General features: G+C 69.0%; 55 protein-coding genes, 1 tRNA gene and 4 pseudogenes. 40 read left to right on the top strand and 20 right to left on the bottom strand.

Going from position 1 to position 54,890, the window contains the following annotated elements; translation table 11 throughout:
- Positions 1–31 precede the first annotated feature (31 nt).
- From ACFJI0_RS12925 to ACFJI0_RS12915, 3 genes are all read left to right on the top strand, one after another.
- On the top strand, positions 32–649 hold the full coding sequence (locus tag ACFJI0_RS12925) for a hypothetical protein (RefSeq protein ID WP_382325374.1): 618 nt from the start codon (positions 32–34) through the stop codon (positions 647–649).
- 19 nt (positions 650–668) lie between these two features.
- Positions 669–1,442, top strand: a complete 774-nt coding sequence (locus tag ACFJI0_RS12920; RefSeq protein ID WP_382325372.1) for a hypothetical protein — start codon at positions 669–671, stop codon at positions 1,440–1,442.
- Between the two features lie 363 nt (positions 1,443–1,805).
- Entirely contained in the window at positions 1,806–2,249 is a 444-nt protein-coding gene (locus ACFJI0_RS12915) for a hypothetical protein (protein WP_382157157.1), read from the top strand.
- A gap of 15 nt (positions 2,250–2,264) precedes the next feature.
- Here the strand turns inward: ACFJI0_RS12915 and ACFJI0_RS12910 are convergent, their stop codons facing one another.
- The gene (locus ACFJI0_RS12910; RefSeq protein ID WP_382325370.1) at positions 2,265–3,884 is read right to left on the bottom strand and encodes an ATP-binding protein; all 1,620 of its coding nucleotides are present in this window, start codon (positions 3,882–3,884) and stop codon (positions 2,265–2,267) included.
- 388 nt (positions 3,885–4,272) lie between these two features.
- Between ACFJI0_RS12910 and fliF the strand changes: the two genes are divergently transcribed.
- The 16 genes from fliF to ACFJI0_RS12830 all read left to right on the top strand — a co-directional run bounded on the left by fliF (position 4,273) and on the right by ACFJI0_RS12830 (position 17,269).
- A complete protein-coding gene (gene fliF / locus ACFJI0_RS12905; protein WP_382325368.1) occupies positions 4,273–5,961 on the top strand; it encodes a flagellar basal-body MS-ring/collar protein FliF in 1,689 nt (562 codons plus the stop codon).
- Positions 5,945–6,970 (top strand): FliG C-terminal domain-containing protein, encoded by a 1,026-nt coding sequence (locus ACFJI0_RS12900; RefSeq protein WP_382325366.1) that lies wholly within the window; start codon positions 5,945–5,947, stop codon positions 6,968–6,970. Before fliF ends, ACFJI0_RS12900 begins: the two co-directional genes overlap by 17 nt.
- A complete protein-coding gene (gene fliH / locus ACFJI0_RS12895) occupies positions 6,967–7,677 on the top strand; it encodes a flagellar assembly protein FliH (protein ID WP_382325364.1) in 711 nt (236 codons plus the stop codon). Before ACFJI0_RS12900 ends, fliH begins: the two co-directional genes overlap by 4 nt.
- Entirely contained in the window at positions 7,674–8,981 is a 1,308-nt protein-coding gene (gene fliI, locus ACFJI0_RS12890) for a flagellar protein export ATPase FliI (RefSeq protein WP_382325362.1), read from the top strand. The genes fliH and fliI overlap by 4 nt, the downstream gene beginning before the upstream one ends.
- Entirely contained in the window at positions 8,978–9,412 is a 435-nt protein-coding gene (locus tag ACFJI0_RS12885) for a flagellar FliJ family protein (protein WP_382157169.1), read from the top strand. Before fliI ends, ACFJI0_RS12885 begins: the two co-directional genes overlap by 4 nt.
- An 89-nt stretch (positions 9,413–9,501) precedes the next feature.
- Positions 9,502–10,863, top strand: a complete 1,362-nt coding sequence (gene fliD, locus ACFJI0_RS12880; RefSeq protein ID WP_382325360.1) for a flagellar filament capping protein FliD — start codon at positions 9,502–9,504, stop codon at positions 10,861–10,863.
- A gap of 43 nt (positions 10,864–10,906) precedes the next feature.
- Complete coding sequence (gene fliS / locus ACFJI0_RS12875) at positions 10,907–11,293, top strand: flagellar export chaperone FliS (protein WP_382157173.1); 387 nt, start codon at positions 10,907–10,909, stop codon at positions 11,291–11,293.
- A complete protein-coding gene (locus ACFJI0_RS12870) occupies positions 11,286–11,597 on the top strand; it encodes a hypothetical protein (RefSeq protein WP_382325358.1) in 312 nt (103 codons plus the stop codon). Before fliS ends, ACFJI0_RS12870 begins: the two co-directional genes overlap by 8 nt.
- Positions 11,594–12,637 carry a flagellar hook-length control protein FliK gene (locus tag ACFJI0_RS12865; RefSeq protein ID WP_382325356.1) on the top strand — a complete coding sequence of 348 codons (1,044 nt, stop codon included), beginning with the start codon at positions 11,594–11,596 and terminating at the stop codon, positions 12,635–12,637. Before ACFJI0_RS12870 ends, ACFJI0_RS12865 begins: the two co-directional genes overlap by 4 nt.
- Positions 12,638–12,672: 35 nt before the next feature.
- Positions 12,673–13,125 carry a flagellar basal body protein gene (locus tag ACFJI0_RS12860; protein WP_382325354.1) on the top strand — a complete coding sequence of 151 codons (453 nt, stop codon included), beginning with the start codon at positions 12,673–12,675 and terminating at the stop codon, positions 13,123–13,125.
- 8 nt (positions 13,126–13,133) lie between these two features.
- Positions 13,134–13,847 carry an RNA polymerase sigma factor FliA gene (fliA, locus tag ACFJI0_RS12855; protein ID WP_382163946.1) on the top strand — a complete coding sequence of 238 codons (714 nt, stop codon included), beginning with the start codon at positions 13,134–13,136 and terminating at the stop codon, positions 13,845–13,847.
- 21 nt (positions 13,848–13,868) lie between these two features.
- Positions 13,869–14,789 carry a flagellar motor stator protein MotA gene (gene motA, locus ACFJI0_RS12850; protein ID WP_382325352.1) on the top strand — a complete coding sequence of 307 codons (921 nt, stop codon included), beginning with the start codon at positions 13,869–13,871 and terminating at the stop codon, positions 14,787–14,789.
- A complete protein-coding gene (locus tag ACFJI0_RS12845; protein WP_382325350.1) occupies positions 14,776–15,798 on the top strand; it encodes a flagellar motor protein MotB in 1,023 nt (340 codons plus the stop codon). The genes motA and ACFJI0_RS12845 overlap by 14 nt, the downstream gene beginning before the upstream one ends.
- Before the next feature lie 52 nt (positions 15,799–15,850).
- The gene (gene flgM, locus ACFJI0_RS12840; protein WP_382325348.1) at positions 15,851–16,135 is read left to right on the top strand and encodes a flagellar biosynthesis anti-sigma factor FlgM; all 285 of its coding nucleotides are present in this window, start codon (positions 15,851–15,853) and stop codon (positions 16,133–16,135) included.
- Entirely contained in the window at positions 16,132–16,557 is a 426-nt protein-coding gene (gene flgN, locus ACFJI0_RS12835; RefSeq protein ID WP_382157183.1) for a flagellar export chaperone FlgN, read from the top strand. Before flgM ends, flgN begins: the two co-directional genes overlap by 4 nt.
- Positions 16,544–17,269, top strand: coding sequence for a glycoside hydrolase family 73 protein (locus tag ACFJI0_RS12830; protein ID WP_382325346.1), 726 nt, complete (start codon positions 16,544–16,546; stop codon positions 17,267–17,269). The genes flgN and ACFJI0_RS12830 overlap by 14 nt, the downstream gene beginning before the upstream one ends.
- Positions 17,270–17,279: 10 nt before the next feature.
- Here the strand turns inward: ACFJI0_RS12830 and flgA are convergent, their stop codons facing one another.
- Positions 17,280–17,954, bottom strand: coding sequence for a flagellar basal body P-ring formation chaperone FlgA (gene flgA, locus ACFJI0_RS12825; RefSeq protein WP_382325344.1), 675 nt, complete (start codon positions 17,952–17,954; stop codon positions 17,280–17,282).
- Between the two features lie 16 nt (positions 17,955–17,970).
- On the opposite strand from flgA, the gene flgB reads away from it, so the two are divergent.
- From flgB to flgL, 11 genes and pseudogenes are all read left to right on the top strand, one after another.
- Complete coding sequence (flgB, locus tag ACFJI0_RS12820; RefSeq protein ID WP_382157188.1) at positions 17,971–18,333, top strand: flagellar basal body rod protein FlgB; 363 nt, start codon at positions 17,971–17,973, stop codon at positions 18,331–18,333.
- Positions 18,334–18,335: 2 nt separating this feature from the next.
- Positions 18,336–18,755 carry a flagellar basal body rod protein FlgC gene (gene flgC / locus ACFJI0_RS12815; protein WP_382325342.1) on the top strand — a complete coding sequence of 140 codons (420 nt, stop codon included), beginning with the start codon at positions 18,336–18,338 and terminating at the stop codon, positions 18,753–18,755.
- A 2-nt stretch (positions 18,756–18,757) separates the two neighbouring features.
- Positions 18,758–19,426: a flagellar hook capping FlgD N-terminal domain-containing protein gene (locus tag ACFJI0_RS12810; protein ID WP_382325340.1), complete on the top strand. Its 669-nt coding sequence runs from the start codon at positions 18,758–18,760 to the stop codon at positions 19,424–19,426.
- Between the two features lie 17 nt (positions 19,427–19,443).
- Positions 19,444–20,637, top strand: a complete 1,194-nt coding sequence (locus ACFJI0_RS12805) for a flagellar hook protein FlgE (protein ID WP_382157194.1) — start codon at positions 19,444–19,446, stop codon at positions 20,635–20,637.
- Between the two features lie 10 nt (positions 20,638–20,647).
- Positions 20,648–21,376 (top strand): flagellar basal body rod protein FlgF, encoded by a 729-nt coding sequence (locus ACFJI0_RS12800; RefSeq protein WP_382325338.1) that lies wholly within the window; start codon positions 20,648–20,650, stop codon positions 21,374–21,376.
- Positions 21,377–21,417: 41 nt separating this feature from the next.
- Positions 21,418–22,206, top strand: a complete 789-nt coding sequence (flgG, locus tag ACFJI0_RS12795; protein WP_382325336.1) for a flagellar basal-body rod protein FlgG — start codon at positions 21,418–21,420, stop codon at positions 22,204–22,206.
- Positions 22,206–22,868: a flagellar basal body L-ring protein FlgH gene (gene flgH, locus ACFJI0_RS12790; protein WP_382325334.1), complete on the top strand. Its 663-nt coding sequence runs from the start codon at positions 22,206–22,208 to the stop codon at positions 22,866–22,868. The genes flgG and flgH overlap by 1 nt, the downstream gene beginning before the upstream one ends.
- 10 nt (positions 22,869–22,878) lie before the next feature.
- Positions 22,879–24,020: pseudogene (locus tag ACFJI0_RS12785) on the top strand (flagellar basal body P-ring protein FlgI).
- A 12-nt stretch (positions 24,021–24,032) separates the two neighbouring features.
- Positions 24,033–24,431, top strand: coding sequence for a rod-binding protein (locus ACFJI0_RS12780; protein ID WP_382325332.1), 399 nt, complete (start codon positions 24,033–24,035; stop codon positions 24,429–24,431).
- 3 nt (positions 24,432–24,434) lie between these two features.
- The gene (flgK, locus tag ACFJI0_RS12775) at positions 24,435–25,811 is read left to right on the top strand and encodes a flagellar hook-associated protein FlgK (RefSeq protein WP_382325330.1); all 1,377 of its coding nucleotides are present in this window, start codon (positions 24,435–24,437) and stop codon (positions 25,809–25,811) included.
- 13 nt (positions 25,812–25,824) lie between these two features.
- Entirely contained in the window at positions 25,825–27,828 is a 2,004-nt protein-coding gene (flgL, locus tag ACFJI0_RS12770; RefSeq protein ID WP_382325328.1) for a flagellar hook-associated protein FlgL, read from the top strand.
- Between the two features lie 14 nt (positions 27,829–27,842).
- Here flgL and ACFJI0_RS12765 read toward each other — a convergent pair whose 3' ends face one another.
- A complete protein-coding gene (locus ACFJI0_RS12765) occupies positions 27,843–28,253 on the bottom strand; it encodes a hypothetical protein (RefSeq protein WP_382325326.1) in 411 nt (136 codons plus the stop codon).
- A gap of 201 nt (positions 28,254–28,454) precedes the next feature.
- Here ACFJI0_RS12765 and ACFJI0_RS12760 point away from each other — a divergent pair, with 201 nt between their 5' ends.
- On the top strand, positions 28,455–29,339 hold the full coding sequence (locus tag ACFJI0_RS12760) for a flagellin (RefSeq protein ID WP_382325324.1): 885 nt from the start codon (positions 28,455–28,457) through the stop codon (positions 29,337–29,339).
- A 122-nt stretch (positions 29,340–29,461) separates the two neighbouring features.
- Positions 29,462–30,424 (top strand): hypothetical protein, encoded by a 963-nt coding sequence (locus tag ACFJI0_RS12755; protein ID WP_382325322.1) that lies wholly within the window; start codon positions 29,462–29,464, stop codon positions 30,422–30,424.
- 7 nt (positions 30,425–30,431) lie between these two features.
- Here the strand turns inward: ACFJI0_RS12755 and ACFJI0_RS12750 are convergent.
- The 10 genes and pseudogenes from ACFJI0_RS12750 to ACFJI0_RS12705 all read right to left on the bottom strand — a co-directional run bounded on the left by ACFJI0_RS12750 (position 30,432) and on the right by ACFJI0_RS12705 (position 37,421).
- Positions 30,432–32,521 (bottom strand): annotated as a pseudogene (locus tag ACFJI0_RS12750) (flagellar biosynthesis protein FlhA).
- A 13-nt stretch (positions 32,522–32,534) separates the two neighbouring features.
- On the bottom strand, positions 32,535–33,551 hold the full coding sequence (locus tag ACFJI0_RS12745) for a flagellar biosynthesis protein FlhB (protein WP_382325320.1): 1,017 nt from the start codon (positions 33,549–33,551) through the stop codon (positions 32,535–32,537).
- 61 nt (positions 33,552–33,612) lie between these two features.
- Positions 33,613–33,660 (bottom strand): annotated as a pseudogene (locus tag ACFJI0_RS12740) (hypothetical protein); the annotation flags it as partial.
- Between the two features lie 3 nt (positions 33,661–33,663).
- The gene (gene fliR, locus ACFJI0_RS12735) at positions 33,664–34,437 is read right to left on the bottom strand and encodes a flagellar biosynthetic protein FliR (protein WP_382163950.1); all 774 of its coding nucleotides are present in this window, start codon (positions 34,435–34,437) and stop codon (positions 33,664–33,666) included.
- 10 nt (positions 34,438–34,447) lie between these two features.
- Positions 34,448–34,717, bottom strand: a complete 270-nt coding sequence (fliQ, locus tag ACFJI0_RS12730) for a flagellar biosynthesis protein FliQ (RefSeq protein WP_382325318.1) — start codon at positions 34,715–34,717, stop codon at positions 34,448–34,450.
- Between the two features lie 12 nt (positions 34,718–34,729).
- Complete coding sequence (gene fliP / locus ACFJI0_RS12725) at positions 34,730–35,512, bottom strand: flagellar type III secretion system pore protein FliP (RefSeq protein ID WP_382325316.1); 783 nt, start codon at positions 35,510–35,512, stop codon at positions 34,730–34,732.
- A complete protein-coding gene (locus ACFJI0_RS12720; RefSeq protein WP_382325314.1) occupies positions 35,509–35,895 on the bottom strand; it encodes a FliM/FliN family flagellar motor switch protein in 387 nt (128 codons plus the stop codon). Before ACFJI0_RS12720 ends, fliP begins: the two co-directional genes overlap by 4 nt.
- A 6-nt stretch (positions 35,896–35,901) precedes the next feature.
- Positions 35,902–36,786, bottom strand: a complete 885-nt coding sequence (locus ACFJI0_RS12715) for a FliM/FliN family flagellar motor C-terminal domain-containing protein (RefSeq protein ID WP_382325312.1) — start codon at positions 36,784–36,786, stop codon at positions 35,902–35,904.
- Positions 36,787–36,791: 5 nt separating this feature from the next.
- On the bottom strand, positions 36,792–37,115 hold the full coding sequence (locus ACFJI0_RS12710) for a flagellar hook-basal body complex protein FliE (RefSeq protein WP_291112553.1): 324 nt from the start codon (positions 37,113–37,115) through the stop codon (positions 36,792–36,794).
- A 66-nt stretch (positions 37,116–37,181) separates the two neighbouring features.
- Complete coding sequence (locus ACFJI0_RS12705; RefSeq protein WP_382157231.1) at positions 37,182–37,421, bottom strand: hypothetical protein; 240 nt, start codon at positions 37,419–37,421, stop codon at positions 37,182–37,184.
- Here ACFJI0_RS12705 and ACFJI0_RS12700 point away from each other — a divergent pair.
- The 4 genes from ACFJI0_RS12700 (at position 37,411) to ACFJI0_RS12685 (ending at position 41,198) form a co-directional block, all read left to right on the top strand.
- Entirely contained in the window at positions 37,411–38,967 is a 1,557-nt protein-coding gene (locus ACFJI0_RS12700) for a methyl-accepting chemotaxis protein (RefSeq protein ID WP_382325309.1), read from the top strand. The genes ACFJI0_RS12705 and ACFJI0_RS12700 overlap by 11 nt on opposite strands.
- A 117-nt stretch (positions 38,968–39,084) precedes the next feature.
- A tRNA-Leu gene (locus tag ACFJI0_RS12695) sits at positions 39,085–39,169 on the top strand.
- 42 nt (positions 39,170–39,211) lie between these two features.
- Entirely contained in the window at positions 39,212–39,832 is a 621-nt protein-coding gene (locus ACFJI0_RS12690) for a DUF6806 family protein (RefSeq protein WP_382157245.1), read from the top strand.
- A gap of 67 nt (positions 39,833–39,899) precedes the next feature.
- Complete coding sequence (locus ACFJI0_RS12685) at positions 39,900–41,198, top strand: MFS transporter (RefSeq protein ID WP_382325307.1); 1,299 nt, start codon at positions 39,900–39,902, stop codon at positions 41,196–41,198.
- Here the strand turns inward: ACFJI0_RS12685 and murI are convergent.
- Positions 41,195–41,995: a glutamate racemase gene (murI, locus tag ACFJI0_RS12680; RefSeq protein ID WP_382325305.1), complete on the bottom strand. Its 801-nt coding sequence runs from the start codon at positions 41,993–41,995 to the stop codon at positions 41,195–41,197. The two genes, ACFJI0_RS12685 and murI, sit on opposite strands and share 4 nt — an antisense overlap.
- Positions 41,992–43,546: pseudogene (locus ACFJI0_RS12675) on the bottom strand (fumarate hydratase). Before ACFJI0_RS12675 ends, murI begins: the two are co-directional and overlap by 4 nt.
- Positions 43,547–43,697: 151 nt before the next feature.
- On the opposite strand from ACFJI0_RS12675, the gene fumC reads away from it, so the two are divergent.
- Both fumC and gltS read left to right on the top strand, forming a co-directional pair.
- Entirely contained in the window at positions 43,698–45,095 is a 1,398-nt protein-coding gene (gene fumC, locus ACFJI0_RS12670; protein ID WP_382325303.1) for a class II fumarate hydratase, read from the top strand.
- Positions 45,096–45,111: 16 nt separating this feature from the next.
- Positions 45,112–46,341, top strand: a complete 1,230-nt coding sequence (gltS, locus tag ACFJI0_RS12665) for a sodium/glutamate symporter (RefSeq protein WP_382325301.1) — start codon at positions 45,112–45,114, stop codon at positions 46,339–46,341.
- A gap of 50 nt (positions 46,342–46,391) precedes the next feature.
- Here the strand turns inward: gltS and proX are convergent, their stop codons facing one another.
- The 4 genes from proX to ACFJI0_RS12645 all read right to left on the bottom strand — a co-directional run bounded on the left by proX (position 46,392) and on the right by ACFJI0_RS12645 (position 50,774).
- Complete coding sequence (gene proX, locus ACFJI0_RS12660) at positions 46,392–47,414, bottom strand: glycine betaine/L-proline ABC transporter substrate-binding protein ProX (RefSeq protein ID WP_382325299.1); 1,023 nt, start codon at positions 47,412–47,414, stop codon at positions 46,392–46,394.
- Between the two features lie 44 nt (positions 47,415–47,458).
- Positions 47,459–48,565, bottom strand: coding sequence for a glycine betaine/L-proline ABC transporter permease ProW (gene proW, locus ACFJI0_RS12655; RefSeq protein ID WP_382325297.1), 1,107 nt, complete (start codon positions 48,563–48,565; stop codon positions 47,459–47,461).
- A 23-nt stretch (positions 48,566–48,588) separates the two neighbouring features.
- Positions 48,589–49,788: a glycine betaine/L-proline ABC transporter ATP-binding protein ProV gene (gene proV / locus ACFJI0_RS12650; RefSeq protein WP_382325295.1), complete on the bottom strand. Its 1,200-nt coding sequence runs from the start codon at positions 49,786–49,788 to the stop codon at positions 48,589–48,591.
- A gap of 386 nt (positions 49,789–50,174) precedes the next feature.
- Positions 50,175–50,774 (bottom strand): YqhA family protein, encoded by a 600-nt coding sequence (locus ACFJI0_RS12645; RefSeq protein WP_382157262.1) that lies wholly within the window; start codon positions 50,772–50,774, stop codon positions 50,175–50,177.
- Between the two features lie 149 nt (positions 50,775–50,923).
- On the opposite strand from ACFJI0_RS12645, the gene acs reads away from it, so the two are divergent.
- Positions 50,924–52,918, top strand: coding sequence for an acetate--CoA ligase (gene acs / locus ACFJI0_RS12640; RefSeq protein ID WP_382325293.1), 1,995 nt, complete (start codon positions 50,924–50,926; stop codon positions 52,916–52,918).
- An 869-nt stretch (positions 52,919–53,787) separates the two neighbouring features.
- Positions 53,788–54,444, top strand: a complete 657-nt coding sequence (locus tag ACFJI0_RS12635) for a hypothetical protein (RefSeq protein ID WP_382325291.1) — start codon at positions 53,788–53,790, stop codon at positions 54,442–54,444.
- Between the two features lie 73 nt (positions 54,445–54,517).
- On the opposite strand, the gene ACFJI0_RS12630 is transcribed toward ACFJI0_RS12635, so the two are convergent.
- The gene (locus ACFJI0_RS12630; RefSeq protein WP_291118289.1) at positions 54,518–54,832 is read right to left on the bottom strand and encodes a c-type cytochrome; all 315 of its coding nucleotides are present in this window, start codon (positions 54,830–54,832) and stop codon (positions 54,518–54,520) included.
- Positions 54,833–54,890: the final 58 nt, after the last annotated feature.

Below are 54,890 nucleotides of genomic sequence, written 5' to 3'. Positions count from 1 at the left end.
CGTCCGCGCCTTCCCGCGCGCGCGGCTCGACATGACGCAGATCTTTTCGCTCAACGCGGCGCGCACCCGCCAGGGCAAGGCGGTCCAGGGCGGTGGAGGCACCGCCTACTGGCCCTTGCAGGTCCTGGAGTCGGGTGGGCCCGAGCAGTGGATCCACGATGCGCTGGCCGGCCAGCCTTACGAGGGGTTCGGCCTTTCCTGCTGGGCGCAGCAACCCAACCTCAAGGAGGCCACGCTCAGGCTGGCGTCCTTCATCACACCCTGTTGGCCGTCCGAGGACGGCTCCTCCCTTCTGGTGCGTGCCATCGGGGAAGCGGTCAAACGCTCCGAGGTGGCCGTCGGCAACGGCGAGACCTTCACCGGCCGCTTCGTGGGGGTCTACCTCTACGGCCTGACCATGCACGCGAAGGATGTGGCGCGCGTCTCCATCTCCGGTGTGGACCGGTTCGGCATGGTCCAGCGCTGGCGGCATTTTTCGGAGCCGCTGCAGGCCTGGGCGGTGCGCCATGGCATCGACACACTGGTCGCCGAGGTGTCCGATCCCTTGCCCGCCGAGGTCACCATCGTGGGCATCCGCACGCACATGGTCGTTCGGGTGTCGGACCCCATCGACACCGGCTACCTCATGAAACACGCGGCCCAGGGGTGATGGCGAGCACCGGTTGCCCATGCACAGCGATGACCACGCCCACCTGTACGGACTGAGCGCACGGCGCGCGCCGCGGCACAACCCGGCGTCCTGTTTCGCGTGCCACAAGTACCTGCTCTCCAGCATCATCCAGGTGCTGCAGGAGCGCGAGCATGCGCCACGGCAGGGGCCTGCCGTGATGCTTCGCGTGGTCCACGCGCATTCGCAGCTCGATGCCGACTCGGGCCCTGGCTCGCTCGATTTCACCGAAACCAGCGCCTGGGGCGAACTGCGCTCCGGAGACCCCCACGAGCCTCGGCCGTTCGCCCTGTCGGTGTTCGACACCCTGAGCACCGCGGGTCTGGGCGGCTCACTGGCCGACATGCTCTTTCGGCTGGCGCCCGTTCCATGGGCCCAGACCGCCAGCCTCACCGACGAGGAGGTCGCGCACAACAGCATCGTGCACCTCGCGTTCGCACCGCGCCTGCCGGACGATCCCCTGGTCGTTCACAGTTGCAACGCGGCGGGGCAGGGCGTGACCCACCTGCGCCGGTCGGACCGCTGGCAACGTGTCTCCGGCGAAGAGGTCGTGCGGGCCGCATTGCGGCATGCGCACATCACGGGCAAGGGCCCCTCCCAGTCTGGCAACCCGCGGCAAGCCCGCGATGTGCCCACCGCCATGCCCTCCAGCGAGGCCTTCACCAGCACCAGCGAGATTCTCAAGGCCTTCGATCACATCCTCGTGCGGGCCGCCGTGAGAGAGCTGCAGAACCAGGAGGCGATGGAGAGCGGGCGCAGGAGCGTGTGGTTGTGAGCCGAACACCCGGGAGCGAACCTTGTTGTACCCCCTGAACATCCCTTGCCCGCGCAGTGCCGCCGATCGGGCATCGGCGCCCGCGGCCACCGCCGTGCCCGCCAGGCTCAGCGCCGTCGGGGCCGGTCCCGGTGTCGATCTGGGGGTGGTCGTTCATCTGTGGTCCGAGCACTCCCCGCCCGATGGCAAGGCGCTGTGTGGTGCGCGGCCCAGCGGCATCTTCCATCGATGGCAAGCCCGCTCGGGCGAGCCGGTGTCCTGTGTGAAGTGCCTGGCGGTTCTGGCGGAGGAGAACGCCATGGGCCGCGAGCCTGCCGCCCCCGATGCCCGAACCGTGGAACCGTTTGCTGGAGTCTGTGCACCATGAACCCATCCCTCGTGTCTTCCGCCACACCCGGTTTTCGCCCGCGGGGCGACATTCATCCGGATGACCGCGCTGGCGACGTCATCCCCATGTACCAGCACACGGTCAAGACCCCGCACATGAAAGCCATGCAGGACGTGCTGGACATCACCGCGGTGATCGACTCGGTGCTGGCGCGCGACTTCGGTGGCAAGGGCCGGGGCATCCACTCCAAGCTCGACAGCGTGCGCCACCCGGTGCCGGCCCGGCTGGACCGGCGGCTGCGTTATCTCGCGGCCGTGCGCAACAAGGCCCTCAACGAGCCGGACTGGGAGATTCCGCAGCGCGAGCGCTACCTGGCCGAATGCCGGGCCGCCGCCATCCGCCTGCTCGACATCGGCCGCCGGCGCCAGCGCAGGGCGCACCTGCTGCGCCGCTGGCTGGCGCGCCTGTCGGGCGGCTGAGCGCCGCCCGCGCGATCAGCACCCGAGCGCGGCCAGGCCGGACGCCGCCATCGCCGTTTCCACGGGCAGCGTGAAGTAGACCGCGCAGCCGTGGCCCGGCGTGCTGTCGAGCCAGATGCGGCCGTTGTGGCGCTGCACGATGCGCTGGCACAGGGCCAGGCCCGCGCCGTAGCCCTCGAAGTCCAGCGAGTGGTGCTGGCGCTGGAACATGAGGAACAGGTTGCTGGCCTTGGCGACGTCGAAGCCGGCTCCGTTGTCCACGATGAAGAACAGGCAGGTGCCGTCGCTCTCCGTGCGGCAGCCGATCTGGATCTCGGCCGGCTCGACCTTGCGCGTGAACTTCATGGCGTTGTCCAGCAGCCGCGTGAACAGGTCGTTCACCATCGCCGCGTCGGCCACCACCATCGGCAGATCGGGCTGGATCTCCCACTGGATCTGGCGATCGGGGGCGGCCTGCCGCAGGCGCGAGACCACACCTTCGAGCACGTTCGTCATCGCCAGCCGCTCGGGGTGCAGGTCGATGCGGCCGATGCGCGAGTAGGTCAGCAGGTTCTCGATCATCGCGTTCAGGCGCTGCGAGGCCCGCTTCATGGCATCGCGGAAATGCCGGATCTCTTCGCTGGCGTTCTCGCCCAGTTCCTCGGCGATGAGGCCGGCGAAGGTGTTGATGTGCCGCACCGGCCCACGCAGATCGTGCGTGATGGAGTGGGTGAAGATGTCCAGGTCCTTGTTCGGCACGGTGTGCTGGCGCACCCGCTGGGTCACGCGCCGGTCCAGTTCGGCGTTGAGGTCGTTCATGACCCGGTCCAGGTCTTTCATCGCGGTCATGTCGCGCGTGATGCAGGACAACCCTTCCAGCTCGCCGTTGTCGCCGCGCAGGGCTGTGATCAGGGTCTGGCCCCAGAACGCCTCCGCACCGGCGCGCTTGAGCCAGCCACGGGTTTCCCATTGGCCGCGATCGATGGCCAGCCGGATGGTGTCGTCGATGCCGATCTCCGCCTCTTCACCGACGCGCGGCGCGGCCATGTCGGCCAGGTGCATGTTCCCCACCTGTTCCCGGGAAAAGCCGTGCAGGCGGTGCGCGCTCTCGCTCCATTCGGTGATGCGCCCCACCGGGTCGAGGAAGTAGATGCAGGAGTCCTGCAGCGCATCGGCCATGAGGTCGAAGCGGCGCTTGTTCTGCGCGAGGTCGTCCACGCGCGCTCGCCCGGCGACCTCCTTCGTTTCGACGAAGACCCCCCGGACCACGCCGTCGTGCACGTCGGGCGTGAACGAGGTCTCGGTGAAGGTGTGGGCACCTCCCGGTGTGGACTGCTCCGTGAGCCGCAGCTGTTTCTCGCCACCCAGGGCCTGCATGAAGCGCGGCAGCAGGGCGGGCAGGGCATCCTGGGGAAAACAGTCCTGGAACGGCCGGCCTTCCAGCGCCGAAGGGTCGATGCGCAGGCCGTCGCAGAAGGCCTGGTTGCCAAAGCGGCAGCGCAGATCGAGATCGAAGTGCGCGAGTTGCCATGGCAAGCGGTCGGCAATCGAACGCGCCAGCGCCGCCTGTTCCTGCAACCGCTCGATCGTCAGGGCGCGGGAGGCCTTTTCTGCGGCCTGGGTCGAGGGGGGCGCGGACGGTTCAAGGGTGGGCATGGGGAGAGGTGCTTTCTGTCGGTGGCGCTGCCGTGCGCAGCCTTGCACACCAGCCAACGCCCGGAGATGGGGCGGCGCGTGCGGCGTCAACCATACCAGCAGCCTGTGGCGGCTGTGCGACTCGGCGTTGCGTCCCGCGTCAAACGTCCTCAAATTTTTCCGCCCATTCCGAGCAAATTGACACGCTTGGGCGGCCCCCAATGGAGGGCGCCATCCACACAGGGCCGGGCATGTGTGGCATGGCGCCGCGCTTTAGTTCGAAAGCAGTCGTTTGCCGATGTCGCGCCGCGCGAGGCCGGACCTACGGGGGGATTTGGACTCAAAGAGCGAAGTGGTCGAGGGGGGGCGAGAGCCAAGAATCCACCGGTACCCCAACAGGACCCATCGAATGAATGCACTCAGGCTCATGCGCGACAAGCTGCCCTCGGGGAAAGCCTTGGGCGGCGCCTTGCGTCCTGAACTGGTGTCCCGCCTGCTGCCGGTCGTGCTGCTGGCGATCGGCATCACGGCCCTGGTGATGATGTTCCTGTGGAACGACCAGGCCAGCTACAAGCCGGTGTTCGGTGCGCGCGAGCAGGTGCCGGTGTCGGACATGATGGCCGCGCTGGATGCCGAGGGCATCGCCTACCGGCTGCACCCCGAGTCGGGCCAGGTGCTGGTCTCGTCCTCCGACCTCGGCCGCGCCCGCATGCTGCTGGCGGCCAAGGGCGTCACCGCGCGCCTGCCCGAAGGGCTGGAACTGATGGACAAGAACGACCCGCTGGGCGTCACGCAGTTCGTGCAGGACATCCGCTTTCGCCGCGGCCTGGAAGGCGAGCTGGTGCAGAGCATCACCTCGATGGACGCCGTGCGCTCGGCCCGCGTCCACCTGTCCGTGGCGCGCTCCTCGACCTTCGTGCTCAACGCCCAGGACAAGAGCACCGCCTCGGTGGTGTTGAGCCTGCACCCGGGGCGCACGCTGGGCAACGAACAGATCGCCTCCATCATCCAGCTGGTGGCCGGCAGCGTGTCCAACCTGGACCCGTCCCGCGTGAGCGTGGTCGATCAGGCCGGCCGCCTGCTCTCCGCGCGCGTCGATGTGAAGGACGGCATCGACCAGGGCAGCTTCGCCGACGAGGCGGTGCGCAAGGCACAGAACGACATCCTGCAGAACGCGCACCAGCTGCTGCAGCCGCTGCTGGGCGCGGGCAACTACAACGTGAGCGTGGCGGTCGAACTCGGTCAGGATCGCGTGCAGGAAACCCAGGAGCGCTACGGCGACGCGCCCAAGGTCACCAACGAGGCCTCGCGCGAGGAGAGCAACCGCGACCGCGTGGCCCTCGGTGTGCCGGGCTCGCTCAGCAACCGCCCGGCTACGCCGGCGCCCGACGCGAACGCGGCGCCCAACACCGCCGAGCGCAGCGCTGTCACCCGGCAGTTCGCCTACGACCGCAGCGTCACCACCATCCAGCGCGCGCGTGCGCAGCTCAAGAAACTCAGCGTGGCCGTCGTGCTCAACGACGGCGCCGCGCCCGGCGCGGCGGCCACCGGCTGGACCCCGCAGGACATCGCGCGCATGGAGGGCCTGCTGCGCGGCGGCCTGGGCATCAACGCCGAGCGGGGCGACCAGCTCGTGGTCTCCTCGCTCGCGTTCCCAGGCGCCGCGCCCGCCGTGCCCTGGTACGAGGAACGCGAGACCGTGTTCGAGTTCGTGACCTGGGGCCTGTACGTGCTGGGCGCGCTGCTGTGCTACTTCCTGCTGGCGCGCCCGCTGCTGCGCATCCTGCGCGAGCGCCACAAGCCGCCGGCCGAAGTCGGCATGACCGACCTGATCGCGCTGGAGGGCGGGGCCGGTGCCGCCGCCGCCGAGTCGCCCGCGCTCGCGAACCCGGCGCCGGCCGTCGCGGCGCTGTCCCACAAGGCCCAGGCGGCGAACTCGGGCGCGATGGTGCCGCTGCTCGCCGACTACGACCTGCCACCGCCCGGCTCGCCGGTGGAGGTGCTGGTCAATCACTTGAAGGTGCTGGCCCAGAAGGAGCCGGAGCGCGTCGCCGAAGTTGTCAAACAGTGGGTTCAGAAAAATGCCGCCATCACCTGATCTCGAAGGGGCCGATGCCGGCTCGCTCTCGTCCACCGAACAGGCCGCCATCGTGCTCCTGAGCATGGGCGAGCAACCGGCCGCGGCCGTGTTGCAGCACCTCTCGCGCGAGGAGCTGCTGGATGTCACCCAGGTCATGTCGCGCATGAGCGGGATCAAGGTGGACATGGCGCGCACCGCGCTGCAGCACTTCTTCGACGACTACCGCGAACAAAGCGGCGTGCACGGCGCCTCGCGCGCCTACCTCAAGAGTTCGCTCGACATGGCGCTGGGCGCGAACATCGCCAGCAGCGTGCTCACCCGCATCTATGGCGACGCCATCCGGCCGAAGATGGCGCGGCTGCAGTGGGCCTCGTCGCGCTGGATCGCCGACCGCATCGCGGCCGAGCACGAACACATGCAGGCGGTCTTCCTCGCCTTCCTGCCCTCGGCCCTGGCCAGCGAGGTCATCGAGCGCCTGCCCGAGGACAACCGCGACCTGGTGCTGATGCAGATCGCCCAGCTCGGCCACGTGGAGCACGACATCCTGCGCGAGCTCGAGGTGCTGGTCGACGCCTACCTGGCGAGCCTGGAAACCCAGAGCGCCACGGTGGAGGGCGTGCGCCAGGCCGCCGAGATCATCAACCGCATGCCCGGCAACCGCCAGAAGGTGGTCGAGCAGATGCGGGCGCGCGACCCGGCCGTGGTGGCGCAGATCGAGGTCAGCATGTACGACTTCTTCATCCTCTCGCGCCAGACCGAGGACGTCATCACCCGCATCATCGAAGCCTCGCCGCTGGACCTGTGGGCCGTGGCGCTCGAGGGCGCGGACCCCGAGGTGCGCCGCAAGGTGCTGCAGGCCATGCCGCGGCGCCAGGCGCAGGCCTTCGAAGACACGCTGCGCCGCACCGGGCCGGTGCCGCTCAGCCGCGTCGAGCAGGCGCGCGCCGAGATCATGCGCGAGGTCAAGGCGCTGGTGGACAGCGACGAGATCCAGATCCAGCTGTTCGCGGAGGCGGTGGTCGCATGAAGACCTACCGGCCGCACCGGTTCCCGCCGCTGAGCCGCTTCACACCGGCCCAGGCGGTGTCGCCCGGCGACGCCGAGAGCGCGCAGGCGGCATTGGCCGAAGGCTTCCAGCAGGGCATGGACCGGGGCTACCGCGAGGGCCATGACAGCGGGGTGGAGCGCGGCGTGGCCGAAGGCCGCCTGCAGGGCCTGCGCGAGGGCCGCGACGAAGGACAGGCCGAGGCCCGCGCGGCCGTGCTGGCCCGCTGGCAGGCCTATGCCGCGCCGGTGGACGCCGCGCTCGCGGCCCTGCACCAGGCCCAGGACGACTACCAGAAGGCCTTGCGCAGCGAGGTCGTCGATCTCGTGGGCAAGGTGGCCCGCCAGGTGATCCGCGCCGAGCTCACGCTGCAGCCCACGCAGTTGCTGGCGCTGGTGGAAGAGTCGCTCAAGACCATGCCGCCGGCCACCGGCGAGATCGAGGTGTTCCTCAACCCGGAAGACCTGGAGCGCATCCGCGATCTCGACCCCGTGCGCGCCCGCGCCTGGAAGCTCATGGCCGACAGCCGCCTCGACGCCGGCGAGTGCCGCGTGCACTGCGGCGGCCAGGAGGCCGACGCGGGCTGCCGCCACCGGCTGCAGGCCTGCATGGAGCAGATCGGCGCGCAGCTGCTCGACACCGAACCCCTCGCCGCCGAGCCGGCGCCCGCCACGGAGCTCGCCGCATGATCGCCGAGCGCCTGAAGTCCGTCGAACTCACCGAGGTGCCGGTCTCCGTGCCCACGGGGCGGCTGGTGGGCGCGGCGGGCATGCTGCTGCACGTCAAGGGCTGCCAGCTGCGCATCGGCCAGCGCTGCCGCATCGAGGTGGGGCCGGGCGACTGGGTCGAGGCGCAGGTGGTGGGCTTTCGCGACGAGATGACCTCGGTCATGCCCTTCAAGAAAACCGATGGCCTGAGCGCCGGCGCGCGCGTGCTGCCGATGGCGTCGGACAGCGAACTGCTGATCGGCCCGTCCTGGCTGGGCCGCATCGTCAACGGCCTGGGCGAACCCATGGACGGCCTGGGCCGCCTCGGTGGCGAGCACCGGCTGGGCAGCCAGCCGCCGCGCGTGGACCCGCTGCGCAAGCGGCCCGTGCACGAGCCGCTGGACGTGGGCGTGCGCGCCATCAACGGCCTGCTCACGCTCGGCCGGGGCCAGCGCGTGGGCTTGATGGCCGGCAGCGGCGTGGGCAAGAGCGTGCTGCTGGGCCTCATCACGCGCCAGACCGTGGCCGACGTGGTGGTGGTCGGCCTCATCGGTGAACGCGGCCGCGAGGTGCGCGAGTTCATCGACCTCTCCCTCGGCCCCGCCGGCCTGCGCCGCGCGGTGGTCGTGGTGGCGCCGGCCGACGAGTCGCCGCTGATGCGCCTGCGCGCCACCGAGCTGTGCCACTCCATCGCCGCGCACTACCGCGACCGGGGCCAGAATGTGCTGCTGCTGCTGGACTCGCTCACCCGCTACGCCATGGCGCAGCGCGAGGTGGCGCTCTCGCTCGGTGAGCCGCCGGCCACGCGCGGTTACCCGCCTTCCGTGTTCAGCGCGCTGCCGCAGCTGGTGGAGAGCGCGGGCAACGGCGAAGGCGAGGGCAGCATGTCCGCCATCTACACCGTGCTCGCCGAGGGCGACGACCAGCAGGACCCGGTGGTGGACACCGCGCGCGCCATCCTGGACGGCCACATCGTGCTCTCGCGCGCCCTGGCCGAGCGCGGCCACTACCCGGCGATCGACATCGGCCAGTCCATCAGCCGCTGCATGTCGCTGGTGGCCGAGCCGGCGCACAGCGCCGCCGCGCGCACCATGAAGGCGCTGCTCTCCAGCTACCAGCAGGTGCGCGACCTGCTGCCCATGGGCGCCTACGTGCCCGGCGCCGACCCGCAGGCGGACCGCGCCGTGAGCCTGTACCCGCGCATCGAGGCCTACCTGCACCAGGGGGTGAAGGAGAGCGCCCCCCTGACGGACTGCCTGCGCGACCTGAGCGAGCTGATGGCATGAACCCGCCCACCCACCTCGTTACCCTCGGCCACCTGGTCACCGCGCGCGAGCGCGAGCAGGAGCGCATCGGCGCCGAGCTGAGCCGCCAGCAGTCGGTGCGCGAGCGCATGCAGCGCAGCGTGGATCGGCTGCACGCCATCTGCGACGCCGCCGGGCCTTCGGGCGCCCAGCCCTTCCTGCTGGCCGCCAACTGCGCGGCCTACAAGCAGTCGGTGATGGGTCTGGCGCAGGAGCAGCAGCGCAGCCTGGAGCGCCACAGCGCCGAGGTGGAGGCCACCCGCGTGGCCCTGCACGCCGCCTTTCGCCAGCGCGAAGGTGTGGCCCAGGTGCTGCACAAGCGCGAGCGCGAATGGCGCCTGGCCGGTGAAGTGCGGGCGCGAAAACAGCTGGACGACGTGGCCCTGACCGTCTGGCGCCGCACTGAGCGATGAAAAAAATCCAGCCCCTCCTTCAAAAACCGCTGCTCCCGGTCGCCTTACCGGGCATGGGCGGGGCTTTTCCTGCCTGATCAGGAGCAACCATGGACATCAACCCGACCCAGATGGCGACCCAGCTCGCCACCATCTACACGCAGGGCACGCAGGACATCATCACGCGCGACAGCAAGAGCGCCGATGCCACCAACGCGGGCTACACCCGCCTGCGCTCGGCCCTCGCGGCGTTCAACACCGCGATGGACGCGCTCTCGGGCAAGAAGGGCCTGGTCAAGAACAGCGCGACCGTCGCCGGCAGTTCCGGCGCCACGGGCACCGCCTCCGCCACGGCCCAGCCCGGCACCTACAGCTTCTTCGTGGAGGCCGTGGCCTCCAACCACCAGATCGCCTTCGCCGACCTGCCCGCCGTGCCGGTGCGCACCGGCGGACCGCTGGTGATCCAGCAGGCCGACGGCAGCAGCTTCAACGTCAACCTGCTGATGGCCGACGCCGATGGCAACGGCACCATCTCGCAGACCGAGATCGCGCGCGCCATCAACCAGGCCTCGGGCAACGCGGGCAAGGTGACGGCCCAGGTGGTCAACACCGGCAACGGGTCCCAGCTGATCCTCTCGTCCGGCGCCAGCGGCGAGGACGGTGCGATCACCGTCGACGCCAGCGGCCTGCCCGCCGGGGCCCTCAAGGACGCCCTGAGCGCCACGCCCAACGAGCTGGCGCAGGCGCGCGACGCGGTGGTGTGGCTGGGCGACCAGGGCACGGGCGTGCGCATCCAGCAGGCCAGCAACACCGTGACCGCCATCGACGGTGTGACCCTCAGCCTCACCCGCGCCATGTCCACGGGCGACGCCCCCGCCACGCTGACCGTGGCCGCCGACGAGGCCGGCACCGCCGACAACGTGCGCAGCTTCGTGACCGCCTTCAACACCTTGCAAGGCATCATCAACGACCTCACCAAGACCGACATCAACGCGGCCTCGCGCGGCGTCTTCGCCAGCGACAGCAGCGTTCGCGCGCTGCGCACCCGCCTCAACGACATCGTGCGCCAGGACTTCGGCGGTGTGCGCCTGTCCGAGCTGGGCGTCTCCACCGACCGCCAGGGCGCGCTGACCTTCGACGCGGCCAAGCTGAAGAAGACGCTGGACGTCAAGCCCGACGCGCTGGACAAGGCCTTCGGCTCGTCCAGCCTGTCCGCGCCCTCGGGCTTGCTGGGCTCGATGAACACCTACCTCAAGACCTGGCTCGACTCGGGCAACGGCCAGATCAAGCGCCGCCAGGACTCGGTGCAGACCCTGCAGCGCGACATCACCAACCGCCAGGCGCGCCTGGACGAGCAGTTCGCGATGTCCTACGAGCGCTACCTGCTGCAGTTCACCCAACTTCAATCCCTGATGGGCCAGCTCAACCAGACCTCGGGCATGTTCGGATCGTCCACCTCGGCCACCGCCTGAGGACCGACCGCACCGCCCGTCATCACCCCCGACGAGGACTTCCTTGACATACGACGCATACGAGAGCTACGCCCAGGTCGACCTGGGCGCCCAGACCGCACAGGCCTCGTCCGTGCAGCTGGTGCTCATCCTGATGAACGGCCTGCAGGACGAGCTGGCGCGCGCGCGCGCGCACATCGAAGGCAGCCGCTTCGAGGCCAAGGCGCGCAGCCTCGACAAATGCGTCGGCATGCTCAATGGCCTGTCCAGCTCGCTGGACACGGACGCCGGTGGCGAGGTGGTCGCGCAGGTCGCGGAGGTCTACGACTACTGCGCCCGCCGCCTGCACGAGGCCGGGGTGCGGCTCGACGTGGGCATGGTCGACGAAGTGGGCCGGCTGCTGCGCACGCTGCAGGAAGGCTGGGAAGGCATGCAGGCCCACCATGGATAAGCGCCAAGCGTTCCTGGACCTGGCGGCGCGCCTGCGCCACGAGACGCAGGCCGCCGACTGGGCCGCGCTGGCCCGCACCGATCAACAGCTCGCCGCGCTGCTCGCCCGCCTGCCCGCCGTGGCGGCCCTGAGCGCGCCGGAGCAGGCCGCGCACCACGCGCTGCGCCAGGCGCACGAGGCCGCGCGCACCGCCTGCGCGCAGGCCCATGCCCAGGCCCACGAGCGCCTTCAGGCGCTGTGCGACCAGCGCACCGGCTGGACCGCCTACGCCCTGAGCACCGACCTGCAGGAGGTCTTGCCATGAACGCCGCATCCCCCGTCCTCAACCTCGCCCCCGCCGCGTCCGCACCGATCGGTGCCGCGCCGATCGCGCCGCCGGCCGATGGACAGGCCGCGCCGCCGGGCGATTTCGCCGACCTGTTGGCCGTGGGCGAAGGCGCGGAACCCATCGACGCCGCCGACCCCACGCTCCCCACCGAGATCGGCCTGCTCGATGAAGAGCCGGCGGCCGATGACGACGGTGAACAGGCGCGCGACGACGGCCCGGCCGAACCCACGGAGGCGATGCTGTCCGCCGCCCTGGCCACGGTGCAGTGGACGGTGGGTGTGGAGCGCGCGCTGCAGCTGGCGCTGCGCTCCTCGCAGGCCGCGCCCGCCGCGCCGCCGCCGGGCGCCGCGCCCGTGGCCCTGTTCCATACCAGCCCGGCACCCCCGACGTCCCTTGCGGCGGTGCCCGTGCCCGCCGACCCCGCCGTGTCCGATGCCTCGGCGCCGTTGCCGGCGGCCGCACCGGCCGGGCAGGGCAGCACCACGGCCGATGCCGGCGCGCGCGCGCCGCGCTTCGAACTGCCGCCGGTGCAGGCCGGCCCCGCCGCCGCGACCGCGCCGGCCACGGGCAACGCCTTCGTGCTCGAAGGCGACAGCGTGCGCCTGTCCGCCGCCGAGCCCGACCTGTGGCAGCGCCCGCTCGCGCAGGCGCTGGGCGATCGGCTGCAGGTGCAGGCCTCGCAAGGCATCGAGCAGGCGCGCATCCGGCTGGAGCCGCCGGCCCTGGGCCGCATCGAAATCGTGCTGCGCCAGGAGGCCGGCCAGCTGCAGGTGCAGCTCAGCGCGTCCCACCACGACGTGGTGCGCCAGCTGCAGGCCATGGGCGAAGGCCTGCGGCAGGAACTCACGCACAAGCAGGGCAGCCCCGTCACGGTGCAGGTGTTCGAAGACCGCGCGCTCGCCGACGGCCGCTCCCCGCACCGCGAACGCCAACACCCACCGCAGCAGGAAGACCGGCCCGGCCAGGGCCTGCTGAGTGAATCGAAGGCCGACCGGCGCGCCTTCACCCTGGCCTGAAGCGCCACCGACCGACCGCCACCGAGCCTGCCCGCATGAAAAAAGTCCAACTGATCTCCCTCGTCGTCGGCGTCGCGCTGCTCACCGCCGCGGGCGGCGGCGCGGCGGCCTACTGGCTGCTGCGCCCGGCCAAGCCGGCCGTGGCCGGCGCTCCGGCGCCCGACAAGCGCGAGTACCGCTACGTCACGCTGGACAAGGTCATCGTGATGCTGCGCGGGCGCGAAGGCGGCCCGCTGACCAACTACCTCGCGGTGGACCTGGTGTTCAAGACCCCCGTGGCCGACGAGGCGCAGACCAAGCAGCAACTGCCCAAGCTGCGCTCGATCGCGGTCCGCTCGCTCTCCGAGTTCACGCTCGAACAGGCCGGCATGCTCACCATCCCCGCGCTCTCCGACCATGTGCAGAAGGCCTATGTGGAGAGCTTCAAGGCCGAGGCGCGGACCATGCCTTTCGGTGAAGTGATGATCGGCAAGCTCATCATCGAGTGAGCGACGGCATGTACGGCGGTTACACCGAAATGGCCAGCGTGGCCGCGGCCGAGCTCGGCGCGGCGGACGAGCAGAAGCACCTGCTGGCGTTCACGCCGCTGGTGCGGCGCACCGTGCGCCAGCTCAGCTCGCAGGTCGGTGGCACCATGGACCGCGACGACATGATGCAGATCGGCCTCATGGGCCTGCTCGAGGCCCTGCGCCGCTACGGCGAGCCCGACGACCGTTTCCCCGCCTTCGCCAGCCTGCGGGTGCGCGGCGCCATCCTGGACGAGCTGCGCCGCCAGGACTGGCGGCCGCGCTCGGTGCGCCAGGAGAGCTTTCGCCTCAAGACCGAGGTGCGCGAACTCACGAAGCGCATGGGGCGCGAACCCACCGAGGCCGAGGTGCTGGCCGGGCTGGACATCAGCCCCGAGGCCTACCTGGCCTACCAGCAGGACAGCAACGCCGAGACCCTGGCCAGCTTCGACGACATGTTCGACGCGCTGTCCAACGAGGCGTCCGCCCAGCGCTCGCCAGAAGCCGAACTGGTGCTCAAACGAAGCCTACAGCAGGCTTTGGGCACGTTGAGCGAGCGTGAACAGCGCGTCATTCAGCTCTACTACGAATACGAACTGAGCCTCAAGGAGATCGCGGCGGTGCTGGGCTTGACCGAAGCCCGCATCTGCCAGATCAACAAGGCCGCCCTGCAGAAGATGAAAACCGTCCTGCAGACCGACTGACCGATTTTTCAAAGCCCAGCCATGCAACTCTTCGTCGGCGCCCTTGTCATCCTCCTCACCGTCTTCGGCGGCTTCCTGCTGGGCGGCGGAGACCTCGCGGTGGTCTGGGAACCGGTGGAACTGCTGATCATCGGCGGCGCCGGCCTGGGCGCCATCATCGTCGGCAACCCACGGCACGTGCTCAGCGAGATGGGCATCCAGCTGCGCAAGCTGGTCGGCTCGCGCAAGCAGGGCGAGGAGTTCCAGCGCCAGCTGCTGCTGCTGATGTACGAGCTGCTGCAGACGGCCGCCGGCGGCATCAAGGCCCTGGACGCCCACGTGGAAGAGCCGCACAAGAGCGCGATCTTCATGAAGTACCCGCTGGTGCTCGACGAACCCAAGCTGCTGCACTTCATCGTCGACAACTTCCGCCTGATGGCCATCGGCAAGATCAACGCCCACGAGCTGGAGGGCGTGCTGGAGCAGGAGCTCGAGACCATCCACGAGGAACTGAACCAGCCGGCGAAGTCGCTGCACAAGATCGCCGAGGCCATGCCCGGCTTCGGCATCCTGGCCGCCGTGCTGGGCATCGTGATGGCGATGAACTCGGTGGGCGCCGGTGCCGGCGCGGGCGAGATCGCGGCCAAGGTGGCCGCGGCCATGGTCGGCACCTTCATCGGCATCTTCCTGTGCTACGCCGTGCTCGACCCCATCAGCAACATGATGAAGCAGCTGGTGAAGGAGGAGATGTCGCACATGGAAGCCGTCAAGGTGGTGCTGGTCACCCATGTGTCGGGCAAGGTCGCGCTGCTGGCGATCGACGCCGGGCGCCGCCTGGTGCAGCTCAACATCAAGCCCAGCTTCTCCAAGCTGGAGTCCTGGATCAACGCGCTGGAGGGCCGCGAAGAGGAGCCCAAGCAAGAGTTCAATCGACGCGCGGGGGATCGCCGTGTCCAAGCTTGACCACGCCACCATCGTCAAGCGCGCCTCGCGGCGCCACGACGAAGAGGCGCACGGCGGGGCCTGGAAGGTGGCCTTCGCCGATTTCGTGCTCGCGCTCATGTGCCTGTTCATGGTGCTGTGGGTGCTCGCCGCGCGCGACAAGGAAGAGCTCAGCGGCCTGATGACCGCCAGCGGCGGGCACGTGGTCAACGAAGGTCGCGGCCCCCGCGTCGAAACCGTGGGTGGGCCGCGCGGCAGCCTGATCGAGCGTTTTCCCATGCCGGCCAGGGGGTCGGGCGGTGGCCCGATGGCGGGCGAGCAGGTGGGCGAGGTGCAGCCGCGCGAACCGGGCCAGCGCGTGCGCTACGAAACGCCCGCGCAGCTGCAGGACCTGGCCGAGCTGCTCAAGCTGATGAGCGAGCAAGCGGGCCTGCAGGCCAACCTGCAGACCATCGTCACGCCCTACGGGCTGCGCATCATGCTGCACGACACCGACCGCGAAGGCATGTTCCAGCTCGGCAGCGCGACGCCCGGCGCGAAATTCAAGGACATGCTGCGGCGCATGGGCCCGCTGTTCGCGAAGATCGAAAACAGCATGCTCATCGTCGGCCACACCGATGCCAGGCCCTATGCCGGCGCGGGCCCGCACACCGCATCGAACTGGACGCTCTCGAGCGACCGCGCCGCCGCCGCGCGCGCGCACCTGATGGATGGCGGCATGCCCGCGCGCAACGTGTTGCAGGTGGTCGGCATGGCCGATCGCGCGCCCTTCGAAACCGGGGACGCTCACGCCAGCGTGAACCGGCGCATCGAATTGCTCGTGCTCACCGAAGGCCAGAGCGGGGCCATCGCCGCCATGTTCGGCGCGCCCACGGACCAGCACCCACTGGTGCCCGGCGTGCAGACCGAGATGCCCAGCCTGGACGTGCTCGCGGCGCTGCGCGCGTCCCTGCTCAAGGCCAGCCAGGGCATCCCCGGCCTGCAGCAGGTGATGGACCGCGGCGCCAACCACCCCCCCGTCACCCCATGAACGCCCTTCAGGCCGCAGGCGAATGCAAACCCGACGAACGCGAGGAGATCGCATGAGAATTTCCGGCAACCCCGGCACCGAGCCTGCCGCCGCGGCGCGCGCCGCCGACGCGCCCCGCACCGAGGCGGCCAGCGCCGGCGCGCCCTCGGTGCGCACCGCGCCGGCCGCGCTGGCCTCGGGCGTCATGCAGCCCGCCATGGACGCGCTGCGCGGCATGTCGGACGTGGACACGGCCCGCGTCGCCGAGATCCGCGAAGCCCTGGCGCGCGGCGAGATCCGCTTCGACGCCGGCAAGCTCGCCAGCCTCATCACGCGCTACCACGGGAGCCGGCCGTGAGCGTGCGGCGCGAGTGCGTGGCCTTCCTGGAGCTGGTGCGCGACGACCAGACCGACTTCCAGGCCATGCGCGACCTGCTGCAGGCGCAGTTCGACGCCGCGCTGCGCCACGACCCCGTGCGCGTGGCGGCCGTCTGCGAATCCATTTCGGCACTGACCGAGCGCATCACCCAACGCGGCCACGAACGGCTCGCGCTGGCGCGGCGCATCAGCGGCGCCGACGGCCACGCGGCCTACGAGATGGTGCAGCAGGCCTTGCCGCACGGCGTGCGCGCCACCGTGAAGCAGTGGTACACCGACCTGCAGGCGATGGTGACCGAGTGCCAGCGCCTCAACGCGCGCAACTGCGACCTGCTGATGGGCCAGTACGAGATCATGCAGCGCGTGCTCAACGACGAGGTGCACACCTATGCGCCTGCCTGACGCGCGCTTCGCGGCGGTGTCGCCCGCCATGGCGATGGACGGCATGGCGCCGCTGCCGCGCGCGGGCGCGGGTGGCTTCAGCGCGCTCATGCGCTCGGTGGACGGCGAGGTGCGCCGCTTCATCGCCCAGGGCTCGGGCGCCAGCCTGCCGGGCGGGCTCACGCCCGAGGCCGCGTCGCTGCGCCTGCGGATCGCCACCGTCGAGGCGCCGGGCGTCCGCCCTGCTTCGGGCGAGGGGGTGCCCGAGGCCGAACGCGCCGCCTTTCTCAACCGCATCGCGCCCTGGGCCGAAAGCGCTGGCCGTGCGCTGGGCGTGGCGCCCGAACTGGTCGCGGCCCACGCGGCGCTCGAATCGGGCTGGGGCCGGCAACCGCTGCGCGCGGCCGACGGCAGCGACACGCACAACCTGTTCGGCCTCAAGGCCACGGGCGGCTGGAAGGGCGGCACCACCGACGCGCTCACCACCGAGTTCAGCGAGGGCGAGGCCCACAAGACCACCGAGCGCTTCCGCGCCTACGCCGATCCGGGCGAGGCCTTCCAGGACTACACGCGCCTGCTGCGCGACAACCCGCGCTACCGGGGCGCGGTCAACGCGGGCCAGGACGCGCGGGCCTTCGCCCAGGGCCTGGCGGCGGGCGGCTATGCCACCGACCCGGCCTACGCCGGCAAGCTGGAGCAGGTGGCCCGTCAGATCCAGGGAGCCAACCGATGAGGCGCCAGCGCTATTCGGCGGGTTCGACCACGCCCTCGTCGACGACGCGCGCGCTCAGCGTCTTGCCCGACGCGGTGTTGCGCACCCGCACCAGCTCGCCGAGCGAGCCGGCCTGCAGGCTCTCGCCCGCGTTCTCCACCGACACGCCGCCCTGGCGCGCGACGATGCGCACGGCCGCCCCGCGCTTGACCAGCACGGCCTTGTTCAGCAGGCGCGCCTGCAGCACCTGGCCTTCGCGCAGCGCGCGCCGGCTCGACTGCCCCACCGCGTTCTCGACGATGCCCAGGGCATCGGCCATCTGCGTCACATCGCGCCGCTCGGGCCGCACGTCCGCGGCGGTGAGTGCCTTGCCGGCGGCGATCGCCCCGGCGCTGACCAGCACCTCGGCCTCGAGCGCCACGCGCGCCACGAACTCGTGCGTCCAGCCCGGTGTGTCCGGGCAGCTCACCTTGAGCGGCATGCGGGTCGGGTGGCGGGCGTCGCCCAGGTCCACCGCGACCGGGCTGGCGCACTGCAGATTCGCGGGCGCGCGGCTGCCCAGCTTCACGCTCACTTCAGGGGCTTTCCAGCCCAGGTCTTCGGCGTGGGCAAGCCAGTGCGCGCGCACCGCCTGCTCGACCTGCGGCAGCACGGGCGCCGCCACCGCGAGCGCGGGCAGGGCGCCGAACCAGACAAGCAACTTCAAACAGAAAGGACTGCGCATGGGTATCGATATCGGGCAAGTGATCGCGGTGCATGCCGACGCACTGCAGTTGCGGGCGGAGCGGACCAAGGTGCTGGCCTCCAACCTCGCCAACGTGAACACCCCGGGCTACCAGGCCCGCGACATCGACTTCGCCGCCAGCCTGGAACGGGTGATGAGCGAAGGCGGGGAGGGGCTTGAAACGGGCGATGGCGGCGAGCTGATGTACCGCGTGCCGCACCACCCTTCGGCGGATGGTAACACCGTGGAATTGGGCGTCGAGCAGGCGGCTTTCGCGCAGAACGCGGTCGGTTTCCAGACCAGCCTGACCTTCGTCCAGATGAAATTCAAGGGCCTGGCGCAGGCCATCGCGGGGCAGTAAACATGTCGTTCGAAAGCATCAGCCGCATCGCGGGCTCGGCCATGTCGGCCCAGACTGTGCGCCTCAACACCATCGCCAGCAACCTCGCCAACGCCGAGGCCGCCTCGGGCGTGGAGGGCGACACCTACCGCGCGCGCAAGCCGGTCTTCGCCACGATTTACGACAACGGCGGCAACGGCGCCACGCCCGGCGCCAGCGTGCAGGTGCTCGACGTGATCCAGAGCGACGAGCCGCTGCGCCGCATGCACCAGCCCGACCACCCGCTGGCCAACGAGGCCGGCGACATCTACCTGCCCAACGTGAACCCCGTGGCCGAGATGACCGACATGATGTCGGCCTCGCGCGCCTTTGAAACCAGCGTCGAGGTGCTGACCCGCACCCGCCAGATGCAGATGGCCGTGCTGCGGCTGGGAGAGTCCTGACTATGGAAGCCATCACCGATCTGACCCAGAAGTCGGCGCAGACCGCCGCCGAAGCGCCGGTGGCCGCGAACGCGGACGCCGGCACCAAGGACATGTTCCTCAAGCTGCTGGTGGCGCAGGTGCGCAACCAGAACCCGCTGGAGCCCAGCGACCCGGCCGAGTTCGTCAACCAGCTCACGCAGCTCAGCCAGACCGAAGCCATGCAGAACGTGGTGGCGCAGACGCGCAACAGCGCCTCCATGCTGGAGAGCCTGCAGGTGCTCTCGCTCGGCGCCCAGGTGGGCAGCCAGGTGTCCGTGGTCACCGAGTCGGTGATCCTCGGCACCGAGAAGGTCTCGGGCAGTTTCGAGCTCGACGCCGCGAATTCCAACCTGGCGGTGGTGCTCACGGCGCCAGATGGTCAGAAACACCGCGTAGAGCTGGGTGCCCAGAGCGCCGGCACCGTGTATTTTTCAGTGGACCCCCAGGCGCTGGGCCTGCCGGGTGGCAGCTACGACATCGCCATCGATGGCGGCGAAGGCGTGTCCCCCGATGTGGAGATCCAGAGCGAACTCACCAGCGTGAAGCTCTCGCCCACCGGCGGTGTGCTGCTTCAGGTGGCGCACCTGGGGGACGTGCCTTCCCATGCCATCACCGGCTTTTTCGGCCGCCCGAAGACCTCCAACAGTTGATTTAAGGACCTCCTTCCATGAGCTTCAACATTGCCCTCGGCGGCGTCAACGCCATCAACACCCAGCTGGAAGCGATCAGCAACAACATCGCCAACGCCGGCACCTACGGCTTCAAGTCCAGCCGCGCCAACTTCGCCTCGATGTACGCCGATGGCCAGGCCATCGGTGTGGAGGTCGGCTCCATGTCGCAGACCATAGGCACCAGCGGCGGCGCGCTCAACACCGGCCGCAGCATGGACGCCGCGATCCAGGGCAAGGGCTTCTTCGTCACCAAGGACACCAACGGCGAGACCCTGTTCACCCGCGTGGGCATCTTCGGCGCCGACAAGGACGGCTACGTCACCGACAGCTTCGGCCGCCGCGTGCAGGGCTATGCCGCCGTGCCCGGCAGCACCGCGCTCGGCGCCCTGGGCGACATGCAGATCGAAAAGGGGCAGCTGCCGGCGCAGGCCAGCAGCACGCTCGACTACGTGGGCAACCTCTCGGCCGACTGGCCCAACCCGGCCGTGGCGCCGTTCTCGCCGACCGACCCGCAGTCGTACAACGGTTCCATGGTCTCGGTGGTCTACGACTCGCAAGGCACCAAGCACACGGTGACGCAGTACTTCGTGAAGACCAACCCGAACGAAGTCACGGTGCACTACACCTTCAACGGCGCGGCCTTGCCCGCGGGCTCGCAGACCGTGCTGCAGTTCAGCACCGCCGGCCAGCTGCTGACCCCGGCCACGCCGGTGACCAAGAACCTGCCGGTGCCGGCCACGGTGGCGCCGATCGCGCTGGCCGTGAACTACAACGGCACGACGCAGTTCGCGGGCCAGGCCACCACCACCGTCAACGCCAGCAACGGCTACGCCTCGGGCTCCTTCGTGGGCGTGGCGCTGGACAAGGACGGCTCGGTGCTGGCCCAGTACAGCAACGGCCTGAAGCAGCGCGTGGGCACCATCGCCCTGGCCAACTTCCCCAACGAAGACGGCCTGGTGCCGGTGAGCGACACCAGCTGGGCCGTCTCCAACGCCAGCGGCGAGCCGCTGTACGACGTGCCCGGCGCGGGCCAGGCCGGCACCATCAGCCCCGGCTCGCTGGAGCAGTCCAACGTCGACATGACCGGTGAGCTGGTGGGCCTGATGACCGCGCAGCGCAACTACCAGGCCAACACCAAGGTGTTCTCCACCCAGCAGGCCATGACCCAGGCCCTGATGCAGGCCGTCTGAGCCCCTTGCCATGGATGCCCTGATCTACACGGCCATGAGCGGCGCGGAGCGCACGCTGCGCGAGCAGCAGGTGCGCGCCAACAACCTGGCCAACGCGGACACGCCCGGCTTCCGGGCCGACGTGGCCTTCAGCACCGCGCTCGCGACCCCCGGCTACGGCTACGACGACCGCCACATGAGCCAGCTCAACGCCGACGGCGTGAGCGCGCGCCACGGTGTGCTCAAGTCCACCGGCCGCGAGCTGGACGTGGCCGTCACGGGCGAGGGCTACTTCGCGGTGCAGCACCGTGGCGCGCAGGAGGCCTACACCCGTTCGGGCCAGTTCACCGTGGATGCCGACGGCACGCTGACGGTGAACGGGCGCCCCGTCGTCGGCGATGGCGGCCCTATCGTGTTGCCGGCCTTCACGCGCGTGGACATCGCGGGCGACGGCACGGTCTCGATCCAGCCGCCGGGCCAGGAGGACTTGCAGCCGGTGGACCGCATCAAGACCGTGCGGCCGCTGGGCGGCGAGGTCACGAAGAACGAAGCCGGCCTGATCGTGGCGCGCGACGGCCAGCCATTGCCGGCCGATGACACCGTGACCATGCGCTCGGGCCACCTGGAGGGCAGCAACGTGTCCGCCGTCGAGGAGATGGTGGCCACCATGACGCTGAGCCGCGATTTCGAGGTGCAGATGAAGCTGTTCGGCTCGGCCGAACGCCTGTCCGAGGCGGGCAACCGCCTGCTGCGCGGCTGAGCCTGCCGCGCCCCCCCGTTCAACCAACCAGGAAACACACCATGAATCCCGCCATGTGGGTCAGCAAGACCGGCGTGCAGGCGCAGGACGCCAAGCTGCAGGCCATCGCCAACAACCTCGCCAACGTCAACACCGTGGGCTTCAAGCGCGACCGCGTGATGTTCGAAGACCTGTTCTACCAGGTGGAGCGCCAGCCCGGCGCCGCGCGCGACGAGAACACCAACGCGCCCACCGGCGTGCAGCTGGGCAATGGCACGCGCGTGGTCGGCACGCAGAAGGTCTTCACCACCGGCAGCCTGCAGACCACCGGCCAGCAGCTGGACGTGGCGATCGTCGGCCAGGGTTTCCTGCAGGTGGAGCTGGCGAACGGCGACACCGCCTACACGCGCGCCGGCCAATTGCAGCCCAGCCCCGAAGGCCGGCTCGTGACCGCGCAGGGCTACCCCATCGTGCCGGACATCACCATCCCGGCCAACGCGCAGTCCATCGTCATCGGCGAAAACGGCGTGGTCAGCGCCAAGATCGCGGGCGAGACCGAACTCACCGAACTGGGCCAGATCACGCTCGCGGGCTTCGTGAACCCGGCCGGCCTGGTGGCGCTGGGCGACAACCTGTTCCAGGAAACCACCGCCAGCGGCGTGCCCACCGAAGGCGTGCCCGGCGAAGAGGCCTTCGGCAAGCTCAAGCAGGGCGCGCTGGAAGGCTCCAACGTGCAGGTGGTCGAGGAAATGGTGGAAATGATCTCGGCCCAGCGCACCTACGAGATGAACACCAAGGTGCTGTCCGCCGCCGACGGCATGCTGCAGAACCTGGCCCAGGCGGTGCGCTGATGCGCGCGCTGGCCGTCCTCACCCTGGCGGCGGCCACCGGGCTCGGTGGCTGCGCGGCCATCGTGCCGCCGGTGGCGCCGCCGCTGGCCGACGCGCCCATGCCCCCGGTGCAGCCCATGGCGCGCAAGGGCCAGTCGGGTGGCTTGTTCAACCCCCAGTCCGCCTGGGTGCTGACCAACGACAGCCGCGCCTTCCGCTCCGGCGACGTGCTCACGGTGATCCTGGCCGAGACCACGCAGGCCAGCAAGCGCTCGGGCACCAGTCTGGACAAGCGCAGCAGCGCGAGCGTGCAGCCCCTGACCATCGCCGGCAAGGTGCTCGACACCAGCGTGGGCCTCTCGGCCGACCGCGAGTTCTCCGGCGGCTCCAGCAGCACGCAGCAGAACGCGCTGGAAGGCGCGATCACCGTGGTGGTGCACGAGGTGATGGCCAACGGCCTGCTGCGCGTCTCGGGCGAGAAGAGCCTGTGGCTCAACCAGGGCGAGGAGTTCATCCGTCTCAGCGGCTTCGTGCGCGCCGAGGACATCGACGCTACCAACCGCGTGTCGTCCCAGCGCATCGCGAACGCGCGCATCGCCTATTCCGGCACCGGCACGCTGGCCGATGCCAACAGCCCGGGCTGGCTCACCCGCTTCTTCACCAGCCCCTGGATGCCTTTCTGAGATGCCTGCCATGAACCTTGCCCCGATCCGCGCGCGCTGCTGCGCCGCCCTGGCCCTGGGCGCCGCCCTGCTGGCCCTCGCGCTGCCGGCGCAGGCGCAGGCGCCGGGCGCGCCGGCCCGGCCGCTGCACAGCCTGGTCGACGTCGAAGGCATGCGCGAGAACCAGCTGATCGGCTACGGCCTGGTGGTAGGCCTGCAGGGGTCGGGCGACAGCAGCCAGATCCGCTTCTCGGGCCAGACGGTGGAGAACATGCTCAAGCAGTTCGGCGTCAAGCTGCCCGAACGCAGCAACACCAAGGCGCGCAACGTGGCGACCGTGATGGTCAGCGCGGTGTTCCCGCCGGGTTACCGCAAGGGCCAGAGCATCGACGTGACCGTGTCCTCGATGGGCGATGCCAAGAGCCTGCGCGGCGGCGTGCTGCTGTTCTCGCCCCTGCGCGGTGCGGATGGCGAGGTCTACGCGCTGGCCCAGGGCAATGTGGTGGTGGGCGGCCTCTCGGCGCAGGGCGCCAGCGGGTCCAGCGTCACCGTGAACACGCCCACCGCCGGCCGCGTGCCCAACGGCGCCACGGTGGAGCGCGAGATCGAAAGCGACTTCGACACCCGAGAGACCGTCACGCTGAGCCTCAAGCGCCCGCACTTCCAGACCGCCACCAACATCGTCGAGGCCATCAACCGCAAGTTCGGCACGCTCGCCACCACGCGCAACGCCACCAGCGTGGACGTGGTCGCCCCCGCGAACCCGACCCAGCGCGTGGCCTTCGTGGCAATGCTGCAGGCGCTGCCGGTGGCCGTGGGCACGGAAACGCCCAAGGTGGTCTTCAACTCGCGCACCGGCACCGTGGTGATCGCCGACGGCGTGCGCGTGCGGCCGGCGGCGGTGTCGCACGGCTCGCTCAAGGTGGTGATCGGCGAACAACCCCTGGTGAGCCAGCCCGCGCCTTTCGGCCGTGGCGAGACCAAGGTGGTGCCGCAATCGAGCGTGGCGGTGGAGCAGGGCAGCGGCCGCATGTTCAGCTGGCCGCCGGGCACCAGCCTCAAAGGCATCATCGACACCATCAACAGCACCGGCGCTTCGCCCGACGACATCATGGCGTCCTGCAGGCGCTGGACCAGGCCGGTGCCATCGACGGCGAACTCGTCGTCATCTGAGGCGAGCCCACCATGCAAGCCATTGGACCTTCGGCCCCCGGCGCCGGGCAGCCGGCCGACATCGACCCGGTGCTGCGCGCCAAGGCGGTCGATGCCGCGGAAAAATTCGAGGCCTTCTTCATCGCGCAGAACCTCAAGGCCATGCGCCGCTCCACGCAGGCCCTGGCGAGCGAAGACAGCCCGTTCAACAACAAGATCAACCAGGACATGCTGGACCTGGCCGACAACGTGGTGGCCGACACCATGGCCCGCCAGCGCGCCTTCGGCATCGCCGACGTGATCCTGCGCCAGCTGCTGCCCGCGCCCGCCGTGGCGCCGATGCAGGCCGCGCTTAAGGCGCCGCCCGCTTCGGTCGCTATCCACGAGAAGGCCCCGACCGTGCGCGGGGCCGCCACACCGCCGGAGCCCTGACCCATGACCATCCACTACACCGCGCTGACCGGCGCACTGGCCGCCCAGACCGCGCTGGCCGCGGCCAGCCACAACATCGCCAACGTGATGACGCCGGGCTTCACCCGGCAGGGCGCGCTGTTCGCGGCGGTCGGCCCGTTCAAGGGCGGCGTGGCCGCCACCGGTGGCGGCGTCTCGGTGCCCGCGCTGCTGCGCTTCAGCGACGGCTACAAAAGCATGCAGATGTGGCAGGCCAATTCCGAACTGGGCCGCTACAACACCTCGCAGCCCTACATGCGCCAGCTCGAGCAGGTGATGGGCGACGACGGCTCCAGCCTCAACAGCGGGCTGGACCTGTTCTTCAACGCCCTCAACGCCGCCAGCGTCGACCCCACCTCCGCGCCCCTGCGCCAGCAGGTGATCACCTCGGCCGAGGCGCTGGCCCAGCGCTTCAACAACCTCAACCAGGTGCTCAACAACCAGCGCGCCTCGGTCGCGCAGCAGCGCACCGCCTCGGTGGCGCAGGTGAATTCGCTGAGCGCGGAGATCGCCGACCTCAACGAGAAGATCGCGGCCACGCGCGCCACCGGCATCAACCCCTCCAGCCTGATGGACGCGCGCGACCTCAAGATCGACGCGCTGTCCAACCTGGTGGGCCTGCAGGTGGTCGAGCAGGCCGACGGCAGCGCCAGCGTGTCCCTGCGCAGCGGCGTGCCGCTGGTGGCCGGCTCCCTGGCCGCCACGCTCTCCACCGTCAACAACCCCGACGGCTCGCAGACCCTGAAACTGGCCTTCGCCAGCGAGTCCTTCACCGTCACCAGCGGCAACCTCGGCGGCCAGCTCGGTGGGCTGGACGAATTCGAGCGCACGGTGCTCAAGCCGGTGATCGATGACGTGGCCGCGCTGGCCGAAGCCATTGCCACGCGGGTGAACACCCAGATGGCCGCCGGCTTCGCCATGGACGGCACGCCGGGCACCGACCTGTTCCAGTTCGACGCCGCCTCCACCGGCCTGCTCAAGGTGGTCGACGGCCTGCTGGGCGAAGACCTGGCGTTCTCCTCGGACCCGACCAAACCCGGCAACAGCGACAACCTGCAGGCCCTCATCGGCCTGCGCGACCAGCCGCTGACGGTGCCTTCGCTGGGCACGGTGCGCCTGGGCGACATCTACACCCAGATCGTCGGGCGCCTGGGCACGCAGAACCAGCAGGCGCGCGCGGCCCACGACACCGCCAAGACGGTGCGCAACCAGGCCGAGGAAAGCTGGAAGTCCACCAGCGGTGTGAACACCGACGAGGAGGCGATCAACATCGTGCAGTACCAGCAGATGTACCAGGCCAACATGAAGGTGCTGGCCGTCTCCAACGAGCTGTTCGACACCACGCTGGCCATGTTCGGCTGAAGGAGAAGAGACCATGCGCATCGCCAGCACCCAGTACCACACCACCATGAACACCTCGCTGCAGATGGCGTCGTTCAAGGTCGAGCAACTCATGCAGCAGATGCGCACGGGCGAGCGCCTGCTGGTGCCCTCGGACGACCCCATCGCCAGCGTGCGGCTGGGCCGGCTGGCGCGCGAGCAGGCCGCGCTGGACCAGTACCGCGACAACATCGGCGCCCTGGGCGGGCGCCTGAGGCACAGCGAGGTGCTGCTCGACAGCATGAGCCGCGACATGCTGCAGATGCGCGACCTGCAGATCTGGGCCGCCGACGGCACCAACACCTCCGAAGACGTGCGCGCCATCGCCACGCAGCTCATCTCGCTGCGCGACAGCATCTTCGCCACCGCCAACACCCGCGACCAGGAAGGCCGCTACCTGTTTTCGGGCACCGCCTCGAACACCGCCTCCATCACGCACGACCCGGCCGCCGCGCCCGGCGCGCGCTACAGCTTCACCGGCAACACCGACCTGCAACAGGTGGTGGTGGGCAACGGCATCACGCAGGCGGCCAATGTGCCGCTGGACGAGATGGCCGCCTTCCTGAACCAGCTCGACCTCACCATCCAGGACTTCCAGACGCCAGGCGTCACCGTCAACGACCCGGCCGTGCGGGCCCGCCTCAAGGCCACCACGGACCTGCTCGACACCACCTTCAACAGCGTGAGCTCGCGCATCGCGCGCATCGGCGGCGCGCTCACCACGCTGGACTCGCAGGACACCTCGCTGGCCGAACGTGAGCCTGTCCAACGACCACGCCGTGCTCGCGCTGGGCAAGCTCGACTACGCCGAGGCCGCCGTGCACCTTGCCGGCTACACCACCGCGCTGCAGGCCACGCAGAAGGCCTACGCCAAGGTGTCGGCGCTTTCGCTGTTCAACGTGCTCTGATCGACCGCTCACCCATGCAGGTCAACACGCTCCCGGCCCTTCGATCCACGGGTGGCAACGAACGCGCCTCCGGCACCGCGCTCGCCATCGGCCGGCCGGCGGCGGGTGCCACGGCCCCGGCCGCAGCGGTGCCCGGAGCGGCCAGCGCCCGTCCCCTGCGCGCCACGACCGGCGAGGCGGCGAAATCAGCGTCCGCCTTCAGCCCCTGGGACGGCGAACGGCATGGGCAGGTGGCCGCGGCCCAGATCGCCAAGGCCTACCTCGGCCAGTTGTCGGCCGGCCTGCACACCCTCAAGTCCGGCTACAGCGAGAACCTGGCCGACCCGGCCACGGCCCACCAGCGCGAGGGCGAACTCGCCTCGGCGCGACAAGGCCTGCAGACACTCTGGCGCCAGCGCGCCGCGGCCACCAGCGCCGCCATCGACCCGCAACTGCAGTACCAGGGCCATGGCGCGGCGCGCCAGGCGTTTCGCATCCGGGGCATCGACGCGGCCGCGCTGTCGCAAGGCGCGCGCGAGGTGCTCAGCATCGGCCTGCCGTCCAACCTGGCCGGCCCGCTGACCGTGACCATCGACCCCGAACAAGGGGTGAACAGCAACCTGCGCCGGCTCGACCACGCCCTGGCCACGGCCGATGTGCGCGTGCACATCGACGACCGGGGCGAACCCGTGTTCAGCGCGCCGGAAGCCACCTGGGACAAGGTGCAGGACCGCATCACCATCAAGGGCGAGGGACACCGCTTCGCCGACGGCGTCCCCCAGCGCGTGCGCACCCACACCGAAGCACCGGCCCTGCCGGCGGCGCTGTACGAACAGGCACCGGTGGAGCCGCACGAAATTCGCGGTGCGCTGCAGCGCGTGATCCACGCGCTGGACCGCGTGGGCTTCACGCAAGCCCAGGTGGCTGGCGCGCTGGCGCTGGCCTCGGCCGAGGCCAGCGCCGCCTCGGCGGAGATCCCGGCCGAGTCGGTGGAGCGCGCGGCCCAGGCCTTCCTGGCGCGCACGCAATCGATGCGCTTCGAGACCTATGCCGATGTGGCGCCGGCTTTGGCGGGCGTGAACCGCGCGCGGGTCATGGCGTTGCTGGGGTGAAGCGGGCGCAGGCGCTAGGCGTTGGCATAGATTTTCAGCAGCTTGGTTTCCTGCGACTCAACGGCAATGTGCAGAAGCAGCGTGTTCTTCAGGTCCACGGTGGGGTGAATGGCGCAGCGCTTGCTGAACCAGAACGTTTCCTTCAGAGACTCTTTCTCATGCCAAGTGGTGACGACCAATCGGTGATCCGGTGTCGCTTCACCGGGGCAGTCGTCGATATACGCCCAGTCGACCGAATCGTCCCAACTGCTGCATTCACGACCCCACGCCATCATGTAGAGGCAGCCTGATCGGACGAGCCATGCGCTCGTGGCGTTCTGCCAATGGCTGTCCACCTCCGCATCCACGATCACAACGGCTTGAAACGGCGCGAGATGCGCGATCTCAGGATGCCTCTCCCCAGGAGGGAGCAGCAGGTAGGTCACTGGGCGTTGTGGAGGGTGGATGTCTGGAGAGGTCATCTCGATGCGTGCTTTGGGCCGATGGGCGACATGCTAGCCGGGCACCTCGCTGTCCTGATTCAGAAAAAAATCAGCCTCCGCATTTAAGGACCCGCTCGAGCAGGTCGCTCTGTGAAGGTGAGGTCGTCGATACCCGGCGCCCCAACCGATCAAGGAGTACCCACCATGTTGAGCCTGCACACCAACTACGCTTCGCTGAGCACCCAGAACGCCCTCGGCGCCACGCAGAAGACCCTGACGACCTCCATGTCCCGCCTGGGCACGGGTTTCCGCATCAACTCCGCCATGGACGATGCCGCCGGCTTGCAGATCGCCACCCGCATGAACGCCCAGTCGCGCGGCATGGCCGTGGCGATGCGCAACACGCAGAACGGCATCTCGATGATGCAGACGGCCGAAGGCGCGTTCAAGGAAATGACGAACATCGTCACCCGCATGAAGGACCTGGCCCCCGAAGCCGCCAACGGTTCGGCCACCCAGGAAGACCGCGACGCCCTGCAGTCCGAATTCGACCAGCTCGGCGAAGAGCTCGGCAACATCATGACGAACAGCTCGTTCGCCGGTGAAGCCCTGTTCAACAAGGCCGGCGACGGTGGCAAGCTCGGCGCCGCCGCCGTGACCTTCCAGATCGGCGCGACGACCGCCGAAACCATGGAAGTGGACGTGACCGATGCCCTGGGCGACCTGGGCACCGACCTCGACGCCGTGGTGGCTTCCTACACCGCGGGCGTGACCGCCGGCACCCCTGGCACCGAAATCGCCACCGCCGCCGCCGCCAACACCGCGATCGACGACCTGGCCGACGTGCTGGACTCCATCGGTGCCGTGCGCGCCCAGCTGGGTGCTTCGTCCAACCGCCTGGAAAGCGTCTACAACAACCTGGGCAACCAGCGCACCCAGACCGACGCCTCCAAGGGCCGCATCATGGACGTGGACTACGCCGCTGAAACGGCCAACATGACCAAGAACCAGATGCTGATGCAAGCCAGCACCTCGATGCTCAAGCAGTCGTCGAGCATGTCCCAGCTGGTCATGTCGCTGATGCAGTAAACCGGCGACTTCGGCCGCCCTCCACGGCGGCTCGAGACGACAAAGCCAGCCGGTGACTCGGCTGGCTTTTTTTCATTTCACGCGCAAGGCGCCTGAACCTGGGTGGGTGGACGGAGGCCTCCATGAACATCGATCGTGTCACCGCCGCGAGCCTCGCGCCGCAGCGCCAGCCCGCCCGGGATGGTGCGCCGCGGCCGGCCGTGGGCGAGCACATCGCCCTGCGCTACGAGGGGCGGGACGAGCATGGCGTGACGCTGCGGCGCGATCGCGGCGCCACGCTGCGCCTGCCTCCGCAAGGCGCCTGGGCCCAGGGTCTTTCGGTGGGCGACATGGTGTGGATGCGGGTTCTGGCGACCGAGCCTTCGCTCGAACTCGAGTTCGTCGCGCCCCGGCCCGGCGTGCCGGGCGCCCCCGCATCACCCGACGAACTGCCCGCGATGCGCCTGGACCAGGCGGCCCTGCGGGCCTACCAGTGGAAGCTGCCGTCGCCCACCGAACTGGCCGCCGCATGGCGCGTCATCCTCACCTCGCGCCACATGGACCTGGGCCTGCAAGGGCTGGCGCTGCTGGAGCGGCCGCCGCTGGCGCTGCCCGGCCCGCACACGGCGCCCGGTGCGCCGCCGTCGGAGCGCGGCGAACCCGGCCACTGGAGTTTTCACCTGTACGCCTGGGGCGGCCTGAGCGTGGCGCTGCGCGTGGCCGCCGCGCCGCTGTGGGAGCGCCGCAAGCCCCGGCCGCGCGAGGAGGGGCCCGCCGGCCTGGAGGTGGCCCTGACCCTGCCGCAGGCTGGCCCGATCACGGTTCAGCTGTTGTGGCTGGGCGGTGGCCTGGCCATGGCCCTGATTCCGCGACAAGCGCAGGTGCTGCCCTTGCTGCGCGAGCTGATGCCGGAGCTGGCCGCGGCCCTGGGCCGCCTGGGCGCGCCGCTGGTCAAGGTGCAACTGGGCACGCCGCTCGCGCCCTTGCCACCGGGTGGCTTGAGTTACCGGCCCGACCCCGCATCGTCGCTGTTGCTGCACGCACTGGCCGAGGTGGTGAGTGGTGTGGCGCGGCACTGGCCGGTGCCGCCGGACGCGCAGGCCTGAGGGCCGCTCAGCCGAGCGAGCCGACGATCGCCACTTCCCGCTGCTCGGGCACCTCGTTGTAGGACAGCACGTGCAGGCCCGGTGCGAACAGCCGCGCGTAGCGCGCCAGCAGGGGGCGCACCTGGGGCATCACCAGCAGCAGCGGCGTGGCCGCCATCTGCTTCATCTGCTCGCGCGCGATGGGCATGTGGGACTGCAGCTGGTTAAGCAGGTTGGGGTCGATCGGGAAGTTGTCCAGCGCGACCTTGCCGGCGCTGCGCGCCTGGTTGAGCGCCCCCAGCAGCAGGTTCTCCAGCTCGCCGCCCATGTTGAAGGCCTTGATCTCGCCGGTCTGGCCGCACAGCGCGCCGACGATCTGGCGGCGCAGCGTGCAGCGCACCTCGGCGGCCAGCAGCAGCGGGTCCTTGGTCTGCTCCGCGTTCTCCAGCAGGGTGGTGCGCAACGGGCACGATGTCCTTGAGCGAGACGTTCTCGGCCAGCAGCGTGCGGAACACCTTGAGCAGCATGCTGTGGGTGAAGGCCTTGTCCAGCGCGGCCGACAGCTTGGGCGCGAGCGAGGCCAGGCGCTCCATCAGCGCGTTGACGTCGTCGTGCTGGAACAGCTCGCCGAGGTTCTCGCGCATCAGCTTGGTCACGTGCGTGGCGATCACCGTGGGCACGTCCACCACCTGGTAGCCCATGCCCAGGGCGTGCGCCTTCTGCGCCGGCTCGATCCAGATCACCGGCATGCGAAAGGAGGGATCGGCGCCGGGGATGCCGTCGATGTCGCCGTACACCTGGGGCCCCGGGATGCGCCATGAGCCGGTCGGCGAACACCTCGGCCTGCGCCAGCACCGTGCCGTGCATGAGCACCGAGTAGAAGTTGGGCTTGAGGCCGAGGTCGTCGCGCGCGCCGATGGGCGGCAGCACCACGCCCATGCCTTCGCTCAGGGTCTGTCGCACGCCCTTGAGGCGCTTGGCGAGCACGGCGCCTTGCCCGGGGTCGATCAGGCCCACCAGCTTGTAGCCCACCGACACGGCCACCGGCTCCACCACCGGCAGGCTCTTCCAGTCGATCTCGGGCTGGCTCTCGGTCAGCAGGGCCACCTGCACCTGGGCGGTGGGGTCCGGCGGGGCCACCACCACGCGCGACCCCATGCGCCACGCCACGTAGCCGAGCACGCCGGCGAAGGCGAAGAAGATGAAGGTGGGCATGCCCGGGATGGCGCCCAGCAGGGCCATCAGACCGGCCGCGCCGTACAGCACGCCGGGCGAGGCCAGCAGCTGGCCGGTGATCTGCTTTTCGATGTCGCCCGACTCGCTGGCGCGGGTGACGATGATGGCGGCCGCGGCGGAGAGCAGCAGCGCCGGGATCTGCGCGACCAGGCCGTCGCCGATGGTCAGCAGCGCGAACAGCTTGAACGACTCGCCCAGCGAGAGGCCGTGCATGAAGCTGCCGATGAGCACGCCGCCGATGAGGTTGATCAGCAGGATCAGGATGCCGGCGATGGCGTCGCCCTTGACGAACTTGGAGGCGCCGTCCATGGCGCCGTAGAAGTCGGCCTCGCCGGCCACTTCCTTGCGGCGCGCCTGCGCGCCTTCCTGGTTGATGAGGCCGGCGTTGAGGTCGGCGTCGATCGCCATCTGCTTGCCGGGCAGGGCGTCCAGCGTGAAGCGCGCCGACACCTCCGAGATGCGCTCGGCGCCCTTGGTGACCACCAGGAAGTTGATGATCATCAGGATCACGAACACCACCAGGCCGACCACGAAGTTGCCGCCGATCACCACGTGGCCGAAGGCCTCGACCACCTTGCCGGCCGCGTCCGTGCCCTGGTGGCCGTTGAGCAGCACCACCCGCGTCGAGGCCACGTTGAGCATCAGGCGCAACAGCGTGGCGCCCAGGATGACGGTGGGGAAGATGGAGAAGTCCAGCGGCCGGCGGCTGTTGACCGCGACCAGGATCACGATCAGCGAGAGCACGATGTTGAACGTGAACAGCACGTCCAGCAGCAGCGGTGGCAACGGCAGGATCACCATCGTCAGCATCGCCAGCAGGAAGAGCGGCGCGGCGTAGCGCATGCGCTGCAGATCGGACCAGAGTGACTTGAGGACGTTCATGGCGGGCTTGGTGTCAGGTCAGGTGGGCGGGGACGTGGAGGTCGGCGGGCAGCGCGGGCTGCGCCTTGCGGCCGCCTTCGCGGTAGGCGCGCAGCTGGAGCACATAGCGCAGCACGAGCGCCACGGCCTGGTACAGCGCGGCCGGGATCTGCTGCTTGACCTGGCTGGTGTTGTAGATGGCGCGCGCCAGCGGCGGCAGTTCCAGCACCTCCACCTTGTGCTCGGTGGCCAGGGCGCGGATGTAGAGCGCGAGCTCGTCCACGCCCTTGGCGATCACATAGGGCGCTTCGGCCTTCTGCGTGTCGTACTTCAGGGCCACCGCGTAGTGCGTGGGGTTGACGATCACCACGTCGGCGGTGGGCACGATCTTGCGCACGCTGCGCTTGGCGATCTGCTGCTGCAGCTGGCGGATGCGCTGGCGCACCTCGGGCCGGCCTTCGCTGGTCTTGTGCTCTTCCTTCAGGTCGCGCTTGCTCATGCGCTGTTCGCGCAGGAAGACGAAGCGCTGCAGCGGCAGGTCGATCAGTGCGAACACCACGAACACGCTGCACAGGGTGAAGATGCCGGTGATCGCCAGGCCCATGGCCTGCGCCAGCGCCTCGTGCAGCGGCAGGCCCTGCAGCCGCAGGAAGGCCGGGCGCGTGGAACTCGCGGTGTGCCAGAGCACGCCACCCAGGCAGGCCGCCTTGGCGGCGGTGGTGGCCCAGTCGATCAGGTGCTTGGGCTTGGTGATGCGGCTGAAGTAGCTCAGCGGGTTCAGCCGTTCCAGCTTGGGCATGAACTGGTCGGTGCTGAGCACCCAGCCGCTGGGGAACAGCGTGAACGCGGCCACGATGATGGGGATGAGCGCCAGGGGCAGCACCATCTTGCCCACCAGCAGGATCGCCGGCTTGAAGGCGTTGGACCACATGTTGTCCAGCGCGGCCTCGCCGTCGAGCATCACGAAGCCCAGGCCGAACAGGTGCTTGAAATCCGCCAGGTACGAGGGCGCCATGATGACGATGAGCTGCAGGCTGCAGACCAGGCCCACGGCGGTGCGCCACGTCCTTGGAGCGGGCGACCTGGCCCTTCTCGCGCGCCTTGCGCAGCTTCTGCGCGCTGGCGTCTTCGGTCTTTTCCCCGGTGTCCTGCTCGGCCATGGCTTACCTCGCCACCATCATCTGTTCGAGCATGCCCAGCACGCGCGAGGTCAGGCGAACGTACTGCTCGGGGATGTAGCGCACCAGGCCGGAGAGCATGAACAGGCCGAACACGATGATCAGCGAGAAACCGAGCGAGAACAGGTTGAAGGCTGGCGCGATGCGGTTGAGCAGGCCGAAGCCGATCTGCACCACCAGCGCCGAGAAGATCACCGGCAGGGCCAGCAGCAGGGCGGCCGAGAAGACCCAGGCCACCTGCAGCGGCAGCATCTCCAGCGCCACCTGCGGGATGCCGCCGCCCACCGGCCAGGACTTGAAGCTCGACCCCATCACGCCATTGAAGACCAGGTGGCCTTCGACGGCGAAGAACACCAGGATGCTCATGACGTAGAGCAGGGTGGACACCACATCGGAGGACACGCCGCTCATGGGGTCGTTCATGACCGCCATGGACAGGCCCATCTGCGACGAGGCCATGAAGCCCAGCAGGGTGAAGACCGCCATGATGAGCTGGAAACACAGGCCGATGATCAGACCGATCACCACCTGCTCGATGGTGGTGACGATGCCGAGCAGGGAGAAGGGGGTGATCGGCGCCGGGGGCTGCGCCACCGGCAGCAGCACCACGGCCAGCGCCAGCGCCAGCAGCACGCGCACGGTGATCGGCACCATGTTCTCGCCCACCACCGGCATGAAGGACAGCATGGCCAGCAGCCGCACGAAAGGCCACCACATCGCCAGCAGCGTGGCCAGCAGTTGACCGAAGACCGGCTCCATGGGGCTCACGTCAGATCGCCAGCTGCGCGGCGCGTTCGAAGATGGCGATGCAGTAGTCCATGAGCTTGCCCGCCAGCCACTGCCCCATGAAGATGATGGCCAGCAGCGTCACGATGAGGCGGGGCAGGAAGCTCAGCGTCTGCTCGTTGATCTGCGTGGCGGCCTGGAACAGGCTCACCACCACGCCCACGACCAGGCTGGGGCCGATGAGCAGCGTGACCAGCACCACCACCAGCTTGAGGCACTCGGCGACCAGTTCGACGGCGATTTCGGGGGTCACGACGAAGTCCCTTCAGATGGCGCGCACGCTGGTCACCAGCGTGTTGACCGTCAGCGTCCAGCCGTCCACCAGCACGAACAGCAGCAGCTTGAGCGGCAGGGAGATCACCAGCGGGGACAGCATCATCATGCCCATGGCCATCAGCACGGACGAGACCACCAGGTCGATGACCAGGAAGGGGATGAACAGCATGCAGCCGATCATGAAAGCCGTCTTGAGCTCGCTGAGCACGAAGGCGGCGAGCTTGACGGTGAAGGGGTGCAGCGCGGGGTCGGTGACGGCCGGCGCACCGGCCAGGGTGGCGATCTGTTCGAGCGCGGGCTTGCTGGTCTGCGCGAGCATGAAGCGCGAGAGCGGCGCCTCGGCGTTCTTCAGCGCCTGGGCCAGGGTGATCCTGCCCTCGTCGTAGGGCTGCAGGGCATCGGTCCAGATGCGCTCGCCCACCGGTCGCATCACCAGCAGGGTGAGGATGAGCGCGATGCCGGTGATGATGCGGTTGGGCAGGCCCTGCTGCAGGCCCAGCGCCTGGCGCAGCAGCGAGAGCACGATGACGAAGCGGGTGAAGCTGGTCATCATGAGCATCATGGCCGGGAGCAGACCCAGCAGCGTCATGATGATCAGGATCTGCGTGCGAACCGTGTAGTCGGTGGTGCCGCCGCTGGTGTTGCTGCTGAAGATCTGCAGCCCTTGACTCCCCGCCTGCGCCAGCGCATCGGTGGGCGCCAGCCCCGTGAGCGCGGCCAGCGTGACGGCGCCCAGGAGCAGGGCGCCGGGTCGAAGGGCGCGTGGCGTCATGCGGCCAGGCTGTCCAGGTTCAGGTCGGAGATCTCGACCACTTTCAGGCCGTAGTTTTCGCCGGAGATCACCACCACGGCCTTGCCGATGGACACGCCATTGACCTTGATGGTCAGCGGCTCGCCGGCCAGCGCATCGAGTTCGACCACGCTGTCGGTGCTCAGGTGCGCCAGGTCTTCCAGCGACACCCGGGTCGAGCCCAGCTCCAGCGTGAGCGTGACCGGGATCTTGCGCATGAGGCTGCCCATGCCCAGCCGGGGCGCCGGGGCCTCGAAAGCCACCGGTTCCGCCGCGGGTTTCTCGGCCGGGCCGTCCATGTAGGACAGCAGTTCGTCGATGCCGCCGGCGGCGTCGGCTGGGAGGGGCGCGGTGAGGTTTTCCATGGCGGTTCAGACTTCTTGGAGGGAGGTGAGACAGAGCTTGCCGCCGTGCTCGACCACGCTGGCCTTGAGCACCGGGCTGTCCTGGATGCGCACGGCGGCCAGGCCGAGGTCGACCGGCAGCACGCTGCCAGGCCGCAGCGCCATCACGTCGCCCAGCGACAGCGGCTTCTCCAGCAGCCGCACGTCGAGCAGCATGGGTAGCTGCCGGCGCAGGGTGGTCGGGTCGATGGGTTTTTTCACGGGCTTGCGCCGGGGTGGCGCCAGGGCGCGCAGCAGGGCGTCCAGGGCGCTGTCTTCCAGCACCCAGTTCAGCCGGCCCATGGGGCGGCCCTGCGCGTCGAGCAGGTCGCAGCCCAGGAACAGGGCCTGGGCATCGGTGGGGCCGCCGAAGCCATGGCGCTCGGTGTCGAGCACGGCCGGTGCGGTGTCCGTGGCGGCGCGCTCCTGCAAGCCGCTGAGCAGGCGCGCCGAGAGGCACTGCACGAGGCGCTTGCCCACCTGCGCGGCGAGCCGCTGTTCGGTGGCGGTCTCCGAGCGCTGCAGCGTTTCCTGATCCAGCTGGCTCCAGTTGCTCATGCCCAGGCGGCGGGCCAGCAGCGCGAGCGCGGCCTGGCGATCGATGGAGAAACCCAGGCGGCCGGCGGCCGTGTCGAACAGGAACCAGCGCAGGGGCCTGTGCGGATGGACCCGGCGCGAATGCTCGATGCGCCCCAGCTGGAAGCCCGGTGCGGTGCGGGTGGCGAAGAGGCTTTCCACGGCGGCCGCCATGTCGGCGTGGAGGACCTGGCAAAAACGGTCCAGCACGTGAACGGGGCGGCCCAGCTCGCAGGTGTCGATCACCGTCATGAGCGCCCCGCGGGCGGGCCCGATGATCTTCGTGGTCGCGGGCATGCGGCTCAGATCGGCAGCTTGATGAGGTCGTCCAGGCCCGAAACGACCTTGTTGCGCACCTGCATCATCATTTGAAAGTTGAGCGAGGCTTCCTGGCTCTTGAGCATGGCGCCCACCAGGTTGTCGCTCTGGCCCGTCTCGACCGCGCTCACCATGGCCTGGGCCTCGTGGCCCTTGTCGTCCACCGAGCGGATCAGGCCGCCGATGTGGTCGGTGAACGAGCGGGCGCCCTGGCCCCCGCCGAGCGGCAACGCCTCGGCGATGTGCGACTCGCTGGCCTTGATCTGCGCAAGGCTGCTCTGGATGTTCAAAAGCATGGAGCTGTTCATGGGCGCGGTGGCATAAGGGCTTGGGGTGAAGAAAGTATCGAGGGGCGAGGGCGCGGCCGACCCAGGTCAACAGGCTGAAAACCCGGCGTTGAAGCCTCCTGCGGCGCCAGCGACGGCGCGTTTTCCGCGGGGAATGAGGCGAAAGGTATGCACCGCGACCGCACGGCGGATGAAGGCGCTTTCTTTCCTCAAGACGCCCGAAGCGGCGCCGATAGTTGGCGGATCAACTTCTGAATATCGGCGCTGACGGCGCTGCATCCACCGGCCGACTCTGGCCATCAACCCCGAGAAAAACGTGAATTTCATCCAGTCTTTGAAGGTCGGCCCTCGCCTGATCGCCGCCTTTCTCGTCATCTGCACCATCTGCGCCCTGGTGGGCGGCATCGGCATCCTCAACATGTCGAAGATCAACGACGAGGCCACCAAGATGTACACCCTTGAGCTGATGGGCCTCTCCCACATCAAGGAAGCCAACATCAACCTGATCTATGCCGGGCGCGCCCGCTCCAACTTCATGCTGGCCACCACCGAGGAAGAGCGCGCGGCCCACAAGGCGACCCTGGAAAAGAGCCTGACCGCCGCCGACGAGTTGCTGGACAAGGCCGCGCCCCTGTTCTATTCGCCCAAGGCCAAGGACATGTTTGCCGAGGCCGAAGCCTCGCTGGCCGCCTACCGCCAGCACCTGAACACCGCGCTCAGCCTGGCCGCGCAGGACGCCCTGCTGTCCACCCGCAGCGAGGCGTTGACCAAGGCGCTGGACGACGCCCGCATCGAGTCCACCAAGGTGGACAACCTGTTCACCGAACTCTCCCGCATGAAGGAAGGCGCGGCCAGCAAGGCCAACGACCTGACGGACCAGCTTTACGCAACGAGCCTGACGATGATGCTGGCCCTTATCGCCGCCGCCGTGGGCATCGGCATGGTGCTGGGCCTGGTGATCAGCCGCTCCATCACGCGGCCGCTGAACGAGGCCGTCCGCGTGGCCGAGACCGTGGCCGCCGGCGACCTGACCTCGCGCATCGAAGTCACCAGCACCGACGAAACCGGGCAACTGCTGAACGCGCTCAAGGCCATGAACACCAGCCTGCTCAACATCGTGAGCAACGTGCGCTCCAGCTCCGAGTCGATCGCCACCGGCAGCTCGCAGATCGCGATCGGCAACAACGACCTGAGCCAGCGCACCGAAGAACAGGCGAGCAACCTCGAACAGACCGCAGCCTCGATGGAAGAACTCACCTCCACGGTGCGCCAGAACTCGGAGACCGCGCGCCAGGCCAACCAGCTGGCCACGACCGCCAGCGAGGCGGCCGTGCAGGGCGGCGACGTGGTGGGGCAGGTGGTGGGCACCATGCAGGACATCACCGAGAGTTCCAGGAAGATCGCCGACATCATCGGCGTGATCGACGGCATCGCGTTCCAGACCAACATCCTGGCGCTGAACGCCGCGGTGGAAGCGGCGCGCGCCGGTGAGCAGGGCCGGGGTTTCGCGGTGGTGGCTGGCGAGGTGCGCAACCTGGCGCAGCGCAGCGCGGGCGCGGCCAAGGAAATCAAGCTCCTGATCAACGAGAGCGTGGAGAAGGTGGAAGCCGGCTCGCGGCTGGCCGACGACGCGGGCCGCAACATGGAGAACATCGTCTCGCAGGTCAAGCGCGTGACGGACATGATCACCGAGATCAGCGCGGCCGGCGTGGAGCAGTCGCAGGGCATCAGCCAGGTCAGCGACGCGGTGAACCAGCTCGATCAGGTCACGCAGCAGAACGCCGCCCTGGTGGAAGAAAGCGCCGCCGCGGCCGACAGCCTCAAGAGCCAGGCCAGCCGGCTGGCGGAGATCGTCGCGGTGTTCAAGGTCTGAGACCCGCTAAGTGGTTGATGGATAACGACTTTTAAGAAATCCTCGCGGGAGCGCCGGCCCCGCCAACCCCGCGTTGGCGGGGCCGGCGTTTTTCAACCTGCCACAATTGGCGATTGGGCCTCGATGGTGAAATTGGTAAACACAGGGGACTTAAAATCCCCCGTCGCGAGACTTAGCGGTTCGAGTCCGCTTCGAGGCACCACCTCTAGGTTTTTTGCGGTTTCGCCGCTACAGTGAGTTTTCCATGACCCGATACAACGCGCCCTTCGAGATCCACGTGCACGGCGACGTGCCGTTGCGCGAGGATGTGGCCTACGGCCAGATCCAGGATGCGCTCAAACCCTTGTGGCAGTACGCGGGCGCCCGCTCGCTGGCGGCGGCGGCCGAGAGCAGCTACGAAGACGAGCCGGGCATCCGTTTCGACGCCGAGGCCCACGTGCTGCAGATCTGCTGGACGGTGCCGGGCGACGAGGATTTCCGCCAGGTGATCGAGGAGGCCTGCATGGGCCTGAACGACATCGCGTCGGCCGGGGCACCGCTGGAAGTGTCGTTCTACGACGCCGAGTACGACGAAGAAGAGGGTGCGCCCGACGAGGAAGCGCGCGACGACTTCCTGATGTGCTTCGTGGGCCCCACGCCGGCCGCCATCATGCAGGTGCAACGCGACCTGCTGGTGCAGGACGTGCTGCACGTCATGGAGCGCCACTTCGACCAGGCCGAACTGGGCGACGTCGTGGGCGCGATCGACAAGCTCTTCAACCAGCGCTTCGAGTCGCTGGTGAATTCGATGCAGCTGGGCAAGCCGCCGCGCGGCCATGGCGGCCCCTCGCACGGTGGCCCGCGCAAGCCGCGCCACCTGCACTGACGGACCGGTCACGGCCGCGTAATAGACTTCAGAGCGCGAGCACCTGGCCTCGCCCTCCGGAGTCCCCATGGCCTTTTTCTCCACCGATGCCCTGAACCCCGGCGTGCGCAAGCGCGAGGTGTTCGGCTGGGCGATGTTCGACTTCGCGAACTCCGGCTACACCACGGTGGTGATCACCGCGGTGTTCGCGGCCTATTTCGTGGGGGCGGTGGCCGGTGGCGCCGAATGGGCGACCTTCGCCTGGACGCTGGCGCTCAGCATTTCGCACCTGATCGTGATGTTCACCATCCCCGCCATGGGCGCGTGGGCGGACCGCCACGCGGCCAAGAAGCGGCTGCTCATGATGACCACGCTGGGCTGCGTGCTGGCCACGGCCGCGCTGGGCCTGGTGGGGCCGGGGGCGGTGGTGCTGGGCATGGTGCTCATCGTCGTGTCCAACGTGTTCTTTGCCTGGGGCGAGTCGCTCATTGCCGCGTTCCTGCCCGAGCTGGCGAAACCCGAGGCCATGGGGCGGGTGAGCGGCTGGGGCTGGAGCCTGGGCTATGTGGGTGGCATGCTGGCGCTGGGGCTGAGCCTGGGCTATGTGCTCTGGGCCCAGGCGCAGGGCCAGAAAGCCGAGCAGTTCGTGCCGGTGACGATGGGGATCACGGCGGCGGTGTTCGCGGTGGCGGCGCTGTTCACGCTGGGTTTGCTGCGCGAGCGCGCCCAGCCCCAGACCGGGCCCGCGGGCGCGGCGGGCTGGCGCGAATCGCTGCGCCAGCTGCACCGCACCTTCCAGCAGGCGCGCCGTTACCGCGATTTCATGTGGCTGCTGGCCTGCGTGGCGGCCTACCAGGGCGGCGTGGCGGTGGCGATCACCCTGGCGGCGATCTACGCGGAGCAGGTGATCGGCTTCGTGCAGCAGGAGACCATGGTGCTGATCTTCGTGCTCAACATCGCGGCCGCGCTCGGGGCTCTGGCCTTCGGCTACTGGCAGGACCGCCTGGGCCACAAGCTGGCGCTGGGCATCACGCTGGTGGGCTGGGTGGCGACCTGCATCATCGCGGCGCTCACCACCACCAAGGGCGGCTTCTGGTACGCCGCGGCCATCGCGGGCGTGTGCATGGGCGCGAGCCAGTCTTCGGGCCGTGCCATGGCCGGCATGCTGGCGCCACCGGCGCAACTGGCCGAGTTCTTCGGCCTGTGGACCTTCGCCACGCGGGTGCGCAGCATCATCGGCCCGCTGAGCTATGGCGCCATCACCTGGATGACCGGGGGCAACCAGCGCCTGGCCATCGGCTTCACGGCGGTGCTGTTCGTGATCGGCCTGGCCTTGCTGGTGCCGGTGAACATGCAGCGCGGGCGCGCTGCCGCGCTGCAGGCCTAGAGGCTTCGCGCTTCCACACCCAGGCCCAACCAGCGCTGGGCGGCCTGGGCCAGGGCCGAGGGGTTGCCGCTGGACAGCAGCAAGGGCGGCACGGTGGGCGCGTCCGGGAGCAGGGGCAGGCCCAGCACATCGCGGGTGCGGCGCGCGACGGGGGCGCCCGTGTCCACCAGCGTCACATCGGGGCCGCACAGGCGGCCCAGCAGCTCGGCCGCGAACGGGTAGTGCGTGCAACCGAGCACCAGGGTGTCGATGGGGTGGTCGCCTTGGGGGCCTTGCAGCAGTTCTTGCACATAGCGCGTGCTCAAGGCCTCGATGGTGGGCAGCTCGTGTCGCTCGATGGCCGCCGCCAGGCCATCGCAGGGCTGACTGATGAACCGCAGGGGACGGGGCGCGGCGGCGACCAGCCGGTCGCGCAGCTGGGCGAAACGCGCGCTCTCGAGCGTGCCGCGCGTGGCCAGCACGCCGATGCCGCCGCTGCGGCTCAGGGCGGCGGCGGGCTTGAGGGCGGGTTCCACGCCCACGATGGGCATGTCGGGGTAGGCCTTGCGCAGGTCGTCGATGGCGTGGGCCGTGGCGGTGTTGCAGGCGACCACCAGGGCGTCGATGCCGTGCTGCTCACGCAGCTGGGCGGTGATGCGGTGCGTGCGCGCCGACACGTCCTGCGCCGTGCGCTCGCCGTAGGGCGCGTGCGCGCTGTCGGCAGCGTAGACGAAGCGCGTGCCCGGCAGCTCGGCGAGCAGGGCGCGCAGCACGCTCAGGCCGCCGACCCCGCTGTCGAACACCCCGACGGTTTTCAAGCGGCGGCGACCTCGATGCCCTTGAACTCGCCGGTGGCGATGCGCTTCTGCCACTCGGCCGGGCCGGTGATGTGCGCGCTGGTGCCGCCCGCGTCCACGGCCACGGTTACGGGCATGTCGACCACGTCGAATTCGTAGATGGCCTCCATGCCCAGGTCGGCGAAACCCAGCACCTTCGCGGTCTTGATGGCCTTGGAGACCAGGTAGGCCGCACCGCCCACGGCCATGAGGTAGGCGCTCTTGTGCTTCTTGATGGCCTCGATGGCGACCGGGCCGCGCTCGGACTTGCCGATCATCGCGATCAGGCCGGTCTCGGCCAGCATCATTTCGGTGAAGCCGTCCATGCGGGTGGCGGTGGTGGGGCCGGCCGGGCCCACGGCCTCGTCGCGCACCGGGTCGACCGGGCCGACGTAATAGATCACGCGGTTGGTGAAGTCCACCGGCAGTTTCTCGCCATTGGCCAGCATGTCCTTGATGCGCTTGTGCGCCGCGTCGCGGCCCGTGAGCATCTTGCCGTTGAGCAGCAGGGTGTCGCCGGGCTTCCAGCTGGCGACTTCTTCCTTGGTCAGCGTGTTGAGGTCGACGCGCTTGCTCTTCTGCGTGTCGGGCACCCAGTTCACGTTGGGCCAGAGGTCCAGGCTCGGCGCGTCCAGGTAGACCGGGCCGCTGCCGTCCATCACGAAGTGCGCGTGGCGCGTGGCCGCGCAGTTGGGGATCATCGCCACGGGCTTGCTGGCCGCGTGCGTGGGGTACATCTTGATCTTGACGTCGAGCACGGTGGTCAGGCCGCCCAGGCCTTGCGCGCCGATGCCCAGGGCGTTGACCTTCTCGTACAGCTCCAGGCGCAGTTCCTCGACCTGGTCGAGCTTCTCTCCCTTCGAGGCCTTGGCCTGCAGCTCGTACATGTCGATGTCGTCCATCAGGCTTTCCTTGGCCATCAGCACCGCCTTCTCGGCCGTGCCGCCGATGCCGATGCCCAGCATGCCCGGCGGGCACCAGCCCGCGCCCATGGTGGGCACGGGTCTTGAGCACCCAGTCGACCACCGAGTCGCCGGGGTTGAGCATGATCATCTTGCTCTTGTTCTCGCTGCCGCCGCCCTTGGCGGCCACGGTCACTTCCACGGTGTCGCCGGGCACCAGCTCGGTGAAGATCACGGCGGGCGTGTTGTCCTTGGTGTTCTTGCGGGCGAACTGCGGGTCGGCCACGACGGAGGCGCGCAGCGTGTTGTCGGGGTGGTTGTAGCCGCGGCGCACGCCTTCGTTGATGGCGTCTTCCAGGCCGCCGGTGAAGCCTTCCCAGCGCACGTTCATGCCGACCTTGAGGAACACGTTGACGATGCCGGTGTCCTGGCAGATCGGGCGCTGGCCGGTGGCGCTCATCTTGCTGTTGGTCAGGATCTGCGCGATCGCGTCCTTGGCCGCCGGGCTCTGCTCGCGCTGGTAGGCGCGGGCCAGGTGGGCGATGTAGTCGGCGGGGTGGTAGTAGCTGATGTACTGCAGCGCGGCCGCGATGGATTCGATGAGGTCGGCCTGGCGGATGGTGGTCGTCATGGTGTCGTGGGCGTAGGGGGCAAATCGCGTCGGCGGCCGGGGCAAGGCGTCAAGTGGCGATCAGATGAGAATTGCTTTTATTTGGAGCTATGCTGGAGGGCCTTGGGGCTTGGCTTCTCCAGCCCTCTATTTTGACAGGTCACGCCACACCATGAACACCCGCCCGGCCACCCGCTCCGAACGCGACACCTTCGGTCCCATCGACGTCCCGGCCGACCGCCTCTGGGGCGCCCAGACGCAGCGCTCGCTGCAGAACTTCGACATCTCGGGCGAGCGCCAGCCGCGCGAGATGATCCGCGCCCTGGCGCAGGTCAAGCGCGCCTCGGCCGTGGTCAACCACGCGCTGGGCCTGCAGGACGAGAAAAAGACCCAGGCCATCGCGAAAGCGGCCGACGAGGTGATCGCCGGCGGCCACGAGGTGGAGTTCCCGCTGGTGGTCTGGCAGACCGGCTCGGGCACGCAGACCAACATGAACGTGAACGAGGTGCTGGCCAACCGCGCCAGCGAGCTGCTGGGCGGCGAGCGCGGCGAAGGGCGCCTGGTGCACCCGAACGACGACGTGAACCGCAGCCAGTCGAGCAACGACGTGTTCCCGACCGCCATGCACGTGGCGGCGGTAGAGGCCCTCACGCACCGCCTGCTGCCGGCGCTGGCGCTGCTGCGCGGCACGCTGGAGAAGAAGGCGCGCGACTTCGACGGCATCGTCAAGATCGGCCGCACCCACCTGCAGGACGCCACGCCGCTCACGCTAGGGCAGGAGTTCTCGGGCTGGGTGGCGCAGCTCGCGCACGGCGAGGCGCATGTGCGCGCGGCCTTGCCGCACCTGTGCGAACTGGCGCTGGGCGGCACGGCGGTGGGCACCGGCCTGAACGCGCCCAAGGGCTATGCTGAGCAGGTGGCGGCCGAACTGGCCCGGCTCACCGGCTTGCCCTTTGTCACCGCGCCCAACAAGTTCGAGGCCATGGCCAGCGTCGATGCCCTGGTGCACGCGCACGGCGCGCTCAAGACGCTCGCGGCCAGCCTCATGAAGATCGCCAACGACGTGCGCTGGCTCGCCAGCGGCCCGCGCAGCGGCATCGGCGAACTCAGCATTCCCGAGAACGAGCCCGGCTCGTCCATCATGCCGGGCAAGGTCAATCCCACGCAGAGCGAGGCCGTCACCATGCTGGCGGCCCAGGTGTTCGGCAACGACGTGGCGATCAACTTCGGCGGCGCCTCGGGCAACTTCGAACTCAACGTGTTCCGCCCGATGGTGGCGCACAACTTCCTGCAGAGCGTGCGCCTGCTGGCCGACGGCATGAAGAGCTTCAACGACCACTGCGCCGTGGGCATCGAGCCCAACCGCGCGCGCATCACCGAGCTGGTGGACCGCTCGCTCATGCTGGTGACGGCGCTGAACACGCACATCGGCTACGACAAGGCCGCGCAGATCGCCAAGAAGGCGCACAAGGAGGGCACCACGCTGCGCGAGGCCGCGCTGGCGCTGGGCCACGTGACGGCCGAGCAGTTCGACCAGTGGGTGGTGCCGGAGAAGATGACGGGGCGTTGACCGCTACCATGGCGCCATGATCCCGTTCCCCTGGCGCACCAGCTTCCTCGTCGATCCTTTCGCCAGCTTCACGCTCGCCATCCTGCTGCTCTTCGTGGGCAAGTGGCTCACGCAGCGCCACGCCTGGCTGCAGCGCTACAACATCCCGGAGGCCGTGGTGGGCGGGGTGGTGTGCGCGCTGGTCGTCTGCACCCTGTACTACACGCTGGATGTGCGGGTGGTGTTCGAGCTCGGCGCGCGGGACATGCTGCTGCTGTACTTTTTCGCCGCCATCGGCCTAGGCACGGATGTGCGCACGCTGCGCCAGGGCGGGCGCTCGCTGGTGGTGCTGCTGGTGCTGGCCATCGGCTTCATGCTGTTGCAGAACGGGGTCGGCATGGCGGCGGCCAGCGCGTTCGGCATGGATGCGCGCGCGGGCCTCATGGCCGGCTCGATCTCGCTCACCGGTGGGGTCGGCACCACGCTGGCCTGGACGCCGCACTTCGTTGACCGCCTGGGCATCGCCAACGCGGGCGAGCTGGGCCTGGCGGCCAACATGGTGGGCATGATCGCGGCCTGCCTGGTGGGCGGGCCGCTGGCGGCGTGGTTGATGCGCCGCCACCGCATCGTGCCCTCGGGCGCGGCCGACGTGGAGGTCGGCACGCGCTACCAGGACGAAGCCCACCTGCGGCTCGACTACCACGGCGTGCTGATGGCCTTGCTCTGGCTCAACCTGGCCCTGATGCTGGGGCAGGGCGTCAACGAGCTGGTCGCGCTCACCGGGCTGCACCTGCCGGCCTTCGTGGGCTGCCTGATGGCGGGCATCGGCCTGCGCAGCGCCGGGCAGTGGCTGGCCCCCGAAGGCGGTCGCCTGTGGAACTGGCCGAGCATGCGGCTGGGGGTGGCGCTGATCTCCGACCTGAGCCTCGGCCTGTTCCTCACCATGGCGCTCATGGGCCTGCGCCTGTGGGAGCTGGAGCCGGTGCTGGGCTTCATGGCCGTGACCATGACGCTGCAGGTGCTGCTCGCGGTGGCGTTCACGGCTTTCGTCGTGTTCCGCTTCATGGGGCGCGACTACGAAGCGGCCGTCATCTGCTCGGGCTTCGGCGGCATCGCGCTGGGCTCGACCGCCACCGCCATCGCCAACATGAGCGCGGTGGTGCGGGCCTACGGCGCGGCGCCCCGGGCCTTCATCGTGGTGCCGCTGGTGTGCGGGTTCTTCATCGACCTCGCCAACGCGCTGGTGATCGGCTTGCTCGCGCGTTGAGCGCATGAAAAAGCCCGGCAGGCCGGGCTTTTTCAGGGGGTGTCGGCGCCTTAGCGTTTCGCGGCCGCCAGGGCTTGCGAGATCCAGCCGTCGAAGGTCTTCTGGTGGGCCTTGATCCAGGCGTCGGTGTGGCGCTCCACGTCCTGCGGCTTGTTCTGGCCTTCGCGCATGCGCAGGTTCTGGGCGTTGATGTCGGCCACCGGCAGCGCCATCACCTCGAACAGCCGCGCGGCCGCCGGGTTCTGCTCGGTGAACTGCCGGTTGGCCACGATGCGCTGCGTGTTGAGCACGAAGCCGTAGTTCTGGCCGTTGGGCAGCTGGGTGTCGAGCTTGCTTTGCTCCCCCGGCAGTGAGGAGAACGGCACCTGCAGCCACACCACTTCCTGGCCGGGGCGCAGCACGCCGCTGACCCAGTAGGGCGTCCAGGTGTAGTACAGCACCGGCTGGCCCTGCTTGAGGCGCGTGATGGTGTCGGCGATCAGCGCGGCGTAGCTGCCCTGCTGGTGCGTCACCGTGTCGCGCAGCTTGTAGGCGTCGAGGTGGTGTTCGATCACCGCCTCGCAGCCCCAGCCGGGGTTGCAGCCGGTCAGGTCGGCCTTGCCGTCGCCGTTGTGGTCGAACAGCTTGGCGATCGCCGGGTCCTTGAGCTGGTCCACGCGCGTGATCTTGTGAGCCTCGGCGGTCTTGCGGTCGATCAGGTAGCCCTGGGCCGCGCCGGGCGAGTAGGCGCCCTGGCGGTAGAGCTTGGCGTCGCCGCCGGCGTTCTTGTAGAAGTCCGCGTGCAGCGGATCCCAGTGGTCGGCCATGAAGGTGGCGTCGCCGTTGGCGATCGCCACGTGGGCGGTCGGGTACTCCACTTCCTTGATCGGCTTCACGTCGTAACCCAGTTTGGCCAGCGCGCGCGACACCAGCAGGGTCTGGAAGGTCTCTTCGGCGATGGAGCTTTGCAGCGGCTGCACGGCAATGCCTTGGCCGGGCAGGTTCTGCGCCTGGGCCGGGCCCGTGAGGGCGAGGGCCATGAGGCCGCCGCCGAGCAGGGTGCGCCACAGAGGGGTGGGCGTGGGGAAGGTCATCGGTTTCCTTTCGATGGTGGGTGGGAGGGCCTGGGCGCGAAGGCTCAGGAGGTGGAAAGGGGGGCGGTGGCGGGCAGGGCGGCCGGGGCCGCCGCCTGGCGGGCGGGCGCGGGGCGCAGCAGCCGCACGACCAGGCCCGCGGGGCCTTGCTGCCACCAGTGGCGCGCGCCCCGGCCGGGCCGGCCCAGGGCCTGGGTGATGCGGTCCAGCGCGATCGCCAGCAGCACGATGCCCAGGCCGCCGACGGCGGCGATGCCCATGTCCAGGCGGCCAATGCCGCGCAGCACCATCTGCCCCAGGCCACCGACGGCGATCATCGAAGCGATGACCACCATGGACAGCGAGAGCATCAGCGCCTGGTTGATGCCCGCCATGATGGAGGGCAGCGCCAGCGGCAACTGCACCTTGGCCAGCATCTGCCAGCGCGAGGCGCCGTAGGCGCGCGCCGCTTCGATCAGGTCGGGCCGCACCTGGCGGATGCCCAGGTCGGTCAGGCGCACCAGCGGGGGCAGGGCGAAGACGATGGTGACGATGACGCCGGGCACGTTGCCGATGCCGAACAGCATCACCACCGGCACGAGGTAGACGAAGGCCGGCGTGGTCTGCATCGCGTCGAGCACTGGGCGAAGCAGGCGCTGCGTGCGGTCGCTGCTCGCCAGCAGGATGCCCAGCGGCAGGCCGATGGCGATGCAGAACACCAGCGAGGTCAGCACCAGCGAGAGCGTGACCATGGCCTCGGGCCAGATGCCCAGCATGCCCACCAGCAGCAGCGAAACCACGGTGCCGATGGCGATGGCGCGGCCGGCGAACTGCCAGGCCAGCAGGCCCATCAGCGTGACCATGGCCAGCATCGGGACGCTCAACAGCAGCTGTTCCACGCTGGTGAGCGTGGTGTCGATGGGCGCGCGCACGGTCTGGAAGAACGGGCGGAAGTGGTCCACCGTCCAGCTCAGAGCGTCGTTGATCCAGTTCTCGACGGGCAGCGAGCCGTCCCACAGCTGGCTGAGGCGAAAGCCTTCGTCGGCCATCGGGGTGGTGGTGTCGCTGAGCGCGGTGGTGTCGAGCCAGTTGTCGCTGGCGGCCGCGGTGGACGCGCCCCACGCGTCGGTGGTGGCGGGGCTTGCGGTGATCTCGATGTCGGTGTCGTTCATGTTCTCTCCAGTGGGGGGCGGCCTCAGGCCGCCGCGCGGTCCAGGAACTTCAGCAGCGTGTTCTTGCTGATGGCGCCGCGGTAGCGGCCGTGGGCGTCCACGACGGGCAGCGGGTAGGGCGCGTTCGCGGCCTGGCCGAAAAGCTCAGCCACCGGGTGGGCGGCGTTGACCACTTGCACGTCGGGCAGGTAGGCGCGCGAGAGGCCCAGCGGGCCGTCGTGGTCCTGCAGCGCGTGGCGCAGGGAGTCCGCCGACACCAGGCCGAGGTAGCGCTGGTCGGGGCTGACGACGTAGGCCCAGTCGCGGTCCTTGTCTTCGAGCAGCTTGAGCGCGGCGCGCGCGCCCTTGTTCGGGTGCTCGGCCACCACGACCTGCGTCTGCCGGGCGATGTCGCCGGCCTTGAACACCGCCGCCGCGTCGACGCCGCGCACGAAGTTGCGCACGTAGTCGTCGGCCGGCTGGCGCAGGATGTCTTCCGGCGTGCCGACCTGCACCACCTGGCCGTCCTTCATGATGGCGATGCGGTCGCCGATGCGCATGGCCTCGTCGAGGTCGTGCGAGATGAAGACGATGGTGCGGCGGCGCACCTGCTGCAGGCGCAGCAGCTCGCTCTGCATCTCGGTGCGAATGATCGGGTCCAGCGCCGAGAAGGCCTCGTCCATCAGCAGGATGGACGGGTCCGAAGCCAGCGCGCGCGCCAGGCCCACGCGCTGCTGCATGCCGCCGGAGAGTTCATCGGGGTAGCTGTCGCCCCAGCCAGCCAGGCCCACCTGTTCGAGGGCCTGGTCGGCCAGCGCCAGGCGCTGCGCGGGCTTGACGCCCGCGAGTTCCAGGCCGAAGGCGGTGTTGTCGCGCACGGTCATGTGCGGCATCAGCGCGAACGACTGGAACACCATGCTGATGTCCTTGCGCCGCAGGGCGCGCAGGCCGGCGTCCGAGAGGTCGTTGATGTTCTGGCCGTTGACCAGGATGCGGCCGGCCGTGGGTTCGATCAGCCGGTTGAGCAGGCGCACCAGCGTCGATTTGCCCGAGCCCGACAGGCCCATGATGACGAAGATCTCGCCGGCCTCGATCTCGAAATGGGCGTCGAAGACCCCGATGGATTGCCCGGTTTCGGCGAGGATCTCCTGCTTGCTGCGGCCTTCGCGGACGAGATCGAGGGCGGCCTCGGGCTGGTCGCCGAACACCTTGAAGACGTGTTCGATGGAAATGGGTTGGGCCATGGGTGGTGCTGCCTCCTGTGCAAGTTGGACAAGGCACCGCGAACGGTCTTGAAGCAGGGGGCACGCGCGTGCCCGACCGGGTCATTCAAGACCGCAGACAGACACTGACAGCGACGAATCGGCAAACCCAGCGCCTGCCATCACGCAAGCCCGGTCAGCGGGCCCTGTCTGGGGGGCTGGCACGGTGCGGGAGTGACGCGGCGTCGAGGCCGGAAGACCGGCCATTGAAATCTCTGTGCCGCGACGGGATGCAGGGCGATCCGCGAGTAGCACATGAGCGCCACCCGGCCAGGGGCCGGATGGCTGAGGCGTCAATTATAACTTTTGTGCATGGATGGCCCATGCCGGGGCGCAGAAAACCCCACAAGGCGCCCGAAGGCGCGCGGTCAGTGGCCGTTGTCCGCCGGGTGGGCCATCAGCCGGTCGGTCATGGCGATGGCCATGGCGCTGAGCAGGAAGACCACATGGATGATGGTCTGCCACATCAGGACCTTCACGTCGTAGTTGGCGGCGTTGATGAAGGTCTTGAGCAGGTGGATCGAGCTGATGCCGATGATGGCCGTGGCCAGCTTCACCTTGAGCACCGAGGCGTTCACGTGGCTGAGCCACTCGGGCTGGTCGGGGTGGTTTTCCAGGTGCATGCGGCTCACGAAGGTCTCGTAGCCGCCCACGATCACCATGATCAGCAGGTTGGAGATCATCACCACGTCGATCAGCGCGAGCACCACCAGCATGATGATGGTCTCGTTCAGGCCGGTGAGCTGCACGTCGCTCTTGTAGCCGATGCTGGTGACCAGCTTGGCCAGCGCCACGTCGTTGCCGAACGCGGCCTCGATCAGGTGGACCAGTTCGACCCAGAAATGGAAGACATAGATGGCCTGTGCCGCGATCAGGCCGATGTAGAGCGGCAACTGCAGCCAGCGGCTGGCGAAGATCAGGTTGGGCAGCGCGCGGATCGGGGCTTGGACTTTGACGGGGTCGCTCATGGATGGTGACACAATGTACCGAGCCCCCGGGATGGGCGGCCAGACGGCAGGCGGTATTGTAGGTCTGCGCCCTTTTCTGTAAGAGACTCGTAAGAGCCCTTCAGCACAGTCCCGGCCTGTCATCTGCCCACAACATTTAGGAGACTTTCATGTCCGCGCCTTCGTCGACGATCGAATCCACCCTGGTCGAAAACCGCGTCTTTGAGCCCTCGGCCGCCACCGTGAAGGCCGCGCGGGTCTCGGGCATGGAGGCCTACCAGGCGCTGTGCGCCGAGGCCGACAAGGACTTCGAAGGCTTCTGGGCCCGGCTGGCGCGCGAAACCCTGAGCTGGCACAAGCCCTTCACCAAGACGCTCGACAGCAGCAAGGCGCCGTTCTACAAATGGTTCGAGGACGGCGAGCTCAACGCCTCGTACAACTGCCTGGACCGCCACATGGGCACGCCGGTGGAAAACAAGACCGCCATCATCTTCGAGGCCGACAACGGCGACGTGACCAAGGTCACTTACAAGGAACTGCTGGCCAAGGTCTCGCAGTTCGCCAACGCGCTCAAGGCGCGCGGTGTGAAGAAGGGTGACCGCGTCGTCATCTACATGCCCATGACGGTGGAGGGTGTGGTGGTCATGCAGGCCTGCGCGCGCATCGGCGCCACGCACAGCGTGGTGTTCGGCGGCTTCTCGGCCAAGGCCTTGCAGGAGCGCATCCAGGACGCGGGCGCCGTGGCCGTGATCACCGCCAACTACCAGCTGCGCGGCGGCAAGGAGCTGCCGCTCAAGGCCATCGTGGACGAAGGCATCGGCATGGGCGGCTGCGACTCGATCAAGAACGTGATCGTGTTCCAGCGCACCCCCACGGCCTGCAACATGGTCGCGGGCCGCGACACCTTCATGCACGACGCCATGGCCGAGCAGTCCACCAGCTGCCCGGCGGAAATGGTGAGCGCCGAGCACCCTCTGTTCGTGCTCTATACCTCGGGTTCCACCGGCAAGCCCAAGGGCGTGCAGCACAGCACCGGCGGCTACCTGCTGTGGGCGCAGCTCACCATGAACTGGACCTTCGACCTGCGGCCCGAAGACATCTTCTGGTGCACGGCCGACATCGGCTGGATCACCGGCCACACCTACGTCACCTACGGCCCGCTGGCCGCGGGCGCCACGCAGGTCGTGTTCGAGGGCGTGCCCACCTACCCGAACGCCGGGCGCTTCTGGCAGATGATCGAGAAGCACAAGGTCACGATCTTCTACACCGCGCCCACGGCCATCCGCTCGCTGATCAAGGCCGCCGAGGGCGACGAAAAGGTGCACCCCGCGCGCTCCGATCTGTCCAGCCTGCGCCTGCTCGGCTCGGTGGGCGAGCCCATCAACCCCGAGGCCTGGATGTGGTACTACAAGCACGTGGGCGGCGAGCGCTGCCCCATCGTGGACACCTTCTGGCAGACCGAGACCGGCGGCCACATGATTACCCCGCTGCCGGGCGCCACGCCGCTGGTGCCGGGCTCGTGCACGCTGCCCCTGCCGGGCATTGCCGCGGCCATCGTCGATGAGGCCGGCAACGACGTGCCCAACGGCGCCGGCGGCATCCTGGTGGTAAAGAAGCCCTGGCCGTCCATGATTCGCACCATCTGGGGCGACCCGGAGCGTTTCAAGAAGAGCTACTTCCCCGAAGAGCTCAAGGGCTACTACCTGGCGGGCGACGGCGCGGTGCGCAGCGCCGACCGGGGCTACTTCCGCATCACCGGCCGCATCGACGACGTGCTCAACGTCTCGGGCCACCGCATGGGCACGATGGAGATCGAGTCCGCGCTGGTGGGCAAGACGGACCTGGTGGCCGAAGCCGCCGTGGTGGGCCGCCCGGACGACCTCACGGGCGAGGCCATCGTGGCCTTCGTGGTGCTCAAGCGCAGCCGCCCCACGGGCGAGGAGGCCAAGGCCATCGCCAAGCAGTTGCGCGACTGGGTGGGCAAGGAAATCGGCCCGATCGCCAAGCCCAAGGACATCCGCTTCGGCGACAACCTGCCCAAGACCCGCAGCGGCAAGATCATGCGCCGCCTGCTGCGCTCCATCGCCAAGGGCGAGGCCATCACGCAGGACACCTCGACGCTGGAGAACCCGGCCATTCTCGAGCAGCTGGCCGAGACCAACTGACCCGGCCAGGGTGTTTTCAGGCCGCTCGCCGCGGCCTTCAGAGCGGCCCTTGAAGGGCCGCTCCGCTTTTTGTGAGCACCCATGAGGGTTTCTCCTCATGTTACAAATACACGGCATTTAGTTACATTTTGATTCACTCTCTGGCGCCGTCGGAGGGATCAACGAATCAATTTGCATCAAGGGATGGACATGCTCAGAAGCGTGAAGTCCGCGTTTGCCGCGGCATTGGTCATGGGGTTGCTGGGTTGCGGAAGGGGGAGGGGGCGACAGTCCCGCACCGACAGCACCGCCCCCCGAGTTCGCGCTCACCGTCGAAGTTGCGGGCACTGCAGCAACCCCCGATCTCGCCGGCAAGTACACCGTGCGGCCGGGACAATCGGTGGTGGTCAAGTCCAATGACGCCGCCTCCTGGGCCGGCAGCGACAGCGGGAGCGGCGTGACCCGCACCGACGTGGAGACGGGCACCTCGCGGTGGGTTTCGCGGTTCAAGAACCCCAGCGCGGTGCTGTCCGGCGCCTACAAGCTCACGGCCAGCGCCTCGGGTGGCCGCACGAAAACGGTGGATTTCCTGGTGCAGCCCCGTGACTCCCGCAGCGGCGACTACACCGTGTTCGCCGCCAACGGCTCGCGCCAGAAGCTCAGCATCGACTACGACGAGGCCGCCTACACGATGACAGATGCGGTCGGCACCACAACCTCGGGCACGCTGACCGCGCCCGTGGCGCCCGCCAAGAACTGGACGGTGCAGAGCAGCCGCATCGTCGGCACCAACACGTCCTCCCTGCGCAGCGTCGGGGACAGCATTGTGGGCGGCTTCCCATTCGCGGTGCCGTTCGCCGCACCTGCGACGTATGCGGTCTACCCCTTCGTTGCGCACCCGCGCCTTCGTGCTCACGCAAGGCAGCCTGGATGGCGTCTACGACCGCGCCTACATTCAACACTTGGTGGGCGGCGGTCGCCAATCGGCCATTTCGCAGTTCGCGATATCGGGCAGCGGCACCGTGATCAGTTTTTGCACCGATGCCACGATCTACCAGGTCGCCCACTGTCCTCCGGCCAGTCTGCTCACCTTCGACGTCGAGGCCGACGCCCAGGCTGGGATGTGGCAGATGAAGGATCCCGTCACGGGCACGTCTCAGGGCCGCTTCAGCGTGGCCGAAGTGGATGGCGAGAAGATTTATCTGAGCGCCGGCACCTCGCCGGGGGATGGATCCCAGGTGCTCACCATCGGTGTTCCCACGGTCGCTGGCGCCACGACGTTCACCAGCACCGGGTGGTCCACCAACGGCACGCTCGATGTGACCAACGCGACCTCGACCGAGTACAAAATGTCCATGACCGATGCGGGGCTCCAACTGCTGGACTTGACCCTGGGTGGCTGGGTTCCCCAGAGATCGATCGGCATCTACTCGGCCACCCAAGCGCCCAACACTTTCTTCACGATGCGTTCGACGCGCATCGAACTGCTGATTGGCGCGCGCAGCTCGGCGCAGGCCGGCTTCCTGCACGTGGGCATCGTGGACTGAGTCCACCGCTACCGGCAACAAAAAACCCGCTGGACTCCAGCGGGGTTTTTTTGTGGGCGAGCAGGCAGGTGGCTTACTTGATGCTCAGCACCCAGGCCGCCAGCTTCTTGGCCTCGGCTTCGCTGACCTGCGGGTTGGGCGGCATGGGCACAGCGCCCCAGTTGCCCTTGCCCACTTCGGAGCCCTTGACGATCTTGGCGGCCAGCGCGTCCACGGCCTTGGCGTCGCCCGCATACTTCTTGGCCACGTCCTTGTAGGAGGGGCCCACCAGCTTCTTGTCCACGGCATGGCAGGCCATGCAGTTCTTGCTCTTGGCGAGGGCTTCGTCGGCGATGGCCGGAGCGGCCAGCGTCGTCATGGCGGCCATAATCAGGAGAGCGCGTTTCATGGGGTGTCCTTGTCGATGAATGCGGGAGAGTGTCACGCGATCGATTCTACCGAGCCGC

Origin of the sequence: Hydrogenophaga sp. UC242_53 (assembly GCF_042696965.1) — a bacterium.
GTDB lineage: Bacteria > Pseudomonadota > Gammaproteobacteria > Burkholderiales > Burkholderiaceae_C > Hydrogenophaga.
This window is presented reverse-complemented; position numbering and strand designations above follow the sequence as displayed.

Bases quoted from the DNA above. Each gene is read 5' to 3' on its own strand.
- ACFJI0_RS12925 (WP_382325374.1), top strand. From the start codon at position 32: ATGACGCAGATCTTTTCGCTCAACGCGGCGCGCACCCGCCAGGGCAAG.
- ACFJI0_RS12920 (WP_382325372.1), top strand. From the start codon at position 669: ATGCACAGCGATGACCACGCCCACCTGTACGGACTGAGCGCACGGCGC.
- ACFJI0_RS12915 (WP_382157157.1), top strand. From the start codon at position 1,806: ATGAACCCATCCCTCGTGTCTTCCGCCACACCCGGTTTTCGCCCGCGG.
- ACFJI0_RS12910 (WP_382325370.1), bottom strand. From the start codon at position 3,884: ATGCCCACCCTTGAACCGTCCGCGCCCCCCTCGACCCAGGCCGCAGAA.
- fliF (WP_382325368.1), top strand. From the start codon at position 4,273: ATGAATGCACTCAGGCTCATGCGCGACAAGCTGCCCTCGGGGAAAGCC.
- ACFJI0_RS12900 (WP_382325366.1), top strand. From the start codon at position 5,945: ATGCCGCCATCACCTGATCTCGAAGGGGCCGATGCCGGCTCGCTCTCG.
- fliH (WP_382325364.1), top strand. From the start codon at position 6,967: ATGAAGACCTACCGGCCGCACCGGTTCCCGCCGCTGAGCCGCTTCACA.
- fliI (WP_382325362.1), top strand. From the start codon at position 7,674: ATGATCGCCGAGCGCCTGAAGTCCGTCGAACTCACCGAGGTGCCGGTC.
- ACFJI0_RS12885 (WP_382157169.1), top strand. From the start codon at position 8,978: ATGAACCCGCCCACCCACCTCGTTACCCTCGGCCACCTGGTCACCGCG.
- fliD (WP_382325360.1), top strand. From the start codon at position 9,502: ATGGACATCAACCCGACCCAGATGGCGACCCAGCTCGCCACCATCTAC.
- ACFJI0_RS12870 (WP_382325358.1), top strand. From the start codon at position 11,286: ATGGATAAGCGCCAAGCGTTCCTGGACCTGGCGGCGCGCCTGCGCCAC.
- ACFJI0_RS12865 (WP_382325356.1), top strand. From the start codon at position 11,594: ATGAACGCCGCATCCCCCGTCCTCAACCTCGCCCCCGCCGCGTCCGCA.
- ACFJI0_RS12860 (WP_382325354.1), top strand. From the start codon at position 12,673: ATGAAAAAAGTCCAACTGATCTCCCTCGTCGTCGGCGTCGCGCTGCTC.
- fliA (WP_382163946.1), top strand. From the start codon at position 13,134: ATGTACGGCGGTTACACCGAAATGGCCAGCGTGGCCGCGGCCGAGCTC.
- motA (WP_382325352.1), top strand. From the start codon at position 13,869: ATGCAACTCTTCGTCGGCGCCCTTGTCATCCTCCTCACCGTCTTCGGC.
- flgM (WP_382325348.1), top strand. From the start codon at position 15,851: ATGAGAATTTCCGGCAACCCCGGCACCGAGCCTGCCGCCGCGGCGCGC.
- ACFJI0_RS12830 (WP_382325346.1), top strand. From the start codon at position 16,544: ATGCGCCTGCCTGACGCGCGCTTCGCGGCGGTGTCGCCCGCCATGGCG.
- flgB (WP_382157188.1), top strand. From the start codon at position 17,971: ATGGGTATCGATATCGGGCAAGTGATCGCGGTGCATGCCGACGCACTG.
- flgC (WP_382325342.1), top strand. From the start codon at position 18,336: ATGTCGTTCGAAAGCATCAGCCGCATCGCGGGCTCGGCCATGTCGGCC.
- ACFJI0_RS12810 (WP_382325340.1), top strand. From the start codon at position 18,758: ATGGAAGCCATCACCGATCTGACCCAGAAGTCGGCGCAGACCGCCGCC.
- ACFJI0_RS12805 (WP_382157194.1), top strand. From the start codon at position 19,444: ATGAGCTTCAACATTGCCCTCGGCGGCGTCAACGCCATCAACACCCAG.
- ACFJI0_RS12800 (WP_382325338.1), top strand. From the start codon at position 20,648: ATGGATGCCCTGATCTACACGGCCATGAGCGGCGCGGAGCGCACGCTG.
- flgG (WP_382325336.1), top strand. From the start codon at position 21,418: ATGAATCCCGCCATGTGGGTCAGCAAGACCGGCGTGCAGGCGCAGGAC.
- flgH (WP_382325334.1), top strand. From the start codon at position 22,206: ATGCGCGCGCTGGCCGTCCTCACCCTGGCGGCGGCCACCGGGCTCGGT.
- ACFJI0_RS12780 (WP_382325332.1), top strand. From the start codon at position 24,033: ATGCAAGCCATTGGACCTTCGGCCCCCGGCGCCGGGCAGCCGGCCGAC.
- flgK (WP_382325330.1), top strand. From the start codon at position 24,435: ATGACCATCCACTACACCGCGCTGACCGGCGCACTGGCCGCCCAGACC.
- flgL (WP_382325328.1), top strand. From the start codon at position 25,825: ATGCGCATCGCCAGCACCCAGTACCACACCACCATGAACACCTCGCTG.
- ACFJI0_RS12760 (WP_382325324.1), top strand. From the start codon at position 28,455: ATGTTGAGCCTGCACACCAACTACGCTTCGCTGAGCACCCAGAACGCC.
- ACFJI0_RS12755 (WP_382325322.1), top strand. From the start codon at position 29,462: ATGAACATCGATCGTGTCACCGCCGCGAGCCTCGCGCCGCAGCGCCAG.
- fliR (WP_382163950.1), bottom strand. From the start codon at position 34,437: ATGGAGCCGGTCTTCGGTCAACTGCTGGCCACGCTGCTGGCGATGTGG.
- fliP (WP_382325316.1), bottom strand. From the start codon at position 35,512: ATGACGCCACGCGCCCTTCGACCCGGCGCCCTGCTCCTGGGCGCCGTC.
- ACFJI0_RS12720 (WP_382325314.1), bottom strand. From the start codon at position 35,895: ATGGAAAACCTCACCGCGCCCCTCCCAGCCGACGCCGCCGGCGGCATC.
- ACFJI0_RS12715 (WP_382325312.1), bottom strand. From the start codon at position 36,786: ATGCCCGCGACCACGAAGATCATCGGGCCCGCCCGCGGGGCGCTCATG.
- ACFJI0_RS12710 (WP_291112553.1), bottom strand. From the start codon at position 37,115: ATGAACAGCTCCATGCTTTTGAACATCCAGAGCAGCCTTGCGCAGATC.
- ACFJI0_RS12705 (WP_382157231.1), bottom strand. From the start codon at position 37,421: ATGAAATTCACGTTTTTCTCGGGGTTGATGGCCAGAGTCGGCCGGTGG.
- ACFJI0_RS12690 (WP_382157245.1), top strand. From the start codon at position 39,212: ATGACCCGATACAACGCGCCCTTCGAGATCCACGTGCACGGCGACGTG.
- ACFJI0_RS12685 (WP_382325307.1), top strand. From the start codon at position 39,900: ATGGCCTTTTTCTCCACCGATGCCCTGAACCCCGGCGTGCGCAAGCGC.
- fumC (WP_382325303.1), top strand. From the start codon at position 43,698: ATGAACACCCGCCCGGCCACCCGCTCCGAACGCGACACCTTCGGTCCC.
- gltS (WP_382325301.1), top strand. From the start codon at position 45,112: ATGATCCCGTTCCCCTGGCGCACCAGCTTCCTCGTCGATCCTTTCGCC.
- proX (WP_382325299.1), bottom strand. From the start codon at position 47,414: ATGACCTTCCCCACGCCCACCCCTCTGTGGCGCACCCTGCTCGGCGGC.
- proW (WP_382325297.1), bottom strand. From the start codon at position 48,565: ATGAACGACACCGACATCGAGATCACCGCAAGCCCCGCCACCACCGAC.
- proV (WP_382325295.1), bottom strand. From the start codon at position 49,788: ATGGCCCAACCCATTTCCATCGAACACGTCTTCAAGGTGTTCGGCGAC.
- ACFJI0_RS12645 (WP_382157262.1), bottom strand. From the start codon at position 50,774: ATGAGCGACCCCGTCAAAGTCCAAGCCCCGATCCGCGCGCTGCCCAAC.
- acs (WP_382325293.1), top strand. From the start codon at position 50,924: ATGTCCGCGCCTTCGTCGACGATCGAATCCACCCTGGTCGAAAACCGC.
- ACFJI0_RS12630 (WP_291118289.1), bottom strand. From the start codon at position 54,832: ATGAAACGCGCTCTCCTGATTATGGCCGCCATGACGACGCTGGCCGCT.